Below are 57,671 nucleotides of genomic sequence, written 5' to 3' on the forward strand. Positions count from 1 at the left end.
GGCAATTGCTCGCGCACCCGGGTCCGGGAGCGAGTGGTCAGCAAAATGGCCGCCCCTAGAATCAGCGCGCCGCCGGCCCAGGCATCGGGTCCCAAATGTTCGCCCAGCACAATGACGCCAAGCAGGCTGCCGATCAGCGGCTCCATATTGAGCAGCACGCCCGCCTGCGACGCCGGGACCTGCGTCAGTCCCCAGTTCCACAACAGCGTCGTAGTTGCGGTGCAGAGCAAACCGCTGGCTGCCAGCGCCAGCCACACCTTCATCGATATGTGAGCCACAGGAGGCAGGCCATACTCCAGCGGCACCCAGATCAGCAGCATCGCCGTGCCCAGCGCCAGCCCGTAGGCCGTGATGACGATATGCGAATGGTGCTCCATAAGCTGCTTGTTGAAGAGAATCCAGAAGAGCGCAATGAACAGGGAAGCGACAATCAGCAGGTCGCCCGCCAGCGATGAACCGCCCGCGCCCGCGTGGTGGCGGCCGCCGAGGGCGATCATCGCGGCCCCGCAGGTAGAGGCGGCCATAGCAATCCAGCCGACGCGATCCATTCGCTCATGCGCGAAGATCGTGGCGCCCACCGCGAGGATCACCGGCATCGTCCCGACCATCAGTGCCGCATGGCTTACCGTGGTCATCGACAAGCCATAAAACTGAAGCAGGAATTGCAACGGTACACCGAGGAAAGATGCCGCCAGCAGCACTCCCCACTCCTTCGTGTTCAGGTGCGGACGGTGGGTGATGAGCAGCGGCAGCAGCGGCACCATGCCGAAGAGGAACCGGTACAGCACCATATGCGCGAAGTTCATCTCGACGAGCGCGATCTTGCCGAAGAAAAAGCCGCAGCCCCACAGGGAGCTTGCAAGCATGCATGCCGCGAATCCTAGCGCTCGTCTTTGATTGGGATGGGGGCTGCGGTGGGGCATACTTCCACTTTCGCATAGAAGCACCGGACGCTGATTGGCAATGGCCAATCAGCGTCCGGCACAGGCTTAACGTAGCTTCAATGCATTCGCGCCACTACCCGAACGCTTATTTACCAACGATCAGCAGAGCCGCACCATGTTTGGGCAGCGTCTCGACGACGACGCCCGAGCGATGCCCCAGGTCTTTCTTCTCCCACACGTCACGCACGCTGCCGCCGTTTGGAAATCCAATCTGACCCAGGTCCACCGAAACCTCGCGAACGCTCCAGCTCCGGTTGAACAGCCCCACCGCCACGCGTCCACCGCTCAGCGGCTTGGTCCAAACATCCAGATCGCCGCTCTCATACAGGCGATCGCCCTGCTTGCCCAGCGAATCCTGATCGATGGCAATCGCGTCCTTATTCATCAAAAGACTTTTATCCGCCTCGGTCATCGTGCTCAGGTCGTTGCCCGCCAGCAGTGGCGCAGCGAGAATTACCCACAGGCTCATGTGCGTCTTATATTCGTCCGCGGTCATCTTGCCGTTGCCGATCTCAAGCATGTCCGGATCGTTCCAATGCCCCGGCCCCGCATACTTCGACAGCCCCGCCTGACTGAACCCAATCGCAATCATCCGTCCGTAGGAGTCATCGATATCGTCGGTGGTCCGCCACATGTTCGCTCCCAGCCCCGGCCCCCACTTCCACGGCTGATCGACCCCATACTGGCAAAGGCTGTAAACAATCGGACGGCCCGTAGCCTTCAGCGCATCTCCCATCTTTCGGTAAGCGGCAATCATCAGATTGTTCGCAGCATTCGGGTCATTCGGATGCTCGGCCTGCGCTTTGTGCATGTTGTCCTGAAACGAGCAGAGATCGTACTTCAGAAAATCGACGCCCCACGAAGCGTACATCTTCGCATCCTGCTCCTCATGGCCAAGGCTCCCCGCATACCCGCCGCAGGTCTTCTCTCCCGGCCCGGAGTAGATGCCGAACTTAAGCCCCTTGGAATGGATGTAATCGCCCAGCGCCTTCATGTCGGGGAAGCGTTCATTCGGATGCAGAACGCCCTGCGCATCACGCTTGCCCTGCCAGGTGTCATCCACGTTGACGTAGACATAACCCGCATCGCGCATACCCGTGCTCACCAGCGCATCGGCCGCCGAGCGCACATCGGCATCGGTCACATGAGCGGCGAAGTGGTTCCAGCTATTCCACCCCATCGGTGGCGTGGCGGCGAGCTGCGTCTGGCTAAAGGCCGGAGCGACAGAGAGAAGAAGGGCACACAAGAGGCTGGCAAAAAGTCGCATTTATAGAGGCTCCTGAAATCGGTTACAAAGTCGCGTCTAAGCATACAACGCTGAACCCTTCCTTACTCGGTACCATCCAATAAATCGTCTCGTCCGTTACGGAAACATCTCTGCCGGAATTCTATGAGCAAAGTCTTCCCAGGCCGCTATACCGCCCAGATCGAAGGCTCCTTCGTGGTCTTCCTCATCGGCATGCGTATCAACCGGCTGCTGGCCTTCAACAAATGGATCCCTACCGCCGCAGCCATGGGTCCCATGCTTCGTGAGCTCTACGCCAATCCCGACTCCGGCTTCCTCGGCGCACACACCTCCGTCTACTGGCGTGGAGTGATGGTCACGCAATACTGGCGCAGCTTCGACCATCTCATCGCCTACGCCCAGGCCCGCAACGCAAATCATCTCCCCGCGTGGACAGCTTTCAACCGGCGCGTCGGCACCGATGGCACCGTCGGCATCTGGCACGAGACCTACCAGGTCGCCGCCGGACAATACGAAACGATCTACAACAACACTCCCCGCATGGGCCTGGCCCTGGCTGGAGCCCACATTCCTGCCACTGGTCATCTGCGCGAAGCCCGCTCCCGTATGAATCCCGGCAACTAACGCTCACCCGCTCTTCAACGGACTTGCCTCCAGCTCTGAGTTCTATCCATTCTCCAGCTTCAATCCCATTTCACTAACTCCGCATAGACAAACCCATCCCGCTCCACCCGCTCTCCAGCCTCCACCCGAATCTCTTTCGAAAACATAGGCCCCGCCCAGCAGAACGAATGGAATTCGCCATTCTCCCCACACGGGTCGACCCCATCCGGCAGTTCGGCCAGCAGGGAAGCATCCCACTCCCGCCCCGCAAACTCCGCCGGAACCTTTCTCGGATCGACGCACGTCAGCCGCGCTCGCAGACCGCCCGCCATCATCTCCTCTGCCAGCGTGTCCGTCGGAATCCCCCACACCGGAAACACCGGCTCCAGTCCCGTCCCCGCCAGCTTCGCCACGCGGTACGCCCGAATCTCTTCGAGGTACAAATCCCCGAACGCCACCCCCACAAAACCCTCGCTCACCGCCCCCTCGCACGTCGCAGCCATCCGCGCCTCATACTCCTCATTCGAGCAGGGAAACGGCAGGTCCACCTTCCACAGCGGCAGCCCGGCCATCTCCGCCTGTCGCTCCAGCAAATCCTCGCGAAACCCATGGATGGCCACGCGTCGAAACCGCTCATTCACCGTCGTCAGCAAACCACCTACCTCGAACTCACCAGTCTGCCGCAGCAGATGAAGCGCCCACGCCGAATCCTTGCCCCCGCTCCAGCTCAAAAGAATCTTCTTCATCCCTCTATCAAACCATGCACCGCCTGCGACAACTCTGCAGTCTGGATCTGTCCTCTTTGAGTTGACGCGGCTGCTACAATTAAGACAGAGAACAGTAGACGGCTGCACGGTAACCCCGATGCAGCCATTTCTACGTTAGCGGCATAAGTTTATTGGAATGAACATTTTGTCCGTAAGCCATTTGGAATGAAGACTTTGAGTATTAAGTCTTTTATTTGCAATACTTTGGATACTTTAAGGGGGAAGGGGGGCCCCACTTGAGACCGGGAGCCAAAGCCTCTCGGCGCGAATTTTCCCCTTAACTCTCTGTGTACCTGCTAACATCAAGCTGTCGGCGAAATATCGCCTGCAATCAGGAGCATCAAATGGCAAACGGAACAGTAAAATGGTTTAACGACGCAAAAGGCTTTGGCTTCATCACCCCGGAAGACGGTGGCGAGGACCTCTTCGCGCATTACTCGGCAATCAACTCAAGTGGCTTCAAGTCCCTTCAGGAAGGCCAGCGCGTCACCTTCGACATCACGACCGGCCCCAAGGGCAAGCAGGCTGCGAACATCCAGCCCGCCTAACCAAGGCCTTTACCCGAAACAAAGAGATTAAAGACAATGGCTGCAGGTGGAGCGAAAGTTCCACTTGCAGCCATTTTTTGCGAAAGCCACAACCTGCCCGAATAGCCGCGGGCGTCAAACGAGGTCGAATAAAGTGCAGCCGGTTTCCATGAATATGCATATAATCTCAGCGTTATGCAGACCTCTTCAGTGATTCACTGCAAAGAATGTCACTCCTCCAACACAACGCGGTCGACGCGTAAGACTTTCTTGGAGCGCGTGGTCCTGTTGCATCTGGGGCTATATCCATGGAAGTGTCTGACCTGCAAACATCGCTTCCTGGCGCGTAACCGCGGGCCACGAAAGCCGAGCGTCGAGGTCTCCAGCTAAGTGCTGGAACGTTATCTGGGTGAGTAAGATAGCTCGGATAGTCTGCTTCGAGAGACGCAAGGTATCATCTTTAGATGACTGCTGAAGACCGCGCAAAAAATATCAAAGTCCTCATCTTCGACGTCGATGGTGTCCTCACCGATGGCCAGATCTTCGTCATCCCCGGCCCTGACGGTCACGGAATCGAAGCCAAAGGTTTCGCCGCCCACGACGGCCTCGGCATCTCGCTCGCGCGCCTCGGCGGCCTGCGCATCGGTATCATCACCAAGCGCCAGTCGCAGACCGTGGCCATTCGCGCCAACGACCTCAAGCTGGAGTTCATCTATCAGGGCCAGTCCCACAAGATGAACGCGATCAACGAAATTCTCGCTAAGGCCGGCATCACCATCGATCAGCTAGCCTATGTCGGCGACGACATCATCGATCTTCCCGTCATGCGCGCCTGCGGCCTCTCCATCGCCACTGCCAACGCGCGCGAACAGGTCAAAGCTGCGGCTCACTTCATCACGCTAAACCCGGCGGCAGCGGCGCTGGACGCGATGCCGTCGACTTCATCCTCACCGCTCAGGGCACACTCGACAAAGTGATCGAAGAATACCTCGACGAGAGCAACTCTGCCGCCGCCGCCGCGGACGTCGGCACCGGTAACATGTAGATAAGCAAGGAGCGGGAAGCGGGCAAGCTGAAGGCGAACAAAGGCCGAATAGATCCGCGCTACAATCACCCCATGCTGCCTGCCGAAATCCCCGCTCCTCTCGCCTGGGCGCATCCTGTCACGGCTGAGTGGTTCGTCAACAAATTCGGCACCGCGACCGAGCCGCAGGAACAGGGCTGGCCCAGCATCCTGGCGGGCAACGCCACACTCATCTCCGCCCCTACCGGCAGCGGAAAAACCCTCGCCGCTTTTCTCGTCTGCATCGACCGGCTTCTTCGTCAGGCCATCGCCGGAACGCTCGCTCCCTGCACGCAGATCGTCTATGTCAGCCCGCTCAAGGCGCTCTCCAACGACGTCCAGAAGAACCTCGACCAGCCTCTTCGCGAGATCCAGCAACTCGCGCTCGAACGTGGCTACCTCTCCACCGAAATCCGCACCGCCGTTCGCACCGGCGACACGCTGCCCAAAGAGCGTGCCGCAATGCTGCGAAACCCGCCCCACATTCTCGTTACTACGCCTGAGTCTCTCTACATCTTGCTCACCGCCGGAAAATCGCGCGAGCATCTTCGATGCGTCAACACGGTCATCGTCGACGAGATCCACGCCGTAGCCGACGACAAGCGTGGATCACATTTAGCTCTCTCACTCGAACGACTCGAAGCCCTGGTCTGCGGAGAGAACAGACTCTCCCCCGGAGCATTCCTCACTGGCCTTTCTACGCCGCCACTGAGAATCGGCCTCTCCGCGACGCAAAATCCCATCGAGCTCGTAGCCAACTTCCTCACCGGAGTTCACCCCTCCCGCAAGCCCGCAACCATCATTCAGGTAGGCCAGCGCCGCCAACTCGACCTCGCCATCGAAGTCCCCAGCGACGAACTCGGCTCTGTCACGTCGACGGCGATGTGGGAAGAAGTCTTCGACAAGCTCGCTGCCCACGCCCAAAATCACCGCTCCACGTTAGTCTTCGTCAATACCCGCCGCCTCGTAGAAAAAATTGCGTTTGCCCTGGGCGAGCGCCTGGGCAATGAGCACGTCGCTGCGCATCACGGCAGCCTCTCGCGCAACCTCCGCCTTGATGCCGAGCAGCGATTAAAAAGTGGGCAAATAAAAATACTCATCGCTACCGCGTCGCTCGAACTCGGTATCGACATCGGCGACATCGACCTCGTCTGCCAGATCAGTACCACTCGCGCCGTTGCCGTCGCCATGCAACGCGTTGGTCGCGCGGGCCACTGGCGCGGAGCCATTCCCAAGGGCCGTCTCTTCGCTACTACTCGCGACGATCTGCTCGAACAGGCTGCGCTCATCCGCAAGATGCGCGCAGGAGAACTCGATCAGCTTGAAATTCCGCCTCAGCCCACGGACGTTCTCATGCAACAGATCGTCGCCTGCTGCGGTGCGGAATCTTGGGAAGAAGACGAGCTCTACGATATTCTTCGCCGCGCTTATCCCTACCGCGAGCTGACCCGCTCGCGCTTTGACGAACTCATCTCCCTGCTCCACGAGGGCATCGAATCCAGCCGCGGCCGCTACGGTGCCTATCTGCTCCGCGACGGCATCCAGCAGCATCTCCATCCTCGTCGCGGCGCACGCATGATCGCCATCTCGAACGGCGGCAGCATCCCCGACGCTGCTCTCTTCAGCGTCATCCTGCAACCGGAAGGCGTGCAGATCGCCACGCTCGACGAGCACTTCGCCATCGACTCCAGCCCAGGCGATGTAGTCCTTCTCGGCAACACAAGCTGGCGCATCCAGCGCATCGAAGCCGGAGGGCGTGTCCTCGTCGAAGATGCTCACGGCGCACCTCCGACGCTGCCGTTCTGGTTCGGCGAAGCTCCGCAACGCACCGCCGTTCTGTGCGACGGCGTTGGCGAACTTCGCGAGCAGATCTCCGCCCGCACCCCCAATGTCGCGCCCGGCTACATCTCTCCCGCTCAACCAGAAGTGGCAGCAACCACCGCATGGCTCATGGAGGAGTGCGGAGTCTGCGCCAGCGGAGCCCAGCAACTCATCGCCTACATCGTCGCGGGACGTGCCGTTCTGGGGGCGGTCCCGAGCAAGACCACCCTCATCGCGGAGCGCTTCTTCGATGAGGGCGGCGGAATGCAGCTCATCCTCCACGCACCCTTCGGTGGACGCATCAACAAGGCCTGGGGACTCGCTTTGCGCAAGCGCTTCTGCCGCGGCTTCAACTTCGAACTGCAAGCGGCGGCTACCGACAACGGCATCAATATCTCGCTCGCCGAACAGCACAGCTTTCCGCTTGCAGACGTCTTCCAGTTCCTCACCGAGCAGACTGTAAAAGAACTTCTCGAACAAGCTGCCATTGCCTCGCCCATCTTCAAGACCCGCTGGCGCTGGGCAGCCGGGCGCAGCCTGCAACTGCTCCGCTTCTCAAAGGGCAAGCGCATCGCCCCGCAAATTCAACGCACTCGTTCAGAAGATCTTCTCGCAAATGTATTTCCGCAGGCTGCTGCGTGTTTTGAAACCATCGTCGGCGACATCCAGATTCCTGCCCATCCGCTCGTCGATGAAGTGATGCAGGATGTCCTTCAGGAGGCGATGGATCTCGAAGGTCTCATTGAAGTTCTACGCGGAATCAAAGACGGAACCATTCGTTGTCTCGCCGTCGACACTCCCGTACCGTCTCAATTCGCGCACGAACTTATCAATGCCAATCCTTACGCTTTCCTCGACGATGCCGGACTCGAGGAGCGCCGCGCCCGGGCCGTCTCGCTGCGCCGTACTCTTCCTGACAGTGTTCTCGAAGAGGCAGGCAAGCTAGACCAGAAGGCCATCGACGAAGTGCGTCGCGAGTGCTGGCCCGACCTCCGCGACGAGCACGAGCTTCACGACCTCTTGCACTCCGTTATCGCGCTTCCGCTTCACGTTCTCGATAATCCTGAAACGCGGCACTGGCCCATCTTCTACGAGCGCCTCACCCAAACCGGACGCGCCCAGACAGTAGACTGTGCTGGAATTCACTGTTGGGTCGCTGCCGAGCGTCTTCCCGGGTCCCACGCTCTTTGGAGCGACACAGAATTAGAAACTAATTTAGTTACAAAAGAGCAGTCGCTGAAGCAATGTGTTCAAGGATGGTTACAAATACTGGGTCCCACGACTGCCAACGCCTTTGCCCAGCGTCTTGCGCTGCATCCTGCCGAAGTCTTCCAGGCTTTTGTCGCGATGGAAATGCAAGGCCTGTTGATGCGAGGCGCCTTCGAGCATCCCAAAGCATCAACAGACCATGACATCGAGTGGTGCGAGCGCCGCATACTGCAACGTATTCACCGCCGCACGCTCAGCACCCTGCGCAAACAGGTCGAAGCCGTTACTCCCGCCGTCTACATGCGCTGGCTCCTCGGCTGGCAACATCTCGCTCCCCAGACCCAACTCAGCGGCGAAGAAGGCGTCCTCGAAGCCCTCCACCAACTTGAAGGCTTCGAAGCCCCGGCAATCGAGTGGGAGCGCACTCTCCTCCCCGCGCGCGTCGCCAACTACGATCCTCGCTGGCTCGATGCTCTGTGCCTCTCCGGCGCCGTCGGCTGGGGGCGCATCTCTCCACATCCCGCGTGGGCTATGGGAGACGGTTCAGCTCCGCGCCGTGTCATCCCCACCAATGCCGCTCCCATCACCTTCTACGTCCGAGAATCCGCCGACTGGCTGCCCCACGCGCTCGCGCAGCAGTGCATCGAAGAATCAAAGCTCCAGCAAGCCCTCAGCCCCGAAGCCCTTCAGGCTCGTACGCTCTTGCAGCAGCGCGGAGCCTGCTTCTCCAACGACATCCAACGCATCCTCAATCTCACGCGGCCACAAGCCCAGCATGCCCTCTGGGAACTGGCCACGGCCGGTCTCGCAGCAGCCGATGGCTTCGACCAGCTACGCATGATGATGGATCCGCGCCGAAGATCCATCGTCGCCGAAGTCCCCGGCAAACGCGCGACCCGCAGCTCCGCCGGACGCTGGTCCCTCCTCTGCGAGGAGCTCCACGCCGCTCCCACTGCAATCGAACAGGCCCGTCGCACGGACAGCGCTCTTGAATCCGCAGCTCGCATGTTGCTCGCACGCTACGGTATCCTCTTTCGCGATCTTCTCGTCCGCGAATCCAATGTTCCTAAATGGCGCGATCTGCTCGGCATCCTCCGCCGCCTCGAAGCCCGCGGCGAAGTTCGCGGCGGCCGCTTCGTCTCCGGCTTCGGCGGCGAACAGTTCGCCCTTCCCGCTGCCGTGGATCCTCTCCGCGCCGCTCGCAACCGCGATTGCCTGGCAACCATCACCGTCGCCGCTGCCGACCCCGCCAACCTTGCCGGCATCATCGTTCCTGGCGAACGCGTTCCCGCCATCCCCGGCAAACATCTCATCTATCGCAACGGTAGTCTGCATGTTGAAAGCAGCGAAGCAGACATACCAGCCGCTCTGCTGCCCATTCCCGCACCCACAGCACCCGTTCTAACCTTGTTTTAGCGATGCCAGACCAGCCCAAACCTAACGATTCCTCGTCATTCGACGATCCTGAGGCGCCGCCGCTTGCTCCCGAAGACTTTTATTACGAAGGCCCCTTCCTCGTCTTCACTGCGGCCTATCTGCTCAAGCGCGGCTACTGCTGCAATAACAATTGCCGCCATTGCCCTTACCGCTAGTGTTGAGCTGCAGGTAACGGCGACAGACCCGCAGTGCTGGCAGTAAGCGGCTGATGGCCAGTGCGGAGTGCCTCAGCATTATGCACGAGCAAGAGCACCCGCGGGTCCTTGCTATACTTCCCGAGCAGATCGTCGTGTCGCATCGCCTCCAGTACATCGAAGCCGCCCTCGCTCGCCGTCGTCAGGTAATGCAGCATATTGGCTTCATCGCCATGCTGTGCATAGAGTCGCGCAAGCTCATAGCAGAAGCGCGCATGGTCCGCCGGTGACAGCATCCGCATCGTAATTCCGCCAGGCCCGCCACGATGGACCATCAACTCTGGGTCGAGCTTCAGAGCAACGTCAAACTCCTTGCGCGCGCCCTCAAAATCCTTGCTCTGAAAATACGCCGTACCCAGATTGGAGTGAAAGGGCGCCGAGTCTTTCCTCAGCTTGATCGCCCGCTTGTAGGCGGAGATGGCGCGTCCATTGTCCCCTTCGAGATACTCGACCGCTCCGAGATTGTTCCATCCGTCGGGGTCCTTTTTTTTCAAATGCACGACCCGCTGGAAGAATGCCCGCGCGACCTGGGGATTTCCTATTTCCAGCTCCGTCACCCCCATCTTGTTCAGGATTTGGATCTCATCGGCCCCGCGTTTCAGTGCATAGGCATAGTAATCCAACGCGTCTTCGGGGAATCGTCTCGCCCGGAGTACATCGGCTGTCATCTCCAGCCGCTCCGGAGAAGCCGTCGCCGGATCGGCAAGATGCGCCTGTATCAGCGGCCACTGCGGGTCCTCATGCTCTAACGCGAGAGCCGTCGCGTGGGTCGGCACATTCTTCTGCGCAGACAGGGACGGACAGACCACAAAAACACTCAAGAGAAGTAGAAGGGAAGGGAGACGGAAGAGGCGGACTGGATAGCCCATGGCATGCCTCCACGAGATACATCCAAATCATCCGCTTCCGTTAAACCCCTGTCAATAGGCATTACTTATGGCGTTGGCGACGTTCCTGACGGCGTTTTTGTCAGCACCGCCGCAGTCGAAACGGGTGCCGGGGCCTGCACCTTCAACGCCAGCCGAGGAAAGCTGAAGCTGCCGCCGGCGTCGTCAATCACGTTGACCTGGCAGACGTAGGTGCCCGGTTTCAATTGGGTTAGCGGCACATCGAACTGAAAGCCCACCGCATCGCGCTCCGGGATATTGATCGCATTGGCCACGATCAGCGGCGTCTCGTACACTTTCACGCCGTTGCTCATAAACTCGATGCTCGTCAGTACCCGTACCTGCTTGCCCCCGCGTCGCTTCAACCCAGTGGTCTCCGTTGGAGCCGCGCCGCCCTGCTGCTTCGCCGGGTCATACACCTCATACATGAAGTAAAGATGCTGGTCTTGCCGGAACACATGAGGAATATTGGGAATCCACTCCACACCATCCCGCACCAGCGGATTCTCTGCTTTCTTCGCCGTATTAGGTGTCCGTTGACTTGCCAGCACAATCGAACTTAACTTCAACGGACTCTTGCGCATGTCCGGAACCTGAATGTCGGTCTCAAAGCTGCCCATCCGGCCTGTCTCATTCTCCCGCACCACAAACTTCAGGTGATACCGTCCCGGAGCAAGCGTGAATCCGGTGGAGTATTGAATGTTCTTCCGCTGCACCTGCTGCGCTGAATCGAGCGCCAGCTTCACCGTGTCACGAACATTCCCCACAACGATTCCCTGGGCGTCCTTCACCTGCCCCATTACGTCGATGTTTGCCTTGTCGCGATCGCCATTCTTTACAAAAGGAATCTGCGACCCAGGGACAATCAGCGAAACCGGAATGAAAAACCTGTTGTCCTCCAATCGGAAGTACAACGCCTGCAGATACACCGCAACGTCAGTCGCCGGCAGGTCGCTCCGCATCTGTTCGGTCAGTGCCTGCTCGCGATCTTCAGTCTTCTGGTGTTTGAAGTCCGCTGGTGCATAGTATCCCGGACGATAATCCAGCTTCACATCAGCGCGATTCAGCTTCACCGTCAGGTGCCGGTAGCTTCCATCGCGCGCCGTATTGGTGGAGTGAAAGCCGACAATGTAATAAGCCTCGGTGTCATGTTGAATCTGCTGAAATGCCGGGGCAAAATCGTTCGAATCAAAGAACGCTTTTCCGCCCGTATCGCTTGCCAGAGTCCCCAGCGTCTCCTGCGATCCGAAGTTCGCATCCAGATTGCTCTGCATCGCTCCGCCGCTATATGCAGCCGTCCCTCGCAAGCTTCCTGTCGATGCACTCCCCACGGGTGGCAGCGCCTCCAGCCCGCGCGAATCCACGCTGTAGATGGCCATATTCGCCTTCACCGCTTCATTGGTAGCGGCCCTCATGCTCGCCTGATTTTCAATGCCCTGTCGCGTCAGACCGCCGCTGAAATACAGCAGACTCTTCCGTTGGTCGACCTTCTCCAGCGACTTTGCAATGGATCGAATCGCATACAACTCGCGATCCGTGTTCAGGGAGTTGTACTCACTGTCATCTGCCGTAAAACTCGACGCATCATCCGCCGTCCCGCCCGAGTTGCCGCCTTCATTGCCATTCGCGAGGCCCGTTCCCTCGGTGCCGTTGTACTTGCCTACGGCTTTCAGTAACGCCGCCTTGTCCGCCGTAAAATCCTGATCCATGCTCAGCGACGTATCCAGGCTCACTACCGCCACCAGATCAGCAGGCTGCATCTTCTTGTTGATGTAGTTCTGCGCCGCCTCCACCGCACGGTCGATGTCTTCCGGCTGCATGCTGCTCAGGTCGAAGAACATCACGATTAAGCGATGGTCCTTCAAGGCTCCGGGCTCGGATGCAAAATCTCCATTCAGTAACTGTGCAACGGTAGCTCTTCCAGCGACCGTCGTCTTCTCGTGCAGCACCGCCGCCTCATCTACATTCTGATAGTCGAAGCTGGCAATCTTCTGCGGCTTGCCATTCTCCAGAATCGTGAAGTCGCTCGCCTTCAGCCCCTTCACGACCTCACCAGTCTTCTTGTCGCGCACCACCACGTTGGTCAGCACAATATCGCTCTGCACCTTCAGCGTAAAGGTCCCAGCCGAACTCTGCTGCTGCGCCAGCGCAGACGTTGCCGTCAGCACTGTCGCCAGTACCGCCGAATAATTGAACCAACGAGCTATTCCCAAAACCCTCTTCACGTTCATCGCTCCCATCACGAACGCCAGCCTTTAGAACCGGTACCGCGCAAATACGGTGAGCGAGCGCATCGGCGCCGCGCCGCGTACCTGTCCAAACGTGGGCGAGTTCAGCGTCGTATCGATCCCCGAGTACTGCACGATATTCAACGCGTTCGCTGCCGTCACCCTTGCCTCAAACGACCGCGTCTCGCCCAGCGGAATAGTGCGCGACAGCGAAGCATCCACGACCATCGTTCCCGGCCCTTCGATTGAGTTGCGCGAAGCCGTGCCGAACTCCCCCGCAGCAGGAGCGGTGAAGGCCGCCGCATTGAACCAGTCGCCAATCCTTCTTTCGCCGCTGATCGGCGCGCCGAAGTTCCGGTTCGGGCGCAGTGAATTGTTGGAGCCCGTGGCCGTCTCCTGCACCGTCAACTGATAGTTCGGCGTGTAGTATGGCCCGCTCGCAAAGGTGAAGTCTCCCGAGAGAGAAAAACCATCCGTCACCTTTGACCACACACCACCCTTCGTAAAGAACATCCGGTTCGGTCCAAACGGCAGTTCGAACACCCAGTTGCCCGTCAGCTTGTGGCGAACGTCGAAGGCGCTGTTTCCTTCCTCCGCATTCAGGTCATTGTCATTCTGCGCTACGGTCTGCGATCCACCGCCGATCGACGAAGCATTATCGATCGAGTGTCCATACTGATACGTCGCCTGCAGAGAAACGCCTTTCTGCAGCCGCTTACGCACATTCACGCGCAGTGCTTCAAAGCGCGAATACCCAAGCGAGTCCTCATAGTTGAACGCCTGCGCCCCCGGAATCAGCAGGCCTGTAGCCGTCCGATTCGGGGCGCGCACCATGTCGAGGTTCCCGCCCTTCGATCCGTCGTAACCCACGTTTGCCACGATGCCAAGCGGCAAAGTCCGCTGAATATCCAGGTCCCATATCTGCACATGTCCCAGGCGATAGTCCCGGTTCGCACTGAAGTTATTCTGCACCGGCGCCTTCGAGCAGTTGAACGCGCCCGCCAGCGTAAACTGCCCAAAAGTCCCACATCCCTGCTGCCCGGCAATGTTTGTCTGCGTCACCGCAAACGGCTGCTGGTTGGCCAACTGCTTTGCAATCGTGCCGTATTGGCCTGTGTTGTAGTTAATCCCGTAGCCGCCGCGTACCACCGTCTCTTTCAAAAACTTCAGCTTCGGCCGGTACGCAAACCCAAACCGCGGCGAATACATCGAGCGGTCAGGATTCACAAGCGATCGCGGAAAGCTGCCGCTGTACGTCCCTTTCTGATCCGGCTGCACCGCTTCCACCGCCGTAAAGTTGGCGTTGTGGTCCAGGTTCACCAGATGGTTATTCTTCTCCACATACGGAGAGAAATACTCATAGCGAAGCCCAAAGTTCAGCGTCAGGTTTGCCAGCACCCGCCAGTCATCCTGCGCATACCAGTCGAAGACATTTGCCCGCAGATACGTCTTGCTCAGTCCAGCCTGCACCGAAGCCTGTTGCGGCATGCCCAGCAGAAAATCCGCAAATCCCGATCCGCTCGCAGGCACGACCGGGCAGGTCACACTGGCCGAAGCCGTGCAGTCGCTGGCAGGATTCTGTGTCGCATACCCCGTAAAACTGAACGAGCCCAGCGGCGTGACCTGTGTGCCTCCGATGGTATCGGCGTGGACGCGGCGAATATCCACGCCATAACGCATGTTGTGCTTCTTCAGTCTGTAGCTCACAAAGTCGCTGAACGAGATCGTCTGATTGATCGAGTTATTCGGAGCCGTATTGCTCAGCCCGGTAAAGGCGTTCGATCCGCCGAATGACAGCGTCGGCACGCCATAGTAAAACTGGTTCGATTGAATTGTGGAATTACCCACCAGCACGCCTGCCTGCGCTCCAGGATTGACTGCCCCGTTCGTGAAGTAATTCTGCGTCGTCGCGTGCGAGCGGTTCCAGTTGATGGAAGCATTGTTCGTCAACTTTCCATAGCCGATGGTGTAACCCGCCGTCACACCATATCCTTCAGAGGCCGTCGTCCCACCCAGCGGTAGAAAGATGTTCCGGCTATCGCTGGCGCTGTGCGCATAGCTTCCATTGAAGTTGATGTTCTGCCGCAGCGTCTTGGGAGCATTCGCCGCTGGTCGCCGCATCATGGCAAATCCACCCTGCCCGAAGTTCCTCACATAACGCAGCGCGGCCGAAGTCGAATTCTGCCCCGCGTTCGTCACCGTCTGATAATTGTTGCGCTCGCTCGCATTGGGAACATTCGGTGCTGGATAGTAGTTCAACAGCGCCAGCGCCTGCGGCGAGATTGGTGTCACAGCGTTCTTGAGATTGTTCCCGGGTATCGGCTGCTTCGTCGCCGGGTCGTATAACGTCTGTCGCAGTGCAGAGAAATCGCCGTTCCGCTCCGCCAGCGTCGGCACCGTGCCATTGAAGATCTCCGGGTTGATATTCCGCTGCCCCGTCACGTTAAAAAACACAAACTGCTTTGTACTCGCCTTCACCAGTCCCGGGATAAAGGGTGATCCTACAAAGCTCACACCAAACCGGTTCGACATGGACGACGGCTTCACCACCTGTGCTCCAGGCTCACCCAGCGCCTGTGCCACCGAGAACGGTGCGGCATTCAAAGCTCCATTACCGCCCTGATAAAAGATCGCTCCATGGGGCTGCGTCGGATTGAATCCGCGAAAGCCTCCCCCACCACCACCACCGCGTCCACCGCCACCGCGTCCTCCGCCCCCACCGCCGCCGCCTGGACCTCCCATCATTCCGCCCAGCATCCCCACAACCGCATTCGCCATATCCCCCGCAGCCCCACCCTGCGCCCTCGCTCGTGCAACAGCGTCTTCCACTCGCTGCCGAATCTCGTCTTCATTGAAGTTCGCCAGCCCATTCGTCTGGCCCACCTGCCCGCTCACCGCAACCGAGTCCGTCGCCTGGTCTCCGCTTCCCAATCCGGATAACGTCGGCATCTGAACCTCCGCATTGCCTGTACCGGCACTGGCATCCGACAAGTTGTTGTCGCCCGTCACGCTAAGAGCCTGTGTTCCCTGTCCCTGTCCCAGCCCCGATCCCGCAGTCCCAGCTTGCTGCGCCTCTGCGCGCGCCACACGCGAGGCCAGCTGCATTGCAAACGTTGCAACCTGTTCCGGCTTGCCACCCTCCAGCAAGACTTCCTTCGTCTCCACCGCAAATGCCGCCAGCTCCGCCTTCACCACATATCGCCCATTGCGCGGAATTACCATCTCGAACGATCCCGCAATGTCGGTGGTCGTCGCATATTTCTTTCCCGTCAGCGTATTGGCCGCCGTCACCGCAACACCGGGCAGCGGCACGACTCCCGCCTTCACCGTTCCCTTAATCGTTCCTCCACTCGCCGCTTGAACCGTGATGGCAGCTGGAGCTGGATCCGCAGCCGGTGCCCCCGCCGTCTGCGCCAGGGCAGACAAGCCAATCCCAGGCAGCATCCCCAAGCCCAACATCGTCCATCGAATCAATCTACGCACTTCAACCTCGCCTCAGCGCCACCAGCAATCGATCGTAAAATCCCTACTTAGTACTCTCTGAGCCGTCACCATTCGTTGAACCAGCCGAAGTCGCAAAAGCCCCCCGTCTCCGCCCCTGGGCGGACGCATCCATCACCCTCAACTCCACAGGTACAAATAACCCATTCTTCACGGCGCCCCGGCCCATCACCAGATCGCCCACCTTCACATCCGCCAGCGTGATGCTCTCACTACCCGCATTTGCCCCAGCCGCCGGAGAAGCATTCGTCGCCGCCTGCTCTCTGCGCCCACCTCGCCTGAACGAAGTTCCCTCATCCGCCTGAATCACCTGGCTTACATGGTCCGGCCGCATCACAGTCACCCTGGCATCGTCCATATCAATTGCGGTGACCTTCCCGGTAATGTAGACCTTCCCCAGCCCCTCCCGCGCCTTCTTCACCTGCTCCGCATCAATCACAGCGACAAACACCGCATGAAGCGTCTTCGTTGGAGCATCCATCACGCCCATCGCGCCAACCCCATCCCCGGCCTTGATATCCGCAATCTTCAACGGCTGCCGGTCCTTAATCACCCGTGTATTCTGCGATACCGAAACCTGGTAGACATCTCCTTCCTCGGTCTTCACCGTCAGCCGGTCGGCACCCACCCCCGTCACCGTCCCCCGAACCATCTGCCCCCCGGCAAACGCATCGCCGCGCCCATCAGGCCCAGCCTGCGCCAAAACCGCTCCCGGCACGGCCAAAAGGAACGCCGCCAACCATATCCACCAGACCCCGCGGCCCCGTAGCCTACAACTGATTCCCCAACTCATCGCACACTTCCGATCTTCAAAAGGTCGTGCTCATACAGACGTTATCCCATTGCGAAAGACTCGTAACAGCGACAAAATCTTCACGCTTTCCACCGCCCAAATCATCTGCCTGCACTACACTACGGCCATGCATCAAGCTGCCCATGGCCCCCACGGCCAACACACAGACAGCAAACACGTTGAAGGCCACTTCGAATCCAGCGCCACCGTGCGCGACATCGTCATCGGCCTCTCCGACGGCCTTACCGTCCCTTTCGCCCTTGCCGCCGGTCTCTCCGGAGCTGTCGCCTCCTCGCACATTGTTGTCCTTGCCGGCCTCGCCGAAATTGCCGCCGGCTCTATCGCCATGGGCCTCGGTGGCTACCTCGCAGCCCGCGGCGACGCTGAACATTACATCTCGGAGCGCCACCGCGAAGAGCGCGAGATCGTCGAGCGCACCCGCGACGAGGAAGAAGAGATCTACGAGATCTTCGAGCAGTATTCGGTCGACCGCGCCAGCGCCGAGCCGGTCCTCAATGCGCTCAAGCGGAATCCCAACCAGTGGGTCAACTTCATGATGCGGTTCGAGCTAGGCCTCGAAGAGCCGCCTGCGAGTCGCGCTCATCGCTCCGCTCTCACCATCGCCGGCTCTTACATTGCCGGGGGCGTCATCCCTTTGCTCCCCTACATGCTCGTCAGCGACAACCTCGCTGCGCTTAAGCTCTCAATCATCATCACTCTCATAGCCCTCGCCCTCTTCGGAGCGCTCAAAGGAAAGCTCGTAGGCACCGGCTGGCTCCGCAGTGCCATTCAGACCACTCTGATCGGGGGAGCCGCCGCCGCCGTAGCCTATACTCTGGCCCATTTCCTCAACAGCTATCACTCTTAAGTGAGCCAGCAACAATCCTCAGCCACGTCACGTGCCAGAAAGCCAACGCTGTGTCTCTTCAAAGCATCTAATCCAAGTCCTCACCTCCTCAAGCGAGAACCACCATGGCCCCTGCCGCAAGTCTTCCCGCCGTTACGACTCTTCTCACCCGCTACAACGCTATCCGCAGAGCGACTACCCACTTCTGCGCTCCGCTCTCGCCCGAAGACCTCATGGTCCAGTCTTGTCCCGAGGCCAGCCCCGTCAAATGGCATCTGGCCCACACCACATGGTTCTTCGAGACATTTGTCCTTCGCGAGCACGTCGCCGCCTACAAGCCCTTCCATCCCGACTTCTATTGGCTCTTCAACAGCTACTACAACTCCCTCGGCGATATGCCTGAGAAAAAGCTCCGCGCCTCCTTCTCCCGCCCTCCTCTCGATGCCATCCTTCGTTACCGCGCCCACGTCGACGCCGCCATCGACCGCTTCCTCCAGCAGCCTGTCGTCGAGCCAGCCATTCAGCGCATCACCCTCGGTCTCCATCATGAGCAGCAGCATCAGGAACTGATCGCCACCGACATCAAGCACGCCTTCTTCACCAATCCTCTCCACCCGGCCTACCTCGAAGCACCGCAGTCGAAGAATGAAGCCATCGCCCCGCCGCTGGAATGGTCCAGTTTCTCTCCCGGCCTGACCCAGATCGGACTTGCCACCGATCCTGCTGGTATCTACGCCTTCGCCTTTGACAACGAAACCCCGCGCCATCCGGTCTACATCGCTCCCTTCGCGCTCGCCAACCGCCTCGTCACCTGCTCCGAGTATCTCGCCTTCATCGACCAGAACGGCTACGAACGTCCCGAACTCTGGCTCTCCGAGGGCTGGACCACGATGCGCGCCGAGGGCTGGCACGCCCCGCTCTACTGGCAGCGCGACAGCAACACCAAATCCGGCTGGCGAATCTACACCCTGCACGGCTTTCAGCCGCTCGAACACATCAGCGAAACCCCGGTCTGCCATCTCAGCTACTTCGAAGCCGACGCCTATGCTCGCTGGACCGCCCACCGCCTTCCCACCGAGTTCGAGTGGGAATACGCCGCCACCCACTCCGTTCCGGCTGGTGGCACCCAAGCCAATCTTCTCGAGTCGGGCAACCTGCATCCCATCTCGGCCAGCCACGCTCCCGGTCTCCAGCAGCTCTTTGGCGACACATGGGAGTGGACTCAGTCCGGCTACACCGGCTATCCCGGCTACAAACCCCTCCCCGGAGCACTCGGCGAGTACAACGGCAAGTTCATGTCCAGCCAGGTCGTCCTCCGCGGAGGCTCCTGCGTCACCCCGGCGACCCACATTCGACCCACCTATCGCAACTTCTTTGCCCCAGCCACCCGCTGGCAGTTCTCCGGGCTGCGCCTCGCTAAAGACCTCAGTCGATAGCTATATATCGGCAGTGGAATTCTACCTCCCCGCCGCCGCATGATCTCCATGACCAGCCGCAGCACCCTTCGTCTGCGCGATAGCGCCTTCCACCACACCAGCAAGCTTAGTCGGATCGTTTGGTCCCTCAGCGGTTCCGCCTACGACTTGATAGTTGTTCCGAGTCACCACCACCAAAGTCGGCGTGTACTCCACATTCAGCCGCTTGCCGAGATCGTAATCCGCCTGTACCTCACGGGCCAGCAGGCCTCCGGGATCGATGACAGGCGGCATCTTCTGCCCATGTTGCTGCATCCAGTGGTCCGTAAACTGCCGCAGGTCGTCCTTGCTCGAAATCGACATCTGCGCCGCAAAGACCGCGCTGCGATACTCGTCGGCAAGTTTAGGGCTCACCTTATCCTGCAGATAGCGTGCATCGACCGCGCCGTCGAATGTCCAGATATGCTGTGCGAGCGGGAAGTCATACCGCACCAGCGGCACATGATACTGCTCAGCCACCTGCCTCTCAATCGGATGGGCATGCGCACAGGCCGGGCATCCCAGGTCCTCGAACACGATAATCGCAACTTTGCTTCCCGTAGGCGGCCTCAGAACGGTCGTGTCGCGAAAGTTGTCGCGAGGACCCGTTCCCGCAAACTGCGCCTGCATGGTGTGAGGCATGAAAGCCAGCATGACGGCTGCTGCTGCCGCTAATATCGTATTGCGAATCAACATCAAGGGTTCTCCTGCACGCAAACTGCCTGCCACGCTGGTGTAATTCTAACTAGGGCGACGAATCCACACCAGGATCGAGATTGAAAATCCGCTTAAAACCGTCTCAAGCGATAATCGTCTAGCGTTTCTGCTGCATCCAATCGACAAAGCGGCCCGGCCGTACCACCCTTACGGAGAGGACTCCCCAGTGCCACCTATCGCCGCCTTTACAGAAACCGCCCCGATTTCAGCAACTCCCGATACCACCAGCCATGCAGTAGCCGCTGAAGCACGAGCCGGGCTTACCGCCCATCCCCGCACCCTTTCTCCCTGGCTCTTCTACGACGAGGCAGGCTCCCATCTCTTCGAACAGATCACGCAGCTTCCCGAGTACTATCTGACCCGCACCGAGCGCGGCATCTTGACTGCCCACGCCGACGAGATTCTCCAGCAAGCCGCCAACGGCGATAAAGACAAGCAGACCCTCACCCTCATCGAGCTAGGTGCCGGCACCGCCGCCAAGACCGGAGTTCTCCTCGCCGCCGCCGTCCGCCGGCAGGGAAGCGTCGTCTACCAGCCCGTCGATGTCTCCGAAACCGCCCTCGCCGTCGCCAGCAGAAACATCCAGGCCAACTTTCCCGGCGTCACGGTTCGATGTCAGGTGGCCGACTACACCCGCGAAGCGCTCCCTCTCGACCGCCTCCCCAACCTGCGTACCTTGGCGCTCTACATCGGCTCCAGCATCGGCAACTTCTCCCCAGCCGACGCCAAATCTCTGCTCTCGAACGTCCGCGCCCAGCTCCTCCCCGGCGACAAGCTCCTGCTCGGCACCGACCTCGGCCCCAGTCCGCAAAAGAGTATTGACACCCTGCTGGCCGCTTACAACGACGCCGCCGGAACCACCGCCGCCTTCAATCGCAATGTACTGACCCGCCTCAACCGGGATCTCGGAGCTGACTTCGATACCGACGCCTTCACCCACAAAGCGGTCTGGAACCCCATCCACTCCCGCATCGAGATGCATTTAGAATCCACGCGCCATCAGCGAGTCCACATCCCCGCTAACTCCGCCGGTCCCGCCCTCACCCTCACCTTCGAACCCGGCGAAACCATTCATACGGAAAACAGCTACAAGTTCACTGCTGCCGCCATCGAAGCTCTCCTCGCCCCGGCTGCCTTCGCCACTACCAGAATTTGGCATGACCCTCAGCACCTCTTCGCCGTGACCTTGGCCACGGCCATTTGAGGAGATTGATGCCGGGGAGTGCTGTCTTTCACAGACTCATCTCTTAAACATCCGTTGTAACTCAGTTCTTATTTTGACGGCTGACGCCGATACTCCCCACTCTTTCCCCCGCTCTTACTGACCAGCACCACCTCGCGAATGCGGATGCCCTTATCGAGCGCCTTGGTCATGTCGTAGACCGTCAGGGCAGCAATAGAAGCAGCGACCATCGCTTCCATCTCCACTCCGGTCCCTGAGACCGTGGCCGCCGTGGCCTCAATCGCAACGCCGCCTGCGACAACGGTGGCCTGCACATCAACAAAGCTCAATGCCAGCGGATGACACATCGGAATCAGCTCCGATGTCCGTTTTGCCGCCTGAATCCCGGCAAACCGTGCCACCTCCAGCGGATCGCCCTTGGGGTTCTGCGGCAGAGCTGCCAGCACGGCTTCGGACAGCTCCACAAACGCTACGGCCACCGCCTCGCGCCGCGTCTCCGGCTTCGCGCTCACATCGACCATATGGGCCTGCCCGGACTCATCATAATGGGATAGCTTTTCGCTCATGCTTCAAGCCTACCGCAGCAGCACCGTTATCACATCTCCTGCCCTGAATCGCTCGACATCCGGAGGCAGCACAGCATAGCAGTTCGCGCGAGCATTGGCTGCAAGATCGCCCGACCCCTGCCACACCACAACGCGAACCTCAGGACGCGCCCAATCACAGGTCAACCGCGCGGGCAGGACACGAGTCAGCCCCGGCTTTCCGGCCACATCTTCGCCAAGCGTAGCCTGCGCGAATCGCGGCGGTGAAACTTCGGCCCCTCCCATCGCTCGCAGCAGTGGCTCGACGAAACAATGAAACGTCACCTGCGTCGACACCGGGTTCCCCGGAAGCCCAAAGAAAAACTGAGCAGGGAAGCCGCCGCTCGCCGGAAGCGTGCCAAACACCACTGGCTTACCAGGCTGCATCTTCACGCCGGTGAAGAAAAACTCCGCTTCCATTTCGTGCAGCACCTCTTCGACGAGATCGTACTTTCCCATCGACACGCCGCCCGAGAGCAGCAAAAGGTCGCAACTTCGAGCCTCGAGAATGAGCTTTTCCAGATCATCACTCCTGTCGCGCGCAATCGGCAGCCGGACGGCATCTCCTCCAGCTTTCGCCACGAGCGCGGCCAAGCCGTAGCTGTTCGAGTTTCTGATCTGTTGCTCGTCCGGCGTCTCATCCAGTTCCACCAGCTCATCGCCGGTGGCCACAATCGCCACTCGCGGCCTGCGAAAGACGGACAATCCAGACCGACCGCAGGCCGCCGCCAGCGCAATCTCCGCACCCCCGATCACCGTTCCCTCGGCAAGCACCACATCCCCGGCGCGAGCCTCGCTGCCGCGCCGTACGATGTTCTCCCCGGTACGCACCATTCGTCCCTGAAGCAAGAGAATAGATCCATCCCGCAACTCGACATGCTCAACCATCACGACCGCGTCCGCTCCCTGCGGCATGGGAGCGCCGGTCATGATCTCGATAGCCTGTCCTCGTTGCAGCGGAGCGCTGGTCCAGCGTTCTCCCGCCCGAATCTGTCCGATCAGACGCCGAGGCCCACTCGCATCCTCCGCCCGCACGGCAAAGCCATCGCGCGTAGACCGTTCGAATGGCGGCTGATCGCGATCTGCAACCACGGGCTCTGCCAACACTCGGTTAAGGCACTCCAGCAGAGGCGCGCCGTCTGTCTCCAGCTTGTGCAGGCTACCGGCCTGGCCCCGGACCACCTTCAGCGCTTCATCGAAATCGACTACGTTGGACATCTGCCTCATCCTTGGCTCTGATCGCGCTTAAATGAAAAAGCCCCAGACTGCATCGCCCGGGGCCTCTTCAGTTAGATCAAAGTTACTTCTTTTTGGGAGCCTTGTAGCTCGATTCGACCTTCGCGCCAATGCCGGTAAGAATACCCTTCACGTCCGCGGCATGAGGACCATCGGGAGCCAGCGCAAGGTACTGCTGATAGGCCTCGACGCAACCCGGGGGAGCAACGATCTTCTGTGTCTTCGGGTCGACGGTTGCCTTCGGAATCAACGACTGGCCCTTGATGTAATAGGCGTCAGCGCGCTTCGGATCGGCAGCGATGGCCTTGTCGGCTGCTGCACCCGCTTCGTCGAGCTTGCCGGTGTTATAGAAAGTGGCAGCCTCGTTGAAGTAGTACATGCCTGCGTTGGCAGGGTCCGCTGTGGCAGCCTTGTCATAGGCTGCGGTGGCATCCGCCGTCTTTCCGCTCCTGCTCAACGCCTGTGCGAGCTGGTTGTAAGCCGCCGCCGCCGTCTGCGGATTCGGCTTCTTTGAAGCAGAATTCAGATCGATCGCCTTTTGGTAGGAGTCGGCTGCATCAGAAAACTTCTTCTGCAATCCCGGATCGGTCGTCGCCGTACCGGTCTTGGCCGCGGCGTTTGCTGCGCCAAGCTGCGCATCGCCGAGGGCAACCCACAGAATAGCCTCGTCGGGCTTGCTCGCTGTCGCACCCTGCATCGCGGTGATGGCAGCATCGTAGTTGCCGGCCTTGGTATCTGCCCGCGCCTGAAGCAGCGTCTTGTTCAGGTTCGCAATCTGCGAATTGGCCTTCATCGCCTCTTCGTTCTTCTTCTTGTACTCTTCAAGCTGCTTCTTCTCGTCCGGAGTCATCTTGTTGATGTATTCCTGGCGGCTCATGTCGAAGTTCACGACCTTATCATCACCATTCGACAGGGCCACGTTGTCGTTGAAGTCGATGCTCTTGTCGTCGACAAAGACCACCGCGACATAGTTCCCTGGCGCGACTCCCGTTCCCTTGTAGTCGCCGTTCTGGTCGATGGGGAAGGTGTACTGATACTTGCGGCTCTTTGCGTCGGAGGTGCGGTCCGTCGTCAGCTTGACGTCGCCCTTGGTGATCGGCTGGTTGATGGGATTGTTGACGTGGCCATGAATGCTCGCAGTCGCCTGCGCCATGGACCGCGACGGGTGCGCCATCGCGACGACCACCAGCAAGGCGATGGTCAGGGTGCTTATCTTAAATAATCCGAAATGCTTCTTCATCACTTTTCTCTTCTCCTGGCCTCTTGGTTGCAGGCGGAAATCGTCATTCTCGAGTTGCTGCACAAAACTTTTGATGCGCAATTCGCCTCTCAGGCGATGGCATACGGTATCGGATCGGTGGCCCCGGCGTCGCGAAATGCGCGCAGCCGCAGAATGCAGCTCTCGCAGACGCCGCAAGCCACGGTTTCACCGGAATAACAAGACCAACTTACATGGAACGGAGCACCCAGTTCAACTCCCAGACGGACGATCTCGCTCTTGCGCAGCTCGATCAGCGGGGTAACGATGCGAATATCGCCCTCTTTGGTGCCTGTCTCGATGAGCCGATTGAACGCCTCGTAATAGGCAGGACGGCAGTCGGGATAGCCGGAGCTATCCTGCTCCACCGCGCCGATAAAGACAGTCTTCGCGCCCAACACCTCGGCCCAGCTTACCGCTGCCGAAAGAAAATGCGCATTGCGGAAGGGGACATAAGTGACTGGAATCTCATGGCCGATGCTGGCCTCGTCGCCAGCCACGGGAACGGCGATGCTGGTATCAGTGAGCGCCGAGCCGCCGATCCTGCGGAAAAGGTCGATCCTGAGCGGCAGCAACTCGCGCACACCCACAATGCGCGCAACCTCCTCGGCAGAGCGTAACTCGCGCGCCTCCGTCCTTTGGCCATAGCTGAAGTGCAGCGCATAGACGTCATAATCGCGCGCCGCCAGCGAAGCGCAGACGCAGGAATCCATGCCACCGGAGAGGCAGACGACAGCGCGGGGACGGGTTGAATCAGGCAAGGTCATCCTGAAGGTCCGCGATTTCGGAAGCCCGTTCGGCCGTCGAGGCTTCGTCCGAGGCATCTTCGGATTCGTCAAGAATCAGTCGCGCCGCGACTTCATCCTGCCGATGTACCTGCAACTGCGCCCAGAACGCCAGGCTGATCATGCTGTTGGCGTGTTCCCCCTCCAGAAAGCACTCGATTCCAGCCGACTCCAACGCGCCCTTCGCCATCTGCGCGAAGGCCGGTTCCATAAACTCGGCTACCGTTACGTACTCCTCGGGGTCCTGCGATTTCTCTGCCATAGCACCGTCCTTTATCTAGTATCTAGTCTTTATTTAGTCTCATACGATTGCAGGTGGAAAGTTATGGTGCCCCAGAAGAGCTGGGCACGAATCTGCACAGGCATGTGGCGTGGATCGTCCGTGTACCAGATCCAGATCTTGCCGCGGTTCTTCACCACACCCTCGTCCGCCGTCGGCTGCACACGCAGCGTCTGAAAAGTTCCTGCGGGCGTTTTGATCTCTTCGCGCGCCTCGACCTTCATCGTCACCGTGACGGTGCGCATGGAGTCCGCCAGCGGAAAGCTCACCGTCTTACCGACGATCAGTGGCTGCGACGCCGCATAAAAGATAGCCGAGAGGGAATCGGTGACGCAGGCCGGGATCGACGCCGTCTGCTGCTTTGATGTGCCCTTGACCAGGTTTCGCTCCACTTGCGTCTGCTTGCCCTGCGAATAGTTAAAGCTCAGATCGCTCGATACCTTGCGGCGCCCCTCCTGCAACTGCTTGCTGAAGCCGGTGGAGCAGCCTGTCCGCGTGTCGAACCCCGACTGAAATCTATCGACCACAGGAAAGAGCATCGTCACTCCGCCCACCGAATCGGCAGTCGCATCCACCTTCTGCACATTTCCTTCACGCGTCAGGTGAAAGACGGCTGTCCCGGCAGTAAAAACGCGCCAGTCGACGGTATAGCTCAGCGTCTCCTGGGCAGGAAAGACATATCCCGTCGGCGGGGGTTGCAACGTGGGAATGGACGACGTCTGCTGCGCGAGCGCCAGCCCTCCGCCAGGCAAGATCACCAGCAGAAGGGAAGCGAAGAAAAGAAGGTTCGACTTAAACTTGGACAGAGGCAGCTCGCTCGGGTTGAAATGGTTGGGTCTTCCTACCGTTTAAAAAACAGTAAGCGCGCTGCCAGCGCCGCATAGATGGCGATGGCACCCATACTGGCATTGTACTCGCGGTGATGCAGATAGAGCTTGGAGGAGAAGCTGCCGCGGTCGTCCGTGGTCGGCGCAGCCGTCAGCCGCGGTAGCAGACGGGGCACGTTCTTCGCGTACTCGTCGAAGCCGGAAAAATGCTCGCGCAGGTACAGCTCCTCAGAGCGGATGGTCGGCAGGTAGATCGCCGCGAAGAGGATTGCCAGCGCAATAAAGATGATCCAGCTCGCCGCTGCCGCCGCAAAGCCGAAGGCGATCATCATCGAACCGAGATAAAGTGGATTGCGCGTATGCGCGTAAGGCCCGGTGCGGGTCAGTTCGGCGTTCTTGCGGACGTATCCGGCGGCGTAGGCGCGCAGCCATACCCCCGGCACCACTAGAAGCAGGCTCACCAGCATCGTCTGCCACGTAGGCCGCGCCAGCCAAAGAAAGACCGCGGCAAAGATGAATCCCAGAGGGACGCGGATGCGCCGCGCGATCCGCTGCCATTGTGTTCGTTCGCTCACTGCTCTACCTTACCTTGCCGATTGCAGCAGGTCGAACGCCGCTGCCACAACTTCTTCCGTTGTGATCTGCATCAACCCCTCTTCAGTCTCTGCGTGGCGGGTGTGATCCTTCTTGCTCGAAGCATGGCGCAACACCCGCGAAGCCGTTCCATAAGGCCCGTTTCGTGCAGGATCGGTCGGCCCAAACAACGCGACGACAGGTCTCTCCAGCGCCGCCGCCAGATGCAGCGGGCCAGTATCTCCCGCGATCACCAGACTGGCGCGGCGTAGCAGCGCGATCAACTGGCTCACCGAACAGGGAACCACCACCGCCACCCCTCCACTCGCATCCACCACCGCATTCGCCAGAATATCTCCGCTGAACACAGCATTGACCAGCGGCACATAGCCCGCTCGCGCCAACTCAGCGGCGACCGCTCCATAGCGCTCCGCAGGCCACTGCTTCGCCCCCCATCCGGCGGAAGGCGCAATCACCACAAACTTCCTGCCCTCAGGCGCTACTCGCGAAAGAAGCTCGTCCCGCCACCCCTCAGCGGCGTTGTCGATGGGAAGTTCGACCTTCGCTGGCGTCAGCGGCTCGCCGACAGCCCCTCCAAGAATCTCGCAGCCTTGTTCAATAACATGCGCCGCATTCACATTGATCTTCTGGCCATACATCCATCGAGCAGGCCGTTCACGCGGCTCCGCGCAACCCGCGAACTTTTCCGCTCCCGCCATCCAGCCAATCATCGAAGAGCGTATCGACCCCTGCATATCGACGCACAGATCAAACTGCCCAAACCGCTCACCCCGCAGCTCCCGCCGCACCGTCCGAATGCTCGCCATCGTGTCCAGCGAAAACGTCCGCTGCTTCCACTCCCGCGTCGGCACCCTATAGCAGCGGTCGACCAGCGGCATTGCTGGCCCCCGTTCCGCTGTGGCTGCCGTTTGCAGCAGCTCTGCCCAGCACGGATCGATCGCCCACCCAATAAACCACTCCGGATGCCGCAGTCGCAGCGCCGCCACCGCCGGCATGGCGTGCAGCACATCTCCCATCGCGCCAATCCGCACAATCAACACGCGGCGCTGGAGATTTCTGTCTGACGAAATAGGTGACGACCTACTCAAGCGATCATCGTCTCAACGAATCCATGTCCTGCAATTAAGGAATCTCCAATTTAAAGCATTCCTGTGAAAATGCCTCATCTCATCTTTAAAGGCGGCCATTGATCTCAACGATTCTGGCTGCGCCGGTCGAGCCGAGGTTCCATTGCGATCAATTGCATGATCGCGCTCGATTCGTCCACTAACTCCACTCCTAGCCGCGCCACCACCAGCGGCCCCACAGCCTCCAGATGCTCGCGCATCGCCGGTGTCAGCTTTACGGCGTCTTTCTCCGTGGTCACAAATCCGTCCGCGCCATGCCGCCGCGCCTCTTGCTGCAATTGGGCAACATCCTGATCGGTATATGCATAATGGTCGGGAAATACGACCGTCTCTATCGGTTGGCATCCCCCCGCGAGGAGCATCCCGGTAAAGTCCTTCGGTCTCGCAATTCCACAAAAGGCCAGTCGCCGCCCCTTCAGCAATTTCCCCCCCTCTCCATCCAGGCTCAGCCGCCGCCGTATCACCCACACCGCAATCGGATTTCCCTTGTGCGAGAGCCCCCCGATGAAGCTCTGCAGCCGCTCCAACTCTTCCTCGCGCACAACAATCACATCAGCCCCACGCAGCGCCGATAGCGGCTCGCGCAGATTGCCCGCGGGCAGCAGAGTGTCCTCCACATCTTCCTGCGTCAGCAAAACAATATCGATATCGCGGGCCAGCTTTCTATGCTGAAAACCATCATCCAGCAGATGCACGGCAATCTTCCCCGTGGTCTCACTCTGCTCCGCCAGCACGCCCGCACTGTAACGATCCGCACCGACAAACACAGGCACGCCCGCCCGTTGTGCCATTAGGACAGGCTCATCGCCAAACCACGCCGCATCGCCATACGGCTCTACCCGTTCCACTGTTTTGGGAGCACGACCAAATCCCCGCGTCAGAATCGTTACCGTATACCCCCGCCGCCGCAGCATCCCGGCCAGCATCATTACCACCGGAGTCTTTCCCGCTCCGCCCGCCGACACACTGCCCACGCTGATGACCGGATTCGCCAGCCGTCTCTGCTTCAGCCACCCCAGCCGAAACAGCAGCTGTTTAACGGCCAGTCCTACTCCATACACCGGAGCCAGTGGCAGCAGCAAAGGTCTCCGAATGCTCATCGCGTACTCACCACTCTCTCTTTCAGCAACGTTGTCAGCGCCTCCACTGTACGCGTAGTAGCGCCCGCCTGCGCGTCAAAGACCTCGCGCCCCCGCCGACCCATAGCCAGTGTGTCATCTATCTGACGTAGCATCGCAACAAGTGTTTCCGCCAGCATCACCGCCGATACCGTGCGCACCGCATGATGCGCCTGCAACATTCCCACAATCTCGCGGAAGTTCTCAAACGATGTTCCCATCAGCACCGGAACCCCAAACCGCGCAGGCTCCAGCGGATTGTGGCCGCCCGCATTAACCAGGCTGCCCCCCACAAACGCTACCGCGCCCAGCGAATACATCGCCGCTAGATCGCCAATCGTATCCAGCAAAAAAATACTGCCTGCCGCCACCGGCCCCAGAGCATCCGCCCGCTCGCGAAACTCGCTTGCCCGCACCATCGTAAACCCACTTCCTTCAATTATTGCGGCAACGGCAGCAAACCGGTCGGGATGCCGCGGAGCCAGCACCATCACCGCATTCGGCTCCGTCGCCAGCACCCGAGGCCACGCCGCAAGCAGTATCTTTTCCTCGCCCTCCAGCGTCGAGCCGCACACAATCACCCGAGCCCCATCAGATAACTGTGCCCGCAGCATCGCCACCAGCGAGCTCTCCCGCCCCTCCCGCAGGTCGTACTTCAGATTTCCTGTCACCCGCACCCGGTCAGCAGGCGCGCCAATCCGCACCAGACGCTCTGCAGTCTCCTCGCTCTGTGCCAGAAACAGCGAAATCTTCGCCAGGAGTGGCCGCCAAAGCCGTCGCAGCCGCAGATAGCGCGGCAGCGACCGATCCGACACCCGCGCATTCACCACCGCCATCGGCACTCCCGCCTTCGCGCATTGCAACATCAGATTTGGCCAAAGTTCGCTCTCCATCAACACCAGCAGCTTCGGCCGCAGCACCCGCAGATATCGCCGCACCACAAACGCAAAATCCAGCGGCAGATAAAACACCGGCGACTCCGGCAAACGCTCCTTCGCCAGCCGCTGCCCGGTCGCCGTCGTAGTCGACACTGCAATCAGCCACTCAGACCGCACCGCGCCAAGCTCCCGAATCAACTGCGTCGCCGCCATTACCTCGCCCACCGAAACCGCATGGACCCAAACCACCTCGCGCCCTGCAACGGCCGTCCGCAGCTCTCTCGGCACCCATCCCAGCCGCCCCGCCAACCCGGCGCGATAGCGCCCACTGGTCGCCATGCGCAGCAGCCAATATGGCGCTCCCACCACAAGGGTCGCCAGCAGTAGCGCGCTATACACCCACATCGTCACTCCGTTGTGCCCTCACTTTACCTTGTATGCCAGCGAAGATGATAATCATCCCAGGCTATGAACTCCCACCCGCACGAGACCTCTAAGGCAATAGTTTCACAGACTCTTCGAGTCATCGCCATCACCTCCATCCTCGCGACGTCCGCGCTGGCGGCGAGCCACAAAGCGCCTCCGGTAAAGCCCGCAAATCAGTACACCGCCTTCGACGCCCATCCCAACGAACACGTCACCATCGCCATCGACCCCTGCAACGACCCCGACCAGTGCAGTTTCTTCCGCCTGCCCTACATCCAGCACGGCTTCATTCCCGTCCGCGTCATCATTACCAACGATGGCGATACCGCGCTCACTCTCAACGACGTCCGCATCCAGTTCATCTCCGCCGCCAACGACAAGCTCCCCGCCGCCGACCTCGACGAGATTAATCGCCGCCTCTTCACTATCAAAAACAGCATGGGAACCCACCTCCCATTTCCCGTTCCCATCACCGTCCACAAGCAGCCCGTAGACAAAAAGATCACCCAGGACGACGCCGACTTCGGATTTCAGGGCACCACCGTCAACGCCCACAGTACCCTCGGCGGCTATCTCTTTTACGACGTCCGAGGCCTCGACGATCCACCTCTCAAAGGCGCGCAGATCTACGTTAAGATGATCCACACCCTCGACGGAAAACACGAGCTCTTCCCCTTCACGATCCCTTTCGACAAATGGCTCGCAGCAAATTCACCCGCCACAAAATCGACAAGCCAGAAAAAATAGCCATGCTCAACATCCGCCCCGCCACTCCAGCCGACGTCCCCCAAATCCTCGCCTTCATCCGCGACCTCGCCACCTATGAGCGCGAACCGGACGCCGTCCACGCCACCGAAGCTGATCTGTTACGCGATGGCTTCGGCCCCACGCCGCGCTTCCACTGCCTCATCGCCGACTGGGACGGCATCCCCGCAGGCTTCGCCCTCTACTTCCACAACTACTCCACCTGGCGTGGCCACACCGGCATTCACGTCGAAGACCTCTTCGTCCACCCCGAGCATCGCGGCAGGGGAATCGGCAAAGCCCTGCTCACCCGCGTCGCCGCCGTCGCCGTCGAAGAGGGCTGCCACCGCCTGCAATGGGACGTCCTCGAATGGAACACCCCCGCCATCGGCTTCTACGAGCAGCTAGGCGCACAAATGCTGATGGAGTGGCGCACCATGCGCGTCAACCACGAAGCTCTGCCAGCCCTCGCCGTGCAGAGCAAATAAGGCGTCTCCCCTCACATAAATAATTCGAAAAGCTATGGTTGCCAAAGATATGTCTTCGGCAACCATAGCTTCTTGAGTTCATCTTCGCGATGAGTCGAGATTAAGCGCTAAATCTGCGTCTCAAGCCACTGACCAAACCAAGCATTCCCGTTCCCAGCAGGAACAGCGAACCCGGCTCCGGCACCGCCGAAGTGGTCAGGTTTACTCCGGGATCGGCAAACGGCTCTCCGAACGAATTGAGCCTGGCTCCATTGAGGGAATCAGTAACTCCGTAGGTCAGCCCGAGTTCCGGCAGCACGCCATTGCTCCACAGATTCACGGTGTATCCTCCATCCACATTAAACAGCAGACCGTAAATGTCGAGCGTGCCACCGTGAAATGGATAGGGCGCGTGTGTATCACCCGGGGGCGGAGGAGGGCATACCCAGGGGGAGTCCCCGCCCGGATAGAACAGGTCGTCAAAGGACAAGCTATCGCTGGCACCGAGCGCAAACGTGCCCGGAGGAATGAAGGTGCCGTCGGCATTGATGCCGGAGGGCAGGGAGGTCCCTATTAGTCCGGTGATCGCCGCGTTCGTGAGACCGACGTTGCTGTCCGAGAACGTGCCGCTGATTCCGGTAACCTGAAATGCGCCGGGAACCCCCGGAACCGGTGTATTCGAAACATCGAGAACGCCGGAGCCGCTAAGCCCCCCGCCGTTGAACGAGAAGTTGAATGCGTCGGCCCTCGCCGTCGGAGCCATGGCAACACTCGCCGCCACGACCAGCAAAGCCGAAAGAATTACCTTGGAGCGTGAGACAGCCCGCGCGGAGGCCCGGTCTGCGATTGCGAATGAGGGCGCGGTTCTGCCCAATAGAGTTTTCATATGTTCCTCCTTGGAGATGATGGAACGGGGCCTGAGGACACCGGGGAGGGCGCCCAGAATACCATAAGCGCGTCAGGGCCCTCCACTGTCCGCTTCAACGAGCAAACGGGCGGAAAGAGCTAATGGACATCGACTGGCGCCCTGCGCGCATCAGCGAGGAGGTGGCAAAGCGGAAACCCGAAGCGATAATCTAACTGCGGGAGGGAGTGCTATTGCTATAAGGATTGTCGAAAGGCAAAAATATCGACATCTTCGTACCATGAGAATCAGCGTCTACGCTGCTCTGGACGCTGATTTTCCCCTTGTGGCCATCGACAAACTGGGTTGCGACCCAAAGCCCAATTCCAGTCCCAATCGAACTACGGGTGGTGAAGAACGGTTCAAAGATCTTTCCGAGACACTCAGCAGGAATACCTTCGCCAGTATCTTCTATCTTCAAAAGGACACCAGGGTTCCCTGACTCCGTTGCATCCAGCACGGAAGCCGTCAGCGTGCCGCCGGACGGCATCGCATACATCGCATTGGTGACAAGGTTCGAGACGACCTGCATCATCTCTCCCCTTCTCAACGTAATCTGCCGACTGGAGCTAAGCTCTGTTTGGACCCGGACGCCGGCCGACTTCAGTTTTGACTCGTAAATCTTGAGTGTGTCCATGACCAACGCTGATAACGACACTTGGACCGCCGCCGAGTGCTCCCGGTAGTAACCCAGCGTTTGCTTTGCGATGTGGGAGACGCGCAGAAGCTCTTCCTCGGCAGTGTGCAGATAGCCGACGACCTGATCAGTGTCGGACGCATTCATCCTGGCCAGATAAATCAGGTTCAATACCGATTCCAGCGGGTTGTTGATCTCATGGGCAATCGTCGCCGCCATCTTACCCGTGGCCGCGATCTTCTCTGCTTGCAGCAGGTTTCGCTCCAACTGCTTGCGTTCCGTAATGTTCCGAAGAACCTTGGAGGCGCCAATGATCTTTCCCCATGAATTCTTCAACGGAGAGATGGTCACCGACACATCCAGCCGCTCCCCCTTCTTGGTAAGGCGGACCGTTTCGAAATGATCGATGCGTTGTCCGGACTGTATCTTTTCTATGATCGTCTGTTCTTCGGATTGCAGATCAGGAGGAATCAATTTCAGAATCGAACAGCCGACAATCTCTTCTTCGGAATATCCGAAGATACGCTCCGCAGCACGATTCCAACTCGTAATGATGCCAGAAAGATTCTTGGTCATGATTGCATCGTCGGAAGACTCCACAATCGCCGCCAGTTGAAGCCGCACTTCATTCAATCGCTTCTCGGGAGTGATGTCCCGAACCATCTTCGAGACTCCGACCACCCGGCCGCGTTCGTCTTTAAGTGGAGAGATGGTCAGCGAAACACTCAGCTCTTGTCCGCTTTTTGTCAGCCTCGTTGTCTCAAAGTGGGCGATGTGCTCCCCTGCCCGTAATTTGCGAAGAATGGCCGTTTCTTCATGATGGAGTGAAAGCGGAATGAGCTTCAGGACGGACTCTCCAACCATCTCTTCTGGCTTGTAGCCAAAAAGGCGCTCCGCTGCCGGATTCCAGCTTGTAATGATCCCGTCCAGATTTTTCGTGATAATTGGGTCTTCGGAAGTCTGGACGATTGCTTCAAGCAAGAGGTTGGAACGGTCGAGCGGGGACTGATCTTCTTTCGGGAGATTCGAGCCTGTGAACATTTTTGCCCTTAATTTTCGTGGCGTTGTAATCTCAGCGGCATCTCTATGGTAGGCGAAGAAAGAGAACCATATTTCTGCAATTGTTTTTCTATCTTTTGTCCAACCCCAATTTCGAGCGCGAGGTTTGAATCAATCTGGAACCGATCTCTGCCTTTAGATGCTTGACGCGCCCCCTATAATTAAATGAGGGGGCAAGGCCACATTCAACATCTTTCACCGCGAGCATATGGCGCCCCAGTGCGTGGATAAGTAGTGTAGATCGAAGACTTTGCAGACTTTTATACCATAAAATCAAGACTTTGATCGAAAGTCCAGACCTAAAGTGTCTGTTTCGAAGACTTTGCAGGAAAATGTAGGGGAGGGGGTACCTTGGCAGAACGTACAACAAAGCGAATCAAAGTCATCGGCGGAGGTCTCGCCGGTCCCGAAGCCGCGCTGCAAGCCGCCCGTCTCGGCTGCGAAGTCGACCTCTACGAGATGCGCCCGACGCGCTCCACCGAAGCGCACCAGACCGGCGACTTCGCCGAACTCGTCTGCTCCAACTCCCTTAAGTCCGAGTCCGAAAATACCGCGCCCTGGCTCCTGAAACAAGAGATGCGCCGCGCCGGCTCCATTCTCCTCGCCGAAGCCGACGCCTCCGCCGTTCCCGCGGGTCACGCGCTCGCCGTCGACCGGGTCGAGTTCTCTCGCCGCGTAGCCGAGCGCATCGCGGCTGAGCCTCGCATCACCGTCCACCGCGAAGAAGTTCTGACCCTCGACGAGAACGATCCCAACACCATCACCATTCTCGCCAGCGGCCCGCTCACCTCGCCCGCGCTCGCCGCCGAACTTCAGCGGCTCACCGGTCGTGACCAGCTTGCCTTCTACGACAGCATCAGCCCCATCGTCGACGCCAGCACCATCAACATAGACCGCGTCTATTTCGCCGCCCGCTACGACAAAGGCACGGCAGACTACATCAACTGCCCCTTCACCAAAGAGGAATACGACACCTTCCTCGACGCCCTCATCTCCGCCGAAGCCGTGCCCGCCAAATCCTGGGAGCAAATCCCTACCCAACAAACCTCGGGTGCCCCATTCGTGACGGCTTCATCGTCACGAGTGGGTTCCACAGAAGCCTCTCCTGCCACTCCCGAAAAGCTCCACTACTTCGAGGGCTGCCTTCCCATCGAAGAGACCGCCCGCCGCGGCCGCGACACTCTCCGCTTTGGCCCCATGAAGCCGGTCGGCCTCACCGATCCCAAAACCGGTCGCTGGCCCTACGCCGTCGTCCAGCTCCGCCAGGAGAACCTCCGCGCGGACAGCTACAACCTCGTCGGCTTTCAGAACCACCTGAAGTTCGGCGAACAGAATCGCGTCCTCAAACTCATCCCCGGCCTCGAAAACGCGACCTTCCTGCGCTACGGCCAGATTCACCGCAACACCTACATCAACGCGCCCACGCTGCTCACCGAAACCTTGCAGTTAAGAGCGCACCCCAGCATCATGATCGCCGGACAGCTCAGCGGAGTCGAAGGCTACACCGAATCCATCGCCTCAGGAATGCTCGCCGGACGCTACGCCGCATCCCTCGCTCAAGGCAACGCTCCGACTCCCGCGCCCCGAGCCAGCGCCAACGGCTCGCTCACCCACTACATCACCCACGCCGAAGGCAAGCGCTTCCAACCCGCCAACATCACCTTCGACCTGCTGATCCCACTCGAAGAAGAGCTACGCAAAAAGATCCGCGACAAAAAAGAACGCCACAAACTCCAATGCGACCGCGCCCTAGAGGTATGGGACAAATGGCTGACCGCACCCACTGAATGAAAGATGAGTGAAAGCTGATCCTTCGCGAAGCGGAGGACCAGCTTTCTCTAATCTTCTTTCTTCTTCTTATTCCGAGCCTTAATCTTGAACCAGATCGGCGATCCGATGAACCCGAAGTTATCTCGGATCTGATTCGCCAGAAACCGCTCGAACGAGAAGTGCATCTTCACATCCTTATCTGTGAAGAGCACAAATGTCGGCGGAGCAACAGCAGCCTGCGTCATGTAGTAGATCCGAATCCGCTTCGCCATCGGAACCGAAGCCTTCTGGAAATCAACCTTCTCCAGAAACCGGTTCATCTGCCCGGTTGTCACGCGCTTGCGCCGCTCCCGCGAAACCAGCTCCACCTTCTTGAAGACCGACTCGATATTCATACCTTCCGACGCCGAGATAAACAGCAGCGGAGCATATTCCAGATACTTCAGCGCATCCCGCACCTGCTGCTCGTAGATCTTGATATCAGCAGGCGGTTTGCCATCGGTTCGCGCCGTCGTCATCAAGTCCCACTTATTCACCACGATGATGACGCTGCGTCCGCTCTCATGCGCGTAGCCGCCGATGTTCGCATCCAGCGCCGTCACACCTTCGACTGCATCGATCACCAGCAGCGAAACATCTGCTGCTTCAAGATGCTTCCGCGCCATCACGACCGACAGCTTCTCAGCCATCAGCTTGGTCTTGCCCTTGCGCCGAATTCCGGCCGTATCCACAAATCGGAAGCTGTGTCCGCCGCGCTCGACGACCTCATCGACAGCATCGCGCGTCGTCCCGGCAATTGGCGACACAATCGCACGGTCGGTTCCCGTCAGAGCGTTCAGTAGCGTACTCTTGCCCACGTTCGGACGGCCAATGATGGCAATCTTGGTCTCCTTCTGCACATAATCGCCATGCGTCCGCAGCTTCCTCACTGGCTGCGGTCCGTCTTCATCCTCGGCCATCTCATCTGCCGCGGTCAGCATCACTTCGGTCGGCTCTTCGTCGACCTCTTCAGGAGGCAGCGAAGCAAATACCTCATCCAGAAGATCGCCGATGCCGCTGCCATGCTCTGCCGAAATCGCCAGCACATTGCGGAAGCCCAGGCGCCGGAAGTTCTCCGCCTGAGACTGCATCGCTTCGGTGTCCATCTTATTCACGGCCAGAAACACCGGCTTGCCACCGCGCAGCAGCAACCGCGCCAGTTCCATGTCCGGCGAAGCCAGTTCCGTGCGTCCGTCGACGACCATGACGATCGAGTCAGCCTCTTCGAGCGCAACCTGCGCCTGACGGAAGATCTCGCTGGGAATCAGCGCCTCATCATCGGGAACAACGCCGCCTGTATCGACGATGCGCGCATCGCGTCCCGCCCACTCGATCTCGCCATAGATGCGGTCACGCGTGATTCCGGGCTCGTCGCCGACAATCGATCGCCGCGATCCCGTCAGACGGTTGAATAACGTGCTCTTGCCGACGTTTGGACGGCCGCAGACCGCAATCAGCGGCAGTTCCTGTGCTTCGGCGCTTTCGGTTACAGTCGATAACTGCGCAGCGATTGACTCGGCCTCGCGCCAGTCATCCGCGCCAATGTTTTCTCGCCCGGCGACGTTCGAGGAGCGCGGTGTCTGCCGCCCAACGATTCCGTCGGTGGGTCGCGTGCTTTGCGCGGGCCGCAGGGTCTTCTTCGTCTCAAATTCCGGGGAGCGCTTCGAGACCAGCTTTGCCTTTGCGGCGGCTGCCTTCTTGGTCGCCAGCACCTTCCGCTTACGCGGGTCTACAGCTCCAGTCGTTGGAGCGACACGTGGTGCGCGACCCTTCTTGGGTCGAGTCTTCGCCTGCCTGTGTTTTTTGCCTAACCGCTTCCTATCGTCTTTTTGTGCCACGGTGAATGTCCATCTTTCTCCCACACACCCGGTAAGGCGGCAAGGCGACTACGCTATAGCAGCTAAAAGGCTATTCTCTCTTATTCCAACTACGCTTCTATTATAGAAGGGCAGCCCTTTTGTGCCGCCCTATCTCGCGCAGCCGATATCTTGTCCACGATAACCCCCATCTCGATCACGCCCGCGCCTCCGGAGAATCTTCCGAACCTGCACGACTTTTTTCGGCCCGGCGGGACGCTTGCCCGTTCGTCGCTCGCATTTGAGCACCGTAAAGGGCAGTACGAGATGGCCCGCGCCATCGAAAGTGCCTTTAAAGAAAAGCGCCATCTCATCGTGGAAGCTGGGACCGGTACAGGAAAGACGCTCGCCTACCTGCTGCCCGCTTTGCGGCTCGCCCGGGAGCGGCAGCAGCGGGTCATTATCTCGACGGGGACCAAGAACCTGCAGGAGCAGCTCTTTTTCAAGGACGTTCCTTTCCTCGAATCTCTGCTCGGGCCGCTGAAGGTCTGTTACATGAAGGGCCGCAGCAATTATCTTTGCCGCCACAAGCTCTACGCCCTGCGCGACACTCCTCTGCTCAATGGGCTTGAGGAGATCGAACAGTTCCACATCATCGCGCACTGGGAGAAGACCACTGAGACTGGCGACCGGGCCGAGATCGATGCGCTGCCAGAGAGCTCGGCGTTATGGCATAAATTGGACGCCCGCACTGAAGCCTGCCTCGGCCAGACCTGCCCTGATTGGGAACGCTGCTTTGTCACGAATATGCGCCGTAAGGCGCTTGAGTCGGACATCGTTATCGTCAACCATCATCTCTTTTTTGCCGACCTCAGTATCAAGCAGCAGGCCGCGAACGCACCCGACGCGGGCATTCTCCCCGAAGCGGCAGTTGTCATCTTTGACGAGGCGCACGAGCTGGAAGAGATTGCCTCCAACTACTTCGGCATTGGCCTCAGTACGCAGCGCTTTGACGAGTTGACCCGCGACATCGAGACCATGCTGAAGAGCAAGGAGGCCTTCTCCTCTTCGATCGTCAACGCCAGCCTTACTGTCAAAGAGCGTGCTCATCGCTTCTTCGCAGCTTTGCCGACTGAGGATACCTTCGGCGCTCCGGCGGTTGGGCGGATGCCGTTTGAAGATCGGGAAGCCTTCCTCGAAGAGAGCGGCGACACCTACACTGCCACACTTAATGCACTTACCCGGCTTGAGGGCGAACTAGAGTGTGTCAAGAACGTCGAAGAGATTTCCGGTCTGCGCAAACGCACCGCAGACATTCGTGCACACCTGGCTTTTCTGCTCGAGTCCACCGACCGCAATACCGTCTTCTGGATCGATCGCCGCGCTTCAGGGGGTGTCCGCAATCTTGCCCGTGGAGGAGCCGCTCCAGCCGCGTTTCACACTCATCTGCAGGCCACGCCTATCGATGTCTCCGAGTTGCTTAGTACGTCGCTGTTCGACTGCTACTCCAGCGTGATTCTTACCTCGGCCACGCTTACGGTGTCGGGAGGCTTCGACCATATTCGCAAACGCCTCGGCCTCACCAGTGCGCGCGAACTCGTGGTTCCCTCGCACTTCAACTATGAGAAGCAGGCGCTGCTTTATCTGCCGCCTAACATGCCCGATCCGCGCGAGCCCGACTTCCAGATTAAGGCCACGGAGCGCATTCGGCGCGTGCTCGAGATCAGCAAGGGGCGCGCCTTTTGCCTCTTTACCAGCTATAAGCAGATGCGCGAGACCCACGACCGCCTGCTCAGCGAACTGCCTTACACCCTGTTGTTGCACGGCACTGCTCCGCGTCACGTTTTGCTGCAGCAGTTCAGAGACACCCCCAACGCGGTACTGTTTGGCACGTCCAGCTTCTGGCAGGGAGTGGATGTGCAGGGCGAGCAGCTAAGCTGCGTCATCATCGACCGCCTTCCCTTCGCCGTGCCCAACGACCCGGTCGTCAAGGCGCGCATGGAAGCGATCGAGGCTCTCGGCGGCAAGCCTTTCTTTGACTATCAGGTGCCGAACGCCGTCATCACGCTGAAACAGGGCTTTGGCCGCCTTATCCGCTCGCTCGACGACCGCGGTGTGCTGATGTTGCTCGATCCTCGTATCCAGCGTCAGCGGTATGGGCGCATCTTCCTCGAAAGCCTGCCGCCGTATCGACTGACTCAGGAGATCAGCGATGTCGAGCAGTTCTTCGAGGCCCCCGCAGTTCCGCAAGTAACCGTAAAATAAAACCATATGGGCCGCAATCTCTACATCCTGGCCGGAACGCTCCTCATCTTCGCGATGGTCTCTTTCGGCGTCTCCTACACCAACATCGCGCAGCAACCGGGTTCACCCGGCGACACCTCTCTCTGGCGAACAATGGGGCTTGCGCTCTTCTTCCTCAGCATGGTGATCTCTCTGGCTGCTGTTCTCTCCTCATTGTTCGAGCAGGCCGAGCGCCACACTGACGCGGAGCGCCGTCAGCGCCGCAACAAACGTTAGATCGCCTGAAAAAGGTACAATAAGAAGACGCTGAAAGCCGCGCCACTCCCAGCCCCAAAAAAATCCAGCCTGTCGCGGCCGTTTGAAGGGATCGTAGAACCATGTTCGAAGTTACCGTAGAAGCTGGTTTCTCCTCCGGCCACTATCTCCGCAACTATCGCGGGAAGTGCGAGAACCCGCACGGCCACAATTACAAGGTCTTCGTTACGCTGATCGGCCCTGACTTGGACGAAGCTGGTCTCCTGCTCGATTTCAAGCTTCTTAAGCAGGTTTTGCGTCCAGTGGTCGATTATCTTGACCATCAGATGATCAACGATCTCGAGCCGTTCACTACGGTCAATCCGTCGGCGGAAAATCTCGCTCGCTACTTCTATCAGGAGACAGCAAAACAACTTCACGACATGACCGAAGGCCGCGTCCGCATCAAGGACTGCACGCTTTACGAGACCGACACCAGCTTCGCCCGCTACTACGAGTAAGCCTCCCTGAAATGCACTTAATCGAACTCTACAAATCCGTTCAGGGCGAGTCATCCTTCGCGGGGCTTCCCTGCATCTTCGTCCGGCTTGCGGGCTGCAATCTCCGCTGTGCCTGGTGCGACTCCGAGTACACCTTCACCGGCGGCAAACCGTTCACGGAAGACGAAATCGTCGCGCAGATTGAAGCCCTTGCGCCCTGCAGGCTCATCGAATTCACCGGTGGCGAGCCCATGCTGCAGGCGAAGGAACTTTTACCGCTGATGCAGCGGCTTCTCGCGCAGAACTACACCCTGATGATCGAAACCTCCGGCGAGCGTCCGCTGGTTGACGTTCCCAAAGCCGTGCACAAGATTGTCGACGTCAAATGCCCCGGTGCGGGCGCTGCGGCTAACAGCTTTCGGCTCGACAACCTCGACGCGCTCACCCGGAACGATGAAGTAAAGTTCGTCCTCACAAATCGCGAAGACTACGACTTCGCCCGGGACTTCATCATTCAGCACGACCTTGGAAGCAAGGCAGGCGGCATTCTGCTCAGCCCAGCTTTCCGGCAGACCCCCAGCCCGCAGCGCACGGCCGATAATATGGCGCTCGACCCGCGGAAGCTGGTGGAATGGATGCTGGCAGACGGGCTTAATGCCCGCCTCTCTCTCCAGATCCACAAGTTCATCTGGGAGCCTATGAAAAAGGGCGTCTGATCGCATACTGAGTCAATGCACGCGCAACTCACGGCCTTCTTAGAGACCGTGAGTTGTCACATTGCTAACTAACTTTGCGTCTACGCAGGCATCCAACCAGCGCCACAACTCCGGTGCTCATAAGCACCAGCGATTCGGGCTCTGGTACAGGGCTCGGGTCTTGCAAGGTCAATTCTCCAGAACTAAAATCGATGTTTTGCCCTTCGCCCTGGCCTACATTCGATTGAACGACCAGCGTCGGATCGCTCTCATATAACGCGGCATTTGTTGCGGTAATCAGTGGGATCGTTCCTCCGGACGTTAATGCAGAGCCAGGGAAGATCAGATCGAGAATAGGGAATGCATTTGCAGGGTCAGCACTCGAAGGGTCGGCGCTCGCGTTGAAGGCAAAGATATCCAGCAGATTTGGATAGAAGTAGTCGGAAAAAGCCGAGGTCGCGGTGTACTCGCCGACAATTCCACCGCTCAGAAAGACATCCACATTGGAAATTGATCCCGCGGTCTGATCCACTACAACCGTTCCGCTCAACGTGGACGGGGGAATTACAGTGGTTCCGTCGTATGCGTACACGGCCGAAGGCACATTGCCCGAGACGTTGTAGGTCAAAAGAGTGTCTGCCCTCAAAGGCGAACTCATCAATAATAAAGATGCAACTGGTACGGCAGCGGCCAGAAAACGTAACGATAGCTTCAACGCAGACGAAGATTTCAAAGTCAGACTCTCCCACAAGGATTTGGTGGTAACTGTCTAACTGGACTGCAATTTCGTCTCCATTGTTCAATCGAGAATCATTTACTGGCCATTGCCGCGATTACAGCCAGAATTCACGGAACACACGATTCGCAAGATGCAACAATTTGCATCTTGCGAAGGTGAAAATATTCTTTGGGTTTCTTGGCTGGGTTTATCCCAGAGTCTTCCGAACCACTCGCCGCACCGTTTCCGTCACCATGCCAAACACCGCATGCGATGCCATCTCGCTCGTGCGCTCCCGCGTAGTCTGTTCCTCCGGCGGAGCCGACAATCCCATCGCCGGCAGCGCGCCTTCATGCGTCAATGAGGCGAGCGCCATCCCGAATCCCGCGCCGTCTTTTGCTGTGGCTGCTGGATAAAACTCGGCGAGCGCACCATAAGCCGCTCCGGTGAGTGCTCCGAAGCCCCAATGAATCGTCTCCACGGCGGCGGTCTCTTCGCTGGCCGAGAGTTGATGGCCGGCAAGCTTCTGCGCCAGCACTGCCGGAGGATCCGGTTCTCCGTGCGTTCGCGGAGGATACATCTTCTCCATCATCGTCTTGGCTGCCGTTGCCACCAGGCCGCCAATCAGCCCCGCCACCAAGCCCTTCATCAACGACTTTGCAGGTTCTGTCTTCCGCTCTTCGTCCATCTCACTCACGCCGTCACCTCGGATACTATATTCAACACTCGCTGTTGGATGCGTCCTTCTCGTTCTAAGCAGCCCTACCCCACATAGGCTGTGGCATCGGTCGTGTCTGCGCTCACGCCTACGTTGACCATGCGAAACACCAGAGTCAGCACGGCGGCGACCAGCAGGTTCAAAAGCAGCGCTGGAACTGCGGCATACATGGCATACGTCTGTCCAAACAGGTGCAGCGGATAGACGGAGCTTTTCAGTCCCAGCGAAAGTACCATCCCTGTTCCTATGCCCATCCCCGCCGCCCATCCGGCCAGCAGCGCCCATGGATGAAGACACCTGCTGAAGATTCCCACCACTACGGCGGGGAAGAGTTGCGTAATCCAGATTCCGCCGAGCAACTGCATATCGATGGCGTAGGCCACGGGTAGCCGCAGCACGAAGATCAATGCGCCAAACTTCACCACCAGCGAGACTACCTTCGCCATACGCGATTCACCCGCGGCATCCAGAGGCTTACGCGCAAATGTCCCATAGAGGTTACGGGTGAAGAGGTTCGAGGCTGAGATCGACATGATCGCCGCAGGTACCAGCGCTCCAATCGCCACCGCCGACAGGCAGAAGCCGGAAAACCACTCGGGAAACATCTTCATCAACAGCAGTGGGACGGCCTCGCTGGTGTTCTTCGTCGTTACTCCCGCTGCCAGCGCAAGGTAGCCCAGTAGCGCAATCATTCCCAGCAGAAAGCTGTAGGCGGGCAGCATCGCCATATTCCGCCGTACTACGTTGGGACTCTTTGCGCTCAACACAGCGGTTGCAGTATGTGGATAGAGCATCAATGCTACCGCCGATCCAATCGCGAGTGTCGAATACGCCATATATTGCCCGGGTTTCAGATAGATCGACGCCGCCGGAGTGTGTGTCGCCAGAGCGTGACTCGCCAGTTCAAAGATGTGAGCGTAGCCGCCCAGCTTCAGCGGCAGGAGGATCAGCGCGGCAAGCACCATCACGTAGAGCATTACGTCTTTTGCGATTGCAATGACTGCGGGCGCACGCAGACCGCTGGAGTAGGTGTAAGCCGCGAGAATGACGAACGCGGCCGCCAGCGGCCACTCGCCGTGCACACCCATCGCCTCGATGACTACTTGCATTCCCACCAATTGCAGGGCGATGTAGGGCATCAGCGCCATGATTCCGGTGACAGCGACCGCGACGGTCAGCCACCGGTTTCCGTAGCGTCCGCCTACGAAGTCTGCCAATGTGATGTAACCGTGACGGTGACATATCGTCCACAGGCGCGGAAGAACCAGCATCATGAAGGGATAGGTGATGACCGCATAGGGAACGGCGAAGAACCCCATCGCGCCGCCTCCGTACATCAGCGCGGGTACGGCGATCACCGTATAGGCCGTGTACAGATCGCCGCCGATCAGAAACCAGGTCACCCAGGTCCCAAAGCTGCGTCCGGCCAGGCCCCATTCTTCGAGCGATGCCATTCCTGCTGCGGGCCGCCTCCACCGCGCCGCCCAGAAGCCGGCCAATGTCACCAGGGAGAAGAAGATGCAGAAGATTACAAGAGCTGTCGCGTGCAAGCACTCACCCGGTCAGAGATTTACGGTACTCAGAATAGAAGACAAGAACAATCTTTGTGCGAATTCTAATACCGATGGTGCACGCGAAACTGAAGGCTTGCAGCTACCTTCAGCTCTTTCCGGATTCGCTCCAGTCGTAGACGACGATGCCGAGACTATTGAGCGTATTGATCACGGTTTCCATGTTGCGGCGAACCTGGGGACGCGCGCTTACCGGGACCTCGTGCGCCTCCTCTACCGCTACGACTCGTCCATACGGCCAGCAGTTCTGCGGGATAGCGTTTAAGGCGGCGGAGAGCTCGCCAATGCGCACATTCAGATCGCGGCGGCGAGCGCCCATAGGACGCAGCAGGCCGCCCTTGCCGAGATCGCTGGTGTTTGCGTCCGCCAGCATAACGTGCAGCGTCACCATGCCACCCTGAACGGTGAGGTACGGATTCTGCCAGAGTGTCAGGCTCTTTACCGCCATGTACTGCGTTTTGGAGGGTGGCGGAATCGTCTCCATCTGCTGCCTGGCCAAGGCTGACTCTTCCTGCTGCTGGGCGGCGATGGCACGCATCTCCGCCTGGCTTGGAGTCGAAGTCCGGGTGCAGCCGGTCAAGGCCAATGGAAGAAGCAGCGCAGGAAGGAGCGCCAGAGGAAGGATGGATCGGGGTGTACGCACAGATATCAGCATATCAAGGGGTACTGCGGCGGAAAAGGGCTAAGCGGGAAGACCAGGCGAGTTTCATCGTGCCGTCCATTTTGGCGCGCGCTTCTCCAGAAACGCCGCTGTTCCTTCTGCCTTATCGGCCGTTCCGCAAAGCCTCCCGAAGATTGATGCTTCGACCTTCATCGCGTCGTCGATGCCGAGCTCGCTTCCGCGCAGTACCGCTTCGATGCATCCTGCCACCGCCAGGGGAGCCATGGCCACGATTGCCAGAGCCAGCTCCTTTGCCCGTGTCATCAGACGCTCCGTAGGCACGACCTCGTCAACCAGCCCGAGTCGCAGCGCCTCCGCCGCCCCGATCATTTCGCCGGTGAGCAGTAGTCGCAGGGCAGCCGACTGGCCGACGAGGCGAGGCAGGCGCTGGGTGCCACCGTATCCGGGTACCAGACCGAGCTTCACTTCAGGCTGGCCCAATCGGGCGGTTTCGCTGGCCAGACGCAGCGTGCAAGCCATCGCCAGCTCGCATCCTCCACCAAGCGCGAAGCCGTTGATACAGGCGATGACTGGCTTGCCGCAGGTCTCGATCAGCCGAAAGACTGCTTGCCCGCGCCGCGCCTTGGCCTCGCCGGTCGTCGCGTCGGTGGCTGCAAGTTCGTTTATGTCTGCGCCTGCCGCGAATGCCTTTTCTCCAGAGCCGGTCAGCAGGACGACGCGGACGGAAGGATCATTTGATAGTGCCGTGAACACGGCTTCCAGCTCATCGAAGACCCGGGCGTTCAGAGCATTCAGAACCTTCGGACGATTGAGCGTTATGGTCGCAATCTGCTCGTTGACCTCGCACAGCAGCGTCTCCCATGTCGTCTCATAGTTCACTCGCATCTCCTTCGTCTTGCATTTCAGACGATACAATCGAACCTATGATTAAGGGAATTACGCTAGTCAGCGCCGTCTCTTCGGCAGACACGTTCGACCAGCTCAACAGCCTGCTGGGTGCGCTGGGCTTTGAGCCGGGCAAGGGCTGGCAGGATGACAAGGGCCGCGGGGCCGCACATCTCGCGCCGCTGGGCAATCTCGAGTTCGTTACGGGTAGACCGCCAGCAGTTCCGCCGATGCTGATTGAGGTCACGCAACTCGATCAGGTCCATGCCGCTGTGCAGAAGTGGATGCTGGCCAACTATCGCACGGAAGAGGTTGCAGCGCTGCTCTCTGCTCCTGAATTGACGCATTGGAACAGTCGGTTATTTACGGTGAAGATTACGACTGGCGAAGCGGAGGCGCTGACGCTGGGCTTCTGGCAGTCGGAGAACCCGCTTCATAATAAGCCTGTTGCTGTTGAAGGTGATCTGTCCGCCGTCGGGATGCGGTTTGCGATTGTGACCGCTCGGTGGAATGCGGTGATTACGGACCGTCTGTTGCAGGGGTCGCTCGATGGTTTGTACAGAAGCGGCGCGGCGAAGGCCGATGTAGAGATCGTTCGGGTGCCAGGAGCGTGGGAGATTCCTTCGGCTGCGCGCACGCTGGCGGAGTCGAAACGGTTCGATGCGATTATTACGCTGGGCTGCCTGCTGCGCGGCGAGACGGCGCATTATGAGGCTATCTATACCGAGGTGGCGCGGGGGATTGGACAGTCGCAGCAGGAGACGGGTGTTCCTCATGCCTTTGGCGTGCTGACCTGCGAGACGCTGGAGCAGGCGCTGGACCGAGCTGGCGTAAAGGCTGGGAATAAAGGATTTGAAGCGGCAATTGCAGCGATCGAGATGGTTTCGATCCAGAAGAAACTGGCGGTGAAGCGCTAATGGGAACTCGCCGTAAATCTCGTGAACTGACGATGCAGATGTTATTCCAGGGCGATCTGGGCAAACAGACCCCCGATGAGGTCCGAAAGCTGTTCTGGCCTTCTCGGGATGATGTGGATGCGGAGACTCGCGGCTTTGCCGAGGACTTGTACCGCATTGCCACTTCGCGGCAGGTGGAGATCGATGCATTGATCGAGACCCATGCGCAAAACTGGCGGATCGAGCGGATGCCGGTGGTGGACCGCAGCCTGATTCGCGCGGCCGTGGCGGAGATGCTGGGATTTCCGAATACTCCGGCAGCGATCATCATCAACGAGTCACTGGAGGTAGGGCGCCGTTATGCGGCTCCCGAGTCCATCCATTTTCTTAACGGTGTGCTGGATGCGATTGCACGTGACCTTTTGAAGAAGCGGCTGGCTTAATTTCCTCCTTGTGTGACGACTCTTCACTTCTTCCGCTTAGTGGGCTTGGTGGGCTTCGGCTTGGTGGGTTTTTTCCCCGACGCGGTAGTTGTTAAGAATGGGATTAGAGTAGCGGTAATGGGCGAACCCAGACCGGTGCAGGCGTCCCAGCCGGGACCGGCGCTGAAGCTTCCGTTGTCCCCTGAAGTGATGTCGCGGAAGCCTGCTTTGGCTTTGGCGGCGTAGATCTGAGGCTGGAGGAGGCCGGCGGTCGCGCCGTTCTGCTGGTTGGCTACAGCGATGAGCCCGGCCCAGAGCGGAGCTACGGCGCTGGTGCCGCCGATCACGAGGTCCTGGCCGTCGACGCGGACAGTGTAGCCGGTGGCAGGATCGGCATTGCCGCAGACGTCGGGAACGCCGCGGCCACCAGTGGCTTTGCCGGGCGCGGGAACGTTCGTGCTGGATTGCCATGCGGGCAAAGGGAAGACATTACTGACGCCGCCTCCAGTGGCTCCTTCGTTATTGGCCAGTTCGTTCCAGACAACCTCGCTGGTGATGGTGGTTCCGCTGCCGGTGAGTTTGGTCCCACCGCAGGCGAGGACGTGGGGGCTGGAGGAGGGGAAGTCCACATTGTTGCCGGTGCCGCCGTCGGTCGAGCCGTTGTCTCCAGCCGCGGCGGTGACCGTGATTCCCAGGGCCGCTGCGGATTGGCAGGCAGCGTCGAGGGCGGTCATCGATTGCTGGGTCCAGTTGGCCTCCGCCGAGCCCCAACTAATGGAGATCACGCTGGGCTTATTGGTTGTGTCGTGGATGGCGGCGTCGAGGGCGTCGAGGAAGCCCTGGTCGGTATTGGGAGCGAAGTAGACGGCGATGTTGGCTCCGGGGGCTACTGCGGCGGAGACTTCAATATCGAGCATGACTTCTCCATCGGCGCTGGAAGAAGTGGAGGGACTATTTTTACCACCGTCCACGGAGACGGCGGTAACTTTGGGGGTGGGCTGGCCAAGTGATTTGAAGTATGCGGTGATGTCGGCGGCGCGGTAGCCTCCGCCTAGTTCCAGAATGCCGATGGTCTGGCCTGCGGCGCTGGCGTTTGCTGGAAATTGATAGAACTGTGCTACCTGGACTGGCGTGTACGATATGTTGGCCTGCTGCGCACTGGGCTGGATGCTCGCGTGAGGCGTGGCAAAGCCTCCGGCCTGTGCGGTGCGAGCGGCGAAATTCCTCGTATCGCCTGCTATGCGAAAGTGTGGCTCGGCCTGAGGGCGATTGTCGAGGCCGAGAACGGCTTCAACGCTGCCTGAGAGTTCGGACGGAAGGGTGATGCTGCCTTCGCGGACGCGGTAGGTAGCCGTCTCGGTGGTCTTGTGGACGAGAGGGGCGCCGAACGCCTTCTGCATCGCGGTGATGCTTCCTGTGAGCTTGATGATGCGACTGCCAGGCGCGGGAGTGCCGGGGACAGGAGTAAGGCCGTATTCTTTGGCAAAGGCGCGAACGAGCTTGAGAGCGTTGGGGTCGGGGCCGTGGGCCTGGCGGAACTGGACGCGAGTAAGGCGCTCCTTGCCGAGACGGTTGGCAGTCTTGAGCGGGGCCTTTCTTTTGACGACGACCGAGACGGTGATTCGAATGGCGGCCGGGGCGGGCTTTTCAGTGGCTGTCTGGGCGAAGGCAGCCTTCTGGCTGCCGGGGAGGATGATGCGGCTTTGGGTTGCAAAGTGGGAGGCGGTTTTTTTTGTCGGCATGGGAGGAGTCTCCAGAAATTTTGATACGTTTGGGACCGTGGCCGGGTGCGGACGTTACACTCGATCGTATCTCTGAGCGAGTTATATAAACATAGACGAAGGAACGGATTTAGTGGAATCTTTCGCTCATTGAGAAACTGCAACGACGAGTCAGTAGACCCGGCATGAACAGCGGCGAGGCCGGGAATGGACGTTTTATCTCTGGCGTTCTGTGGAGATTTGGAGTTAGGCTCGACGGATGAAAGCTCTTATACGTGCCGCCGTTCCTGTCGTCTGCCTTTGCCTCTCGGGACTGCTGTATGGGCAAAGCAAATCTTCGGCATCACTGCTGGTTCTCTCAAAGCAGGATCACAGTTTGAGCATCGTCGATGCTGTGAGTTTGCGCGTCGTCGCCAGGGTGCCGGTCGGCAATGACCCGCATGAGGTGGTTGCCTCGGACGACGGTACGACTGCGTATGTCTCGAACTATGGCTTCGGTGCGTACAACACTCTCACAGTCGTTGATCTCGTCGCAGCGAAAGCGCTTCGAACTGTGGACCTCGGACCGCTTCGAGGGCCTCATGGGCTTACGTTTGTCGAAGGGAAGGCGTGGTTAACCGCAGAGGCCGCAAAGGCGATTGCACGATATGATCCGGCCACCCAGAAGGTCGATTGGATTCTAGGTACAGGACAGAATCGTACGCACATGATCTATGTCTCCAAAGACGGGCAGCGCATCGTCACTACGAATGTGAGTTCCGGGACGGTGAGCATCATCGATCAGGAGCCTCTACCCATGCCGGCGCCGCCGCCGGGAGCACATGGGCCTCAAGATGGTCGCGGGATGCCGCCGGGGGGGCCGGGCGGCAACATGCCTCGCACCGATTGGAATGAGACGGTCGTTCGCGTTGGCCGTGGTTCCGAAGGCTTCGATGTCTCTCCGGATGGCAAAGAGATCTGGGTTGCGAATGCGCAGGATGGAACTCTCTCCGTCATCGATTTTCATGAAAAGAAGGTGATTCAGACCCTTGATGTGAACGCTGCGGGCGCGAACCGGCTGAAGTTCACTCCCGATGGCAGGCGAGTGCTGGTGTCGAGCGGGTCCGAGCTTGTGGTTCTGGATGCGAGTACGCACAGGGTGGTGAAACGCATCCCCATCGGTCATGGCTCCGGCGGCGTTTTGGTGCAGCCCGATGGGGCCCGGGCGTTTGTGGCATGTGGCCCTGATGACTATGTCGCGGTCATCGATCTCAGCTCGCTTACAGTAACGGGTCATATTCAGGCTGGCGGTGGACCTGATGGTTTGGCCTGGGCTGTTCGCCGCTAACCCCGTTGTGAAAGTAAGACCGCACCTGAATGTGGTTGGGAAGGCGCAGTGTTATGGTTCGACAAATCGGCAAGTACGAGTTCGAAGAAAGCGGGATTCGCTGGTTAAGGGGGAAGTGAAAAGTGACCGATAGGATTGATGCGCACCACCACCTTTGGCGGTATTCGCCAGAGGAGTACGGATGGATTGATGACGAGATGGCGGCGCTGCGGAGGGATTTTCTGCCGGAGGATCTCGGGCGCGAGATTGCGGCAGCGGGTATCGATGGCACGATAGCCGTGCAGGCTCGGCAGACCATGGATGAGACGCGGTGGTTGTTGAAGATGGCCGACGAGTGTGAGGCGATTCGCGGTGTGGTTGGGTGGGCGCCGATTGCCGGGGAAGATTTTCCGGGAGTCATGGAGGAGTTCGAGTTCAAGCCGAAGCTGAAGGGGCTGCGGCATGTAATCCAGGGAGAGAAGGACGAGAACTATATTCTGCGCGAGGACTTCAACTCCGGGATGCGGACGCTGCTGGGCAGCGGCTTGGTTTACGACATCCTGATCCATGAGCGACATCTTCCGCAAACGATTGATTTTGTGGATGAGCATCCGGATCAGGTATTTGTGCTGGATCATATGGCCAAGCCACTGATTCGCGAGGGGCTGCTCGAGCCGTGGGCTGCGCGGATGCGGGAGCTGGGCAAGCGAGAGAACGTCTGGTGCAAGGTGTCGGGGATGGTGACGGAGGCGGATTGGAAGGCGTGGACGCCAGAGTCGCTGCGGCCTTATCTGGATGTAGCGGTGGAAGCGTTTGGCGTAGAGCGGTTGATGGCTGGATCGGACTGGCCGGTTTGTCTGGTGGCAAGTGAGTATGGATGGTGGTTTGATGTGTTGCGGAGCTACTTTGCCGGGTTCAGCGAAGGGGAGCAGGATGCCGTGTTTGGTGGAACGGCGACCGCCGTATATGGGTTGGAGTAGATTTGTGAAACACTATTTTCCTATTTGAAAATGAATTCAATGGAGTGGTCGATGAAGGCGTTTCGGATGGAAGGACCCGGCGTTGCGACTATTGCTGAGGTCCCGGATGCTGTAGCGCAGGCAGGCGAAGCTTTGCTGCGAGTGAAGATGGTGGGGATGTGTGGGACAGACCTGAATACCTTTCGCGGCCGGAATGCGATGGTCGCCTTTCCGCGTGTGCCGGGTCATGAGGTTGCGGCCGAGATAGTAGAAGGCGGTGGCGAGCTTGCGGCGGGAACTCAGGTGACGATTTCGCCTTATACGAGTTGCGGGAGATGTCCGTCGTGCCGGCGTGGACGGGTGAATGCTTGCCAATTCAACGAGACAATGGGAGTGCAGCGCGATGGGGCGATGACGGAGTACATCAGCGTTCCGGTAGAGAAGCTGTATGCGGCGACGCTGTCTATAAAAGAGCTTTGCCTGGTTGAGCCGCTGACGGTTGGGTTTCATGCGACCGCACGCGGACGAGTCACGGCGGAGGACACGGTTGCCGTCTTTGGATGTGGCGGTGTGGGGCTGGGGGCGATCGCTGCGGCGGCGTTTCGCGGTGCGGAGACGATCGCCATCGATATGGACGATGCCAAGTTGGAGATTGCGCGGAAGGCAGGCGCGAACCATCTGATTCACTCAAAGAATGAAGATCTGCATGAGCGGCTGGCTGAAATTACGGACGGACATGGGCCGGATGTGATGATTGAGGCGATTGGGCTGCCGCAGACGTTTCGCGCGGCGGTAGAGGAGGTCGCGTTTACCGGACGTGTGGTCTATATCGGCTATGCAAAGGAGCCAGTGGCGTACGAGACCCGGCTGTTCGTGCAAAAAGAACTGGATATTCTGGGGAGCAGAAATGCGCTGCCGGAGGACTTTCGCGAGGTTATTCGGATGCTCGAAGCGGGACGGTTTCCGGTAGAGGATGCAGTGAGCGCCGTGGTTCCGATGGAAGAGGCCGCACGTATGCTGGGCGAGTGGAGCGACGCTCCGGGGAAGTTTACGAAGATTATGGTGAAGATTTAGGACGTAGAGATTAGAAATTGAGAGGGGTTGCGATGCAGATTTCGGCGCCCGTTGGCGGAAGTACGAAGGTGGACGATGGCAGGAAGCATCCGATGTTTCCTGTGGGACATTTGCTGCCGTTTATTTTTGTTACGGTCTTGTTCTTTCTGTGGGGAATGTCGAATAACCTGACCGACATTCTTGTGCAGCAGTTCAAGAAATCGTTCGAGCTGTCACAGTTCAGCGCGCAACTGGTGCAGACGGCCAACTTCTTCGGATATTTCTGCATGGCGATTCCGGCTGCACTGCTGATGCGGAAGTGGGGCTATAAGGCAGGGATGGTAACCGGGTTGGTCATCTTCGGGGCGGGGATGGTGATCTTCTGGCCAGCGGCGGTAACCCATCAGTATTCGCTGTTTTTGATCGCGCTGTTTACGGTGGGCAGCGGAGCTTCGGTGCTGGAGACGGCGGCGAATCCGTTTATTGCGCAGTTCGGTGACCCACAGACATCGGAGCAGCGTTTGAATTTTTCGCAGGCATTCAATCCTCCGGGAACGATTACCGGCGTGCTGATTGGGACCTACTTCATCTTCTCCGGGGTGGAACCGAAAGCGCCCCAGATTGCGGCGATGAGGCTAGCGGGAACCTATCAAACCTATCTGCAAGGCGAGATTATGCGGGTAGTGCCGACCTATCTGACGTTCGGCGTAGTGGTGCTGCTGTGCGCGCTGATTCTTTCGCGGACGAAGTTTCCGGTGATGAAGTCGGAGCATGAGGGTGAAGGCGAGAACCACGGTAGCTTCGGCGAGTTGCTGCGGATTCCGACGATCTGGATTGCGGTGGCCGCGAACTTCTGCAATGTGGGTGCACAGATCTCTTCGTGGAGCAGCCTGATTCCTTACATGAAACAGTACACCGTCGTGACCGAGCGGACGGCTGCGTTTTATCTGCTGGCGACGCTGATTGCGATGGCGGTTGGACGGTTTGTTTCGACCCCGCTGATGCGATTTGTCCGGCCTAGCAGGATGCTCGGGCTCTATGGAGTTGTCAATGCGCTGCTGATGTTGGTGGCGGTCAATCGTCCGGGGCTCCTGGGCGCTTGGGGGATTGTGGCCAGCGGATTCTTCATCTCGATTATGTATCCCACGATTTTTGCCCTTGGGCTAAAGGGATTGGGGCGAAATACGAAAATCGGTGGATCACTCCTGGTCATGGCGATCGTTGGAGGAGCGATTTTTCCGCCGCTGTCTGGACTCATTGCTCGACAGACTGGGAGCGTGGCGCTGGGTTATCTGGTGCCGATGGTTGGCTTCCTCGGCGTAGCGGCTTATGGGTTTTACCAATCGGCCCAGCGCAGCTTACTTTCGGGGCCGGCTTATTGACACATGGACTGAGCTAAACGGCGACGAATCTTAAACGATAAGAACGGATCGGACAACCAAGAGCAGATCCTCTGCAATCCGCTTTAGAAATGGCGTAGCGGCTCAGGTTGGATTGGAGATTCGGGATCGACAGGGAGCGGCTCGGTGCGCTCTACATTCTTTTCAAGAGAGCGGCTGACGATATCGCGCGAACCGAGGCCGACGGCCAGGGCGAGTGTGAGCACGATGCCTCCGAAGAGGATGCCGAAGGCCAGCTCGACGATGGCTCCGCCGATCTCGAGGTGGTCAAGCACCATGGCGGCGGTGAGAACCAGTACCAGCCATTTGATGCCGAGCGAAAGGAAACGCGCGTATTGGAGACGGGCGTTGACCGCACCGATGAGGACGGAGCGCTCGAGAAAACGGGCAACCAGGTTGCCGATGATGAGAAGGACAATGGCGCCGACGGAATGGGTGAGATAAGGAAGCAGGAAAGCCGAGACCTGCGAACCGTTGGAGGAGGCGTCGAAGGCGGAGATGCCGATGATGAATCCGAGAACGACGCAGGCCCAGAAGGCGATGCGCGCAACGAGCAACGTGGGGCTGCCTGAGGGGGACCAGTCCGAGAGTGCGTCGGTGGAGTTACGGGCGATGCGCGCATCGAATTTGGCGGAGGTGAGGATGCGGCGCAGGATGGCGGCAACACCAGCACCGATCAGCGCGAGCAGAAGGACGGCGACGAGAAAGGCAAGCAGGCCGGGAAGAAAACTGGCGAGCTTGAAGAGCACTCGGTGGGCGGACTGGCTTAGCGCGCTATGAACTTGTTGCCACATGGGGTCTTCTCCTTGGATGTCAGCTTTCGGCCATTAGCTTCCAGCTGCTTCCTACTTGCTTGATTCTGTCTCGTGTTGGCGATTTCATGATGTCTTTTGTCGCGGGAGCTATGGGTTGAAGCGGTCGGGCCAGCGCCAGCGTGATACGAGATAGGGTTTATCGGTCTCAAAGGCAGCGGCGAGATCCTGAATATGTTTTTCGGGTGGTGTGCCGCTGCTGGTGAGAACGAGATGCGAGGCGACCCAGGCGAGATAGAGCGGCGTGAGCGCGCCGAGCAGGTGGCCGCGGTTGATTGTGCGCAGGCGGTAGGCCAAAGCAAAGTCGTAGACGATTCGCGCCCAGAGATTGTCGGGCATGTGGAAGCTGTCTGCCGGAGTGATGGACAGGCGCTTGAGACCGAGCAGCGAATTTGGCGGCAGGACGAGCGACCAGATCTCGTGCAAATTGGTGTAGGCGAGGCGGAAGGCATCGAGCATGGGCGCGATGTCGGGTCCTTCGGCGGGCAGAGCTGACAGAGTGAACGGATGCGCTGGCTGGGTGCCTCGTGCGCGCTGCCAGAAAGCGGCCTTGGCGTCGACCTCACTGAAGAGCGAACCGCCGACCTGGGCGAGGAGAGAATTGAGGTCGGCTGCCGCGGGCTGCGGAAGCATGCGGGCGCCTACGTCGACTTCGGCGATCATATAGTTAGCCGATGCTGCTTCGGCCGCTGGCCAGAGGAGCGCGTCGGTTTGATTGATTGAGATGAACTTCTGCGCGACTGCTGCGAGACGCTCCGCCATGCGCAGGGAGAGGCCAAGATCGATGGCAAGAGGATAGCGGGGACGCACGCAGAAGAGAGCCCTGGTGACCGGATAGAGGATAGCTGAGTTGACCAGCCCTTCGCGGGACCCGAGATTGTAGTGGGCCACTGCCAGGTCGGCGCTCGATGTTGTTATCGAGGCGGCAAGGGACCGGATAGCTTCGGGCGAGAGCGACTGGCATTCGGCTCCCAGGAGAAGGCAGGCGGAAGCGTGGCTTTGCTGCGCAGCCGTGAAGTTGTTGAGAAAGTCGGCCGCAGTCAGGACCCAGCTAGTGGTCGAAGTTGCCGCGGGGGTATAGGGGACCAGATGGATGTTGTCCGGCTTGGCGTGGGCTTCCCCATTTTGCGTGGCCATGGGAGTAGCCACGAGGACGGTCCGGCTGGGGAAGGCGCCTGCAAGATTCAACAGCATGGTATCGAGCGCGCCATTGGGAAGAGGCGGCAGACTGACGAGCAGGCTGCCTGTAGAGGTGGCGGTTGGCTGATTGGCGGCGTCGGTTTGGGTTGGGGTGGAGGCCATCGATGGTGTGACTTTCTGGTTTATGGGAGCGTGGCTAAAAGCTATCAGATTCAGTGCGAGGCTTAGGTCTGCCTCTCAAAACCCGAACCGCCGGAGCAACGGCGAGACGTCTTACTTGCCGTTGCTGGACGGTACTTAGGTTACGGCATGTTTGGTTCGCGGGGAAGAGCGAGGATTCCTGCGAGCGGAATACGCACCCATCCGGGCCGATTATTGATCTCGTAGAGTAGCTCATAAAGCGCCTTCTCGAGAAGATATGCGTTGAGCAGGACGTTGGCCTGGTGGGGTTGCGGGATGAGATGTGGGTTGGCGCTGATCGTCTGCCGGTAGGCGTGGAGAAATTCGGTCGACACCGTGTTTTGCCACAGACGTGTCCAGGCTTCGAGGTGGTGGGCGTCAGCCTCGTTGTTGGGCGGGTGGCGCTGGGTGAAGGCGTGCAGTCCGGCGTAGGCCGCGTAGCTGAAGGAGCGCAGCATTCCGGCTATGTCTTTGAGCGGAGATTGTTTGGCGCGGCGCTCCATCAGCGGTCGCGCGGGCTCTCCTTCGAAGTCGAGAATGACGAAGTCGCCGCGGGAGCGGAGGATTTGCCCAAGATGGTAGTCGCCATGAATGCGGATACGTTGGCCGGAGCTGCCAGGCGCGGAGGAGGTGATGACATTAGCTCGGGCGAAGAGATCGATACGCCGGCTGAGGAGAAGGGCCGCGCTGTCGACGGTGGCGTCATCGGTCAGGTGTGACATGCCCTGTTTAAGAGCGTCGAGGGTGCGGACGATCTGCGCGTCGATACGGGTTGCATCGGCTTCGAGGTCGGAGGGAGAGAAAGGTTCAGGAGAGAAGGCAGTGTCCGCTGTGGCTGTAGCGAGGGCAAGGTGCATCTCGGCGGTGCGGCGGCCGAGAAGGGCGGCTGCCTCGAGATAGAGGCCCGCGTGTTCACAGGCAGTGGTGTGCGCTTCAGTCTGGACTTCTCTCTCCAGCGGATCGAGGAAGGAAGGCTGCTTGCCCGTGTCGTGCGGCGGGGTCGAAGTTACTGCGCTTTCGTAGTAGCGGGCGAGATCATCGAGCGTCCACTGCCAGCCGTCGCCTTCGTTTTCGACCAGACCCTGGAGCATGGCAACGGTGATGGGCTCGGAATCTTTTGTCGTGAGTCGGATATCGCCGAGGAAGGGAGCGATGCGTGGGAAGTGCGCGGTCTCGGTGAGGAAGCGGCCTATCTCTGTGTCGGGATTTTCCCCCGGCTGGAGACGGCGGAAGAGCTTCATGATGAGCTTAGAGTCGTAGAGGATCGAGGTATTCGACTGTTCCGCTGATCCGGTTCGAGCGTGGAGTGGCCCCGTGCCACGGACCTCCGCGAAAGCGGTGCTTCCGCTGCCTTGGAGGACGCCGTGTTGTGCGGATATTTCGCGGTTGCTTTCGATGAGGCTTAGAAGCGACTGACGCAGATCTTCGCGGGCGACAGCATCGTGCAGAATGGCAGGACCGCCGGGAGTGGTGAGGGTGGCGATGATGCTGCCTGGAGCGCTGGCGCGAATAATCTCGACCTCCTCGCCGGCGGAGATGGTGAGGGGGAGTTGGTAGATGTCTTTTGTTTCGTCCGGTGCAGCGTTTTCGTATGTGAGTTCGAGGAATACAAGAGCAGCGTTGATGTTGGGAAGTTGAACCCAAT

General features: G+C 59.3%; 51 protein-coding genes (2 of these 51 cut by a window edge). 21 read left to right on the forward strand and 30 right to left on the reverse strand.

Annotated features, from left to right (window positions below; translation table 11 throughout):
• Positions 1-866, reverse strand: partial view of a DMT family transporter gene (locus tag P4G45_RS03350; RefSeq protein WP_373694154.1) — the 5' portion only. 10 nt of this gene lie to the left of the window's left edge; only the first 866 of its 876 coding nucleotides appear in the window; the start codon lies at positions 864-866; its stop codon lies off the left edge, out of view.
• Between the two features lie 163 nt (positions 867-1,029).
• A complete protein-coding gene (locus P4G45_RS03355) occupies positions 1,030-2,211 on the reverse strand; it encodes a glycoside hydrolase family 27 protein (protein ID WP_348268270.1) in 1,182 nt (393 codons plus the stop codon).
• A 123-nt stretch (positions 2,212-2,334) separates the two neighbouring features.
• On the opposite strand from P4G45_RS03355, the gene P4G45_RS03360 reads away from it, so the two are divergent.
• Positions 2,335-2,814, forward strand: coding sequence for a DUF4188 domain-containing protein (locus P4G45_RS03360; protein ID WP_348268271.1), 480 nt, complete (start codon positions 2,335-2,337; stop codon positions 2,812-2,814).
• Positions 2,815-2,873: 59 nt separating this feature from the next.
• Here the strand turns inward: P4G45_RS03360 and P4G45_RS03365 are convergent, their stop codons facing one another.
• The gene (locus tag P4G45_RS03365; RefSeq protein WP_348268272.1) at positions 2,874-3,539 is read right to left on the reverse strand and encodes an ATP-binding protein; all 666 of its coding nucleotides are present in this window, start codon (positions 3,537-3,539) and stop codon (positions 2,874-2,876) included.
• A 365-nt stretch (positions 3,540-3,904) separates the two neighbouring features.
• Here P4G45_RS03365 and P4G45_RS03370 point away from each other — a divergent pair, with 365 nt between their 5' ends.
• From P4G45_RS03370 to P4G45_RS03385, 4 genes are all read left to right on the forward strand, one after another.
• On the forward strand, positions 3,905-4,108 hold the full coding sequence (locus P4G45_RS03370) for a cold-shock protein (protein ID WP_020712649.1): 204 nt from the start codon (positions 3,905-3,907) through the stop codon (positions 4,106-4,108).
• A gap of 443 nt (positions 4,109-4,551) precedes the next feature.
• Positions 4,552-5,064 carry an HAD hydrolase family protein gene (locus tag P4G45_RS03375; RefSeq protein ID WP_348268273.1) on the forward strand — a complete coding sequence of 171 codons (513 nt, stop codon included), beginning with the start codon at positions 4,552-4,554 and terminating at the stop codon, positions 5,062-5,064.
• Positions 5,065-5,204: 140 nt separating this feature from the next.
• Positions 5,205-9,596, forward strand: coding sequence for a DEAD/DEAH box helicase (locus P4G45_RS03380; protein ID WP_348268274.1), 4,392 nt, complete (start codon positions 5,205-5,207; stop codon positions 9,594-9,596).
• A gap of 2 nt (positions 9,597-9,598) precedes the next feature.
• The gene (locus P4G45_RS03385; protein WP_348268275.1) at positions 9,599-9,772 is read left to right on the forward strand and encodes a DUF5522 domain-containing protein; all 174 of its coding nucleotides are present in this window, start codon (positions 9,599-9,601) and stop codon (positions 9,770-9,772) included.
• Here P4G45_RS03385 and P4G45_RS03390 read toward each other — a convergent pair.
• The 4 genes from P4G45_RS03390 to P4G45_RS03405 form a co-directional block, all read right to left on the reverse strand.
• Positions 9,769-10,680 (reverse strand): tetratricopeptide repeat protein, encoded by a 912-nt coding sequence (locus tag P4G45_RS03390; protein ID WP_348268276.1) that lies wholly within the window; start codon positions 10,678-10,680, stop codon positions 9,769-9,771. The genes P4G45_RS03385 and P4G45_RS03390 overlap by 4 nt on opposite strands.
• Positions 10,681-10,745: 65 nt before the next feature.
• On the reverse strand, positions 10,746-12,929 hold the full coding sequence (locus tag P4G45_RS03395) for a VWA domain-containing protein (RefSeq protein ID WP_348268277.1): 2,184 nt from the start codon (positions 12,927-12,929) through the stop codon (positions 10,746-10,748).
• A 24-nt stretch (positions 12,930-12,953) separates the two neighbouring features.
• The gene (locus tag P4G45_RS03400) at positions 12,954-16,409 is read right to left on the reverse strand and encodes a TonB-dependent receptor (protein WP_348268278.1); all 3,456 of its coding nucleotides are present in this window, start codon (positions 16,407-16,409) and stop codon (positions 12,954-12,956) included.
• 43 nt (positions 16,410-16,452) lie between these two features.
• A complete protein-coding gene (locus P4G45_RS03405) occupies positions 16,453-17,166 on the reverse strand; it encodes a hypothetical protein (protein ID WP_348268279.1) in 714 nt (237 codons plus the stop codon).
• A 103-nt stretch (positions 17,167-17,269) separates the two neighbouring features.
• On the opposite strand from P4G45_RS03405, the gene P4G45_RS03410 reads away from it, so the two are divergent.
• A complete protein-coding gene (locus tag P4G45_RS03410; RefSeq protein ID WP_348268280.1) occupies positions 17,270-18,088 on the forward strand; it encodes a VIT1/CCC1 transporter family protein in 819 nt (272 codons plus the stop codon).
• Positions 18,089-18,192: 104 nt separating this feature from the next.
• A complete protein-coding gene (gene egtB / locus P4G45_RS03415) occupies positions 18,193-19,503 on the forward strand; it encodes an ergothioneine biosynthesis protein EgtB (RefSeq protein WP_348268281.1) in 1,311 nt (436 codons plus the stop codon).
• Positions 19,504-19,524: 21 nt separating this feature from the next.
• Here egtB and P4G45_RS03420 read toward each other — a convergent pair whose 3' ends face one another.
• Positions 19,525-20,217: a thioredoxin domain-containing protein gene (locus P4G45_RS03420; protein WP_348268282.1), complete on the reverse strand. Its 693-nt coding sequence runs from the start codon at positions 20,215-20,217 to the stop codon at positions 19,525-19,527.
• Between the two features lie 187 nt (positions 20,218-20,404).
• Between P4G45_RS03420 and egtD the strand changes: the two genes are divergently transcribed.
• Positions 20,405-21,442, forward strand: a complete 1,038-nt coding sequence (egtD, locus tag P4G45_RS03425; RefSeq protein WP_348268283.1) for an L-histidine N(alpha)-methyltransferase — start codon at positions 20,405-20,407, stop codon at positions 21,440-21,442.
• Positions 21,443-21,510: 68 nt separating this feature from the next.
• On the opposite strand, the gene moaC is transcribed toward egtD, so the two are convergent.
• The 10 genes from moaC to P4G45_RS03475 form a co-directional block, all read right to left on the reverse strand.
• Entirely contained in the window at positions 21,511-21,987 is a 477-nt protein-coding gene (gene moaC / locus P4G45_RS03430; RefSeq protein ID WP_348268284.1) for a cyclic pyranopterin monophosphate synthase MoaC, read from the reverse strand.
• Positions 21,988-21,996: 9 nt separating this feature from the next.
• Positions 21,997-23,223 (reverse strand): gephyrin-like molybdotransferase Glp, encoded by a 1,227-nt coding sequence (gene glp, locus P4G45_RS03435; RefSeq protein ID WP_348268285.1) that lies wholly within the window; start codon positions 23,221-23,223, stop codon positions 21,997-21,999.
• Positions 23,224-23,305: 82 nt separating this feature from the next.
• Complete coding sequence (locus tag P4G45_RS03440) at positions 23,306-24,481, reverse strand: tetratricopeptide repeat protein (protein WP_348268286.1); 1,176 nt, start codon at positions 24,479-24,481, stop codon at positions 23,306-23,308.
• Positions 24,482-24,570: 89 nt separating this feature from the next.
• Positions 24,571-25,212, reverse strand: coding sequence for a 7-cyano-7-deazaguanine synthase QueC (queC, locus tag P4G45_RS03445; RefSeq protein ID WP_373694177.1), 642 nt, complete (start codon positions 25,210-25,212; stop codon positions 24,571-24,573).
• A gap of 40 nt (positions 25,213-25,252) precedes the next feature.
• Positions 25,253-25,546, reverse strand: a complete 294-nt coding sequence (locus P4G45_RS03450; RefSeq protein ID WP_348268288.1) for a putative signal transducing protein — start codon at positions 25,544-25,546, stop codon at positions 25,253-25,255.
• A gap of 29 nt (positions 25,547-25,575) precedes the next feature.
• Positions 25,576-26,322, reverse strand: coding sequence for a DUF3108 domain-containing protein (locus tag P4G45_RS03455; RefSeq protein WP_373694155.1), 747 nt, complete (start codon positions 26,320-26,322; stop codon positions 25,576-25,578).
• 83 nt (positions 26,323-26,405) lie between these two features.
• Positions 26,406-26,966 carry an isoprenylcysteine carboxylmethyltransferase family protein gene (locus P4G45_RS03460; protein WP_348268290.1) on the reverse strand — a complete coding sequence of 187 codons (561 nt, stop codon included), beginning with the start codon at positions 26,964-26,966 and terminating at the stop codon, positions 26,406-26,408.
• 9 nt (positions 26,967-26,975) lie between these two features.
• Positions 26,976-28,073 (reverse strand): glycosyltransferase family 9 protein, encoded by a 1,098-nt coding sequence (locus P4G45_RS03465; RefSeq protein ID WP_348268291.1) that lies wholly within the window; start codon positions 28,071-28,073, stop codon positions 26,976-26,978.
• A 104-nt stretch (positions 28,074-28,177) separates the two neighbouring features.
• Positions 28,178-29,212 carry a tetraacyldisaccharide 4'-kinase gene (lpxK, locus tag P4G45_RS03470; RefSeq protein ID WP_348268292.1) on the reverse strand — a complete coding sequence of 345 codons (1,035 nt, stop codon included), beginning with the start codon at positions 29,210-29,212 and terminating at the stop codon, positions 28,178-28,180.
• Positions 29,209-30,513, reverse strand: a complete 1,305-nt coding sequence (locus tag P4G45_RS03475; protein ID WP_348269207.1) for a 3-deoxy-D-manno-octulosonic acid transferase — start codon at positions 30,511-30,513, stop codon at positions 29,209-29,211. The genes lpxK and P4G45_RS03475 overlap by 4 nt, the downstream gene beginning before the upstream one ends.
• A 63-nt stretch (positions 30,514-30,576) precedes the next feature.
• On the opposite strand from P4G45_RS03475, the gene P4G45_RS03480 reads away from it, so the two are divergent.
• The gene (locus P4G45_RS03480) at positions 30,577-31,281 is read left to right on the forward strand and encodes a hypothetical protein (RefSeq protein ID WP_348268293.1); all 705 of its coding nucleotides are present in this window, start codon (positions 30,577-30,579) and stop codon (positions 31,279-31,281) included.
• 2 nt (positions 31,282-31,283) lie between these two features.
• The gene (locus P4G45_RS03485; RefSeq protein ID WP_348268294.1) at positions 31,284-31,766 is read left to right on the forward strand and encodes a GNAT family N-acetyltransferase; all 483 of its coding nucleotides are present in this window, start codon (positions 31,284-31,286) and stop codon (positions 31,764-31,766) included.
• 100 nt (positions 31,767-31,866) lie between these two features.
• Here the strand turns inward: P4G45_RS03485 and P4G45_RS03490 are convergent, their stop codons facing one another.
• Complete coding sequence (locus tag P4G45_RS03490; protein ID WP_348268295.1) at positions 31,867-32,631, reverse strand: PEP-CTERM sorting domain-containing protein; 765 nt, start codon at positions 32,629-32,631, stop codon at positions 31,867-31,869.
• A 190-nt stretch (positions 32,632-32,821) separates the two neighbouring features.
• Positions 32,822-34,327 carry a PAS domain S-box protein gene (locus P4G45_RS03495; protein ID WP_348268296.1) on the reverse strand — a complete coding sequence of 502 codons (1,506 nt, stop codon included), beginning with the start codon at positions 34,325-34,327 and terminating at the stop codon, positions 32,822-32,824.
• Positions 34,328-34,696: 369 nt separating this feature from the next.
• Between P4G45_RS03495 and trmFO the strand changes: the two genes are divergently transcribed.
• A complete protein-coding gene (trmFO, locus tag P4G45_RS03500; protein ID WP_348268297.1) occupies positions 34,697-36,136 on the forward strand; it encodes a methylenetetrahydrofolate--tRNA-(uracil(54)-C(5))-methyltransferase (FADH(2)-oxidizing) TrmFO in 1,440 nt (479 codons plus the stop codon).
• Positions 36,137-36,183: 47 nt separating this feature from the next.
• Here the strand turns inward: trmFO and der are convergent, their stop codons facing one another.
• Positions 36,184-37,992, reverse strand: a complete 1,809-nt coding sequence (gene der, locus P4G45_RS03505; protein WP_348268298.1) for a ribosome biogenesis GTPase Der — start codon at positions 37,990-37,992, stop codon at positions 36,184-36,186.
• A gap of 150 nt (positions 37,993-38,142) precedes the next feature.
• Here der and P4G45_RS03510 point away from each other — a divergent pair, with 150 nt between their 5' ends.
• The 4 genes from P4G45_RS03510 to P4G45_RS03525 all read left to right on the forward strand — a co-directional run bounded on the left by P4G45_RS03510 (position 38,143) and on the right by P4G45_RS03525 (position 41,644).
• On the forward strand, positions 38,143-40,215 hold the full coding sequence (locus P4G45_RS03510; protein ID WP_348268299.1) for an ATP-dependent DNA helicase: 2,073 nt from the start codon (positions 38,143-38,145) through the stop codon (positions 40,213-40,215).
• Between the two features lie 6 nt (positions 40,216-40,221).
• Entirely contained in the window at positions 40,222-40,470 is a 249-nt protein-coding gene (locus tag P4G45_RS03515; protein ID WP_348268300.1) for a hypothetical protein, read from the forward strand.
• A gap of 101 nt (positions 40,471-40,571) precedes the next feature.
• Positions 40,572-40,949 (forward strand): 6-carboxytetrahydropterin synthase QueD, encoded by a 378-nt coding sequence (gene queD, locus P4G45_RS03520; RefSeq protein WP_348268301.1) that lies wholly within the window; start codon positions 40,572-40,574, stop codon positions 40,947-40,949.
• 11 nt (positions 40,950-40,960) lie between these two features.
• Entirely contained in the window at positions 40,961-41,644 is a 684-nt protein-coding gene (locus tag P4G45_RS03525; RefSeq protein WP_348268302.1) for a radical SAM protein, read from the forward strand.
• A gap of 64 nt (positions 41,645-41,708) precedes the next feature.
• Here the strand turns inward: P4G45_RS03525 and P4G45_RS03530 are convergent, their stop codons facing one another.
• From P4G45_RS03530 to P4G45_RS03550, 5 genes are all read right to left on the reverse strand, one after another.
• Positions 41,709-42,269, reverse strand: coding sequence for a PEP-CTERM sorting domain-containing protein (locus P4G45_RS03530; RefSeq protein ID WP_348268303.1), 561 nt, complete (start codon positions 42,267-42,269; stop codon positions 41,709-41,711).
• Positions 42,270-42,549: 280 nt separating this feature from the next.
• Entirely contained in the window at positions 42,550-43,029 is a 480-nt protein-coding gene (locus P4G45_RS03535; RefSeq protein WP_348269208.1) for a DUF1440 domain-containing protein, read from the reverse strand.
• Between the two features lie 74 nt (positions 43,030-43,103).
• Positions 43,104-44,609 carry a monocarboxylate uptake permease MctP gene (gene mctP / locus P4G45_RS03540; RefSeq protein ID WP_348268304.1) on the reverse strand — a complete coding sequence of 502 codons (1,506 nt, stop codon included), beginning with the start codon at positions 44,607-44,609 and terminating at the stop codon, positions 43,104-43,106.
• Positions 44,610-44,718: 109 nt separating this feature from the next.
• Positions 44,719-45,273 (reverse strand): hypothetical protein, encoded by a 555-nt coding sequence (locus P4G45_RS03545; RefSeq protein ID WP_348268305.1) that lies wholly within the window; start codon positions 45,271-45,273, stop codon positions 44,719-44,721.
• Between the two features lie 63 nt (positions 45,274-45,336).
• A complete protein-coding gene (locus P4G45_RS03550) occupies positions 45,337-46,131 on the reverse strand; it encodes an enoyl-CoA hydratase-related protein (RefSeq protein WP_348268306.1) in 795 nt (264 codons plus the stop codon).
• A gap of 44 nt (positions 46,132-46,175) precedes the next feature.
• On the opposite strand from P4G45_RS03550, the gene ribH reads away from it, so the two are divergent.
• Both ribH and nusB read left to right on the forward strand, forming a co-directional pair.
• Complete coding sequence (gene ribH, locus P4G45_RS03555) at positions 46,176-47,054, forward strand: 6,7-dimethyl-8-ribityllumazine synthase (protein ID WP_348268307.1); 879 nt, start codon at positions 46,176-46,178, stop codon at positions 47,052-47,054.
• Positions 47,054-47,476: a transcription antitermination factor NusB gene (gene nusB, locus P4G45_RS03560; protein WP_348268308.1), complete on the forward strand. Its 423-nt coding sequence runs from the start codon at positions 47,054-47,056 to the stop codon at positions 47,474-47,476. Before ribH ends, nusB begins: the two co-directional genes overlap by 1 nt.
• A 23-nt stretch (positions 47,477-47,499) precedes the next feature.
• On the opposite strand, the gene P4G45_RS03565 is transcribed toward nusB, so the two are convergent.
• A complete protein-coding gene (locus P4G45_RS03565) occupies positions 47,500-49,197 on the reverse strand; it encodes a S53 family peptidase (RefSeq protein WP_348268309.1) in 1,698 nt (565 codons plus the stop codon).
• A gap of 238 nt (positions 49,198-49,435) precedes the next feature.
• Here P4G45_RS03565 and P4G45_RS03570 point away from each other — a divergent pair, with 238 nt between their 5' ends.
• The 4 genes from P4G45_RS03570 to fucP all read left to right on the forward strand — a co-directional run bounded on the left by P4G45_RS03570 (position 49,436) and on the right by fucP (position 53,876).
• Positions 49,436-50,503 (forward strand): cytochrome D1 domain-containing protein, encoded by a 1,068-nt coding sequence (locus P4G45_RS03570; protein WP_348268310.1) that lies wholly within the window; start codon positions 49,436-49,438, stop codon positions 50,501-50,503.
• A 122-nt stretch (positions 50,504-50,625) separates the two neighbouring features.
• Positions 50,626-51,462, forward strand: coding sequence for an amidohydrolase family protein (locus P4G45_RS03575; protein WP_348268311.1), 837 nt, complete (start codon positions 50,626-50,628; stop codon positions 51,460-51,462).
• Between the two features lie 51 nt (positions 51,463-51,513).
• Positions 51,514-52,515, forward strand: coding sequence for a zinc-binding alcohol dehydrogenase family protein (locus P4G45_RS03580; RefSeq protein WP_348268312.1), 1,002 nt, complete (start codon positions 51,514-51,516; stop codon positions 52,513-52,515).
• Between the two features lie 32 nt (positions 52,516-52,547).
• On the forward strand, positions 52,548-53,876 hold the full coding sequence (gene fucP, locus P4G45_RS03585) for an L-fucose:H+ symporter permease (protein ID WP_348268313.1): 1,329 nt from the start codon (positions 52,548-52,550) through the stop codon (positions 53,874-53,876).
• 83 nt (positions 53,877-53,959) lie between these two features.
• Here fucP and P4G45_RS03590 read toward each other — a convergent pair whose 3' ends face one another.
• From P4G45_RS03590 to treS, 3 genes are all read right to left on the reverse strand, one after another.
• A complete protein-coding gene (locus P4G45_RS03590; protein ID WP_348268314.1) occupies positions 53,960-54,688 on the reverse strand; it encodes a hypothetical protein in 729 nt (242 codons plus the stop codon).
• 108 nt (positions 54,689-54,796) lie between these two features.
• Complete coding sequence (locus P4G45_RS03595) at positions 54,797-56,008, reverse strand: hypothetical protein (RefSeq protein WP_348268315.1); 1,212 nt, start codon at positions 56,006-56,008, stop codon at positions 54,797-54,799.
• A gap of 140 nt (positions 56,009-56,148) precedes the next feature.
• Positions 56,149-57,671: the final stretch of a maltose alpha-D-glucosyltransferase gene (gene treS, locus P4G45_RS03600; protein ID WP_348268316.1), read on the reverse strand. 1,855 nt of this gene lie beyond the right edge of the window; only the last 1,523 of its 3,378 coding nucleotides appear in the window; its start codon lies off the right edge, out of view — the gene reads right to left on this strand; it ends in the stop codon at positions 56,149-56,151.

Origin of the sequence: Edaphobacter paludis (genome assembly GCF_039993895.1) — a bacterium.
GTDB lineage: Bacteria > Acidobacteriota > Terriglobia > Terriglobales > Acidobacteriaceae > Edaphobacter > Edaphobacter paludis.

What these genes read in the sequence shown, in the direction of transcription:
- P4G45_RS03535 (WP_348269208.1), bottom strand. Translation starts at nt 43,029, where the DNA reads ATGGACGAAGAGCGGAAGACAGAACCTGCAAAGTCGTTGATGAAGGGC.
- P4G45_RS03515 (WP_348268300.1), top strand. Translation starts at nt 40,222, where the DNA reads ATGGGCCGCAATCTCTACATCCTGGCCGGAACGCTCCTCATCTTCGCG.
- P4G45_RS03365 (WP_348268272.1), bottom strand. Translation starts at nt 3,539, where the DNA reads ATGAAGAAGATTCTTTTGAGCTGGAGCGGGGGCAAGGATTCGGCGTGG.
- P4G45_RS03440 (WP_348268286.1), bottom strand. Translation starts at nt 24,481, where the DNA reads ATGAAGAAGCATTTCGGATTATTTAAGATAAGCACCCTGACCATCGCC.
- fucP (WP_348268313.1), top strand. Translation starts at nt 52,548, where the DNA reads ATGCAGATTTCGGCGCCCGTTGGCGGAAGTACGAAGGTGGACGATGGC.
- glp (WP_348268285.1), bottom strand. Translation starts at nt 23,223, where the DNA reads ATGTCCAACGTAGTCGATTTCGATGAAGCGCTGAAGGTGGTCCGGGGC.
- P4G45_RS03495 (WP_348268296.1), bottom strand. Translation starts at nt 34,327, where the DNA reads ATGTTCACAGGCTCGAATCTCCCGAAAGAAGATCAGTCCCCGCTCGAC.
- P4G45_RS03525 (WP_348268302.1), top strand. Translation starts at nt 40,961, where the DNA reads ATGCACTTAATCGAACTCTACAAATCCGTTCAGGGCGAGTCATCCTTC.
- ribH (WP_348268307.1), top strand. Translation starts at nt 46,176, where the DNA reads ATGATTAAGGGAATTACGCTAGTCAGCGCCGTCTCTTCGGCAGACACG.
- P4G45_RS03480 (WP_348268293.1), top strand. Translation starts at nt 30,577, where the DNA reads ATGAACTCCCACCCGCACGAGACCTCTAAGGCAATAGTTTCACAGACT.
- P4G45_RS03580 (WP_348268312.1), top strand. Translation starts at nt 51,514, where the DNA reads ATGAAGGCGTTTCGGATGGAAGGACCCGGCGTTGCGACTATTGCTGAG.
- P4G45_RS03565 (WP_348268309.1), bottom strand. Translation starts at nt 49,197, where the DNA reads ATGCCGACAAAAAAAACCGCCTCCCACTTTGCAACCCAAAGCCGCATC.
- P4G45_RS03355 (WP_348268270.1), bottom strand. Translation starts at nt 2,211, where the DNA reads ATGCGACTTTTTGCCAGCCTCTTGTGTGCCCTTCTTCTCTCTGTCGCT.
- P4G45_RS03475 (WP_348269207.1), bottom strand. Translation starts at nt 30,513, where the DNA reads ATGTGGGTGTATAGCGCGCTACTGCTGGCGACCCTTGTGGTGGGAGCG.
- P4G45_RS03590 (WP_348268314.1), bottom strand. Translation starts at nt 54,688, where the DNA reads ATGTGGCAACAAGTTCATAGCGCGCTAAGCCAGTCCGCCCACCGAGTG.
- lpxK (WP_348268292.1), bottom strand. Translation starts at nt 29,212, where the DNA reads ATGAGCATTCGGAGACCTTTGCTGCTGCCACTGGCTCCGGTGTATGGA.
- moaC (WP_348268284.1), bottom strand. Translation starts at nt 21,987, where the DNA reads ATGAGCGAAAAGCTATCCCATTATGATGAGTCCGGGCAGGCCCATATG.
- P4G45_RS03375 (WP_348268273.1), top strand. Translation starts at nt 4,552, where the DNA reads ATGACTGCTGAAGACCGCGCAAAAAATATCAAAGTCCTCATCTTCGAC.
- P4G45_RS03595 (WP_348268315.1), bottom strand. Translation starts at nt 56,008, where the DNA reads ATGGCCTCCACCCCAACCCAAACCGACGCCGCCAATCAGCCAACCGCC.
- egtB (WP_348268281.1), top strand. Translation starts at nt 18,193, where the DNA reads ATGGCCCCTGCCGCAAGTCTTCCCGCCGTTACGACTCTTCTCACCCGC.
- P4G45_RS03450 (WP_348268288.1), bottom strand. Translation starts at nt 25,546, where the DNA reads ATGGCAGAGAAATCGCAGGACCCCGAGGAGTACGTAACGGTAGCCGAG.
- P4G45_RS03385 (WP_348268275.1), top strand. Translation starts at nt 9,599, where the DNA reads ATGCCAGACCAGCCCAAACCTAACGATTCCTCGTCATTCGACGATCCT.
- P4G45_RS03390 (WP_348268276.1), bottom strand. Translation starts at nt 10,680, where the DNA reads ATGGGCTATCCAGTCCGCCTCTTCCGTCTCCCTTCCCTTCTACTTCTC.
- P4G45_RS03420 (WP_348268282.1), bottom strand. Translation starts at nt 20,217, where the DNA reads ATGTTGATTCGCAATACGATATTAGCGGCAGCAGCAGCCGTCATGCTG.
- queD (WP_348268301.1), top strand. Translation starts at nt 40,572, where the DNA reads ATGTTCGAAGTTACCGTAGAAGCTGGTTTCTCCTCCGGCCACTATCTC.
- P4G45_RS03490 (WP_348268295.1), bottom strand. Translation starts at nt 32,631, where the DNA reads ATGAAAACTCTATTGGGCAGAACCGCGCCCTCATTCGCAATCGCAGAC.
- queC (WP_373694177.1), bottom strand. Translation starts at nt 25,212, where the DNA reads ATGGATTCCTGCGTCTGCGCTTCGCTGGCGGCGCGCGATTATGACGTC.
- P4G45_RS03570 (WP_348268310.1), top strand. Translation starts at nt 49,436, where the DNA reads ATGAAAGCTCTTATACGTGCCGCCGTTCCTGTCGTCTGCCTTTGCCTC.
- P4G45_RS03395 (WP_348268277.1), bottom strand. Translation starts at nt 12,929, where the DNA reads ATGAACGTGAAGAGGGTTTTGGGAATAGCTCGTTGGTTCAATTATTCG.
- nusB (WP_348268308.1), top strand. Translation starts at nt 47,054, where the DNA reads ATGGGAACTCGCCGTAAATCTCGTGAACTGACGATGCAGATGTTATTC.
- P4G45_RS03380 (WP_348268274.1), top strand. Translation starts at nt 5,205, where the DNA reads ATGCTGCCTGCCGAAATCCCCGCTCCTCTCGCCTGGGCGCATCCTGTC.
- P4G45_RS03360 (WP_348268271.1), top strand. Translation starts at nt 2,335, where the DNA reads ATGAGCAAAGTCTTCCCAGGCCGCTATACCGCCCAGATCGAAGGCTCC.
- P4G45_RS03370 (WP_020712649.1), top strand. Translation starts at nt 3,905, where the DNA reads ATGGCAAACGGAACAGTAAAATGGTTTAACGACGCAAAAGGCTTTGGC.
- P4G45_RS03485 (WP_348268294.1), top strand. Translation starts at nt 31,284, where the DNA reads ATGCTCAACATCCGCCCCGCCACTCCAGCCGACGTCCCCCAAATCCTC.